This is a genomic window from Sphingomonas sp. Leaf28 (assembly GCF_001421685.1).
GTDB lineage: Bacteria > Pseudomonadota > Alphaproteobacteria > Sphingomonadales > Sphingomonadaceae > Sphingomonas > Sphingomonas aurantiaca.
Window position 1 is genome coordinate 1078501 of record NZ_LMKX01000001.1, and the last position, 57671, is coordinate 1136171.

The window sequence follows — 57671 nt, forward strand, 5'->3', positions numbered from 1 at the left end:
ACCCTGATGCCCGGTGACCACGCCGGGCGACGGGTTCAGCGAGACGCCGACGGCATAAAAAAGGGCGCCCGAATGGGGGCGCCCTCTACTAAATGGGGGAGATGGTTCGCGATTATGCGACCGCCACCTTCGTCTGCGTTGCGCTGTGTCCGCCAGCGCGCGCGAGCATGTCCGCGGCGGCTTCGGGCGTGACGTTCGCTGCGCTGGTATCGACCGAGACGAAGACACCGCCCTCGTTGATGCGGCCCTCGTAATAGCTGGCATCGACCCGGCTGACGCCGTGATCGGTCATGACCTTTTCGAGCCCGCCTACCGCGCCGCCCAGCGCCGCGCCGGTGATCGCCGCGCCTGGAATCGCCGCCGATGCGATCGCGCCTGCCGCGACCAGCGGTCCGACGCCCGGGATGGCGAGCGCAGCGATGCCGAGCAACGTCCCGATACCCGCGCCGGCCGCGACCTTGCCGACGAATTCCTGCGTGTCGTTGCCGCTGCCGTCGGTCGTCGCGGTCTTGCCGTCATGCTGCGCGACGACGGAAATCGCGCTGTCGCTCACGCCTGCGCTGCGCAGTTCGGAAAGCGCGCGTTCTGCGTCGGCATGGGTGTCGAAAACAGCGGATACGAGGTTCGTGCTCATGGTAATTCCTGTCGACGACCGGGTTGCAGATACCTCTTAAAGCCGTGTCGCAGGACGAACGTTCCCCAGAATGAGGGTTAGCGCCGCGGTAACCTCGAATGGGAGACTCAGGCGAACGGAGCGGCTTGGCGGGTCGGGAAGACGGGTCCACGCACGGTCATGGCCTCGGCACGATAGGGACGCTGGAGCGCCAGGACGTCGTCATAGCTGCCGGTGAGCCAGCGCTCGTGGTCGTCCGGGCGCAGGATCGTGATCATCGCCTTGGGATGGATCGGCGAGACCAGCGCGTTCGCGTCGCACGTCACCATCGCAAAATAGCGCTGGTCGTCGACCTGTCGCCAGAAGCCCGCGATCGCGAACACCGGCTGGTCGGTCACCGCAAACCACATCTCTCCCTTGATCGGCTTCTTGCCGTCGCCAAGGTCGGTGGGTTGGCGCGCCCATTCGCAAAACTCGGTCAGCGGGATCAGGCAACGGTTCGCCGGATCGCTCACCAGCGAGCGCCACTGCGGAAGATGGAGCGTACGAACGTTGGTCTGCGCGACCTTGCGACCGGCCTGTTTGGCCTGGCCTGCAAGAACGTCCCATTCCATCACGTCCAGCCCTCGGCGCCCCGCGTCGTTGCGCACGACATAGGCCCGGCCAAAGGGCCGCAGTTCCTGCGGATCGAACCGGTTGTCCATCGGCTTGTCCGCCAACCAGTCCGCGCCGAAATGCTCGATGATCGTCCCGGGTTCGCCGCTGAACCGGGCACGATTACACACCGATCAGCCCTTGAGGCCGCGGCGTTTGATCTCGCCGAGCAGCGCTTCGGCCACCGGATGGCCGACCTCGCCGCCGGACTGTCGATAGGCGTCGGTCAGATCGGTATCGGACGCGTTGGTCAAGAGGTCTCGCACTTCTGCGCTGAACTCGTCGACTTCTTCTGCCGCTGCCTCTGCGGCATCCTCGCTGGTGACCAGAGGCTCGTCGCCCGGCGCGGGGGCATGCGCCATGACCGCATCCTGCTTGAACAGGTCGAAGGCGTCGGCGGCTTCGTTGCGCTCCTCCAGCGCGATTTCGAGGAGGGTGAACAGGTCGAGCGGCGATGCGGTGTTTTCCATCCCCGCAGCCTAAGCCCGGTTCATCGGCCGATGCAATATCGCGTGGCGGCCGGACGGACGGGAGCCTGCGGTCGCCGGCGCTACCGACCCCGGGCTGCGGCATGACCCAAGGCGCCGCCCTCCGGATCCGCGGCGTCGGCGCGAACGGCGGACCGCAACCACCTAATTCGGCTCGCGATTGGCCTCCAGGACCGCGGTGACCATCGTCTTGAACTGCGCGACGATGCGGTCGGTCAGCGGCGCTTCCAGGGCGAGCGCCAGCCGTACCGCATGGCCCGCGAGTTCGGTGATGAGCAGCGCCACCGACAGGATCGCGTCGCGATCGGACGACGACAGCAGGATCATCATCGGCGCGACCATGAAATCGGCGGTCGCGCGCGTGTCGATCACGTCGAGCCGGCGCAGTTCGAGATCGGCCTGCGCGCCTGCCCAGACCGCGATCGCCTCGGGATGGCTGCGATAATGGCTGACATAGGCGTCGATGATCCGGTCGACCGCCTGCGCGATCGTCGGGCGGCCGGCATGATCCTCGAGCAGCGCGTTGACTTCGCCCCGCAGCAACGCGCCGACCTTGTCGAGATTGCGCATCACCAGAGCGCGCAGGATCGCGGGCTTCGACGGGAAATACTGATAGAGCGAACCGATCGAGATGTCCGCGCGGCGCGCCACCTCGCGCATCGCGAGGTCTTCGGGGTTCTCGGTGACGAGCAGGTCCTGCGCCGCGACGAGGATGGCCTCGCGACGGCGCATGCTGCGCTCCTGCATGGGTAGGCGACGGGGTTCGACCATGGTGGCTGCGCTCTGGCTTACCCTATCGGCAAAGGCAAACCTGCGCTTGCCAATCGGCGCGCTCACGCACCGATGGCAAACAGCTGTTCGAAGAACCAATTCACGAACTTGCCTTCCGGGTCGACGCCGCGCCGGACCCGGAGGAAGTCGGACAGGCGGGGATAGAGCCGGGTCGCCCCCTCGAAATCCAGGCTGTGCCGCTTGGCCCAGTGCGGACGGCCGCCGGCACCGCGCAGGATCGCCTCGACCGCCGCGAATTCCTCCTGCCACGGCATGCCGGCATATTGGTGGACCGAGATCGACAAGCACGGCCCCGCATGGAACGGGCTCAGCCAGATATCGTCGGCGGCGACGGTGCGGACTTCGAACGGAAAGGCGAGCGGCAGCCGCGCCTGCCGGACGTAGCGGAGCGCCTCGCGCAAAGTCGCCAGCCCGTCGGCGCGCGGCACCTCATATTCCATCTCCTCGAAGCGCACGGTCCGATCCTGCGCGAAGATGCGATAGGCCGGGCCGACGCGCCGCTTGGGACCGCCGATCGCGCGCATCATGCCGCGCTGGAGCGTCGGGATCAGCGCGGGCGCGCGGCGGGAGATGTTGCAGGCGACGCGAAACGCGCCCTCATTGACGTCGTTGGCGTGGCGATACGGGCCTTCGGGTTCGACCGGGTGGAGGCGCTTGAGAATGACGTGATCGGCATAGGGGAAGACCCAGAATTCCATATGCCGCGACTCCGCGGTCAGGTCGTCGAACCGGTCGAGCACCATGTCGAGCGGCCAGCGTTCGACGCGTTCCTCAAGATGATAGGCGGGCAACACCGCAATCCGCATCGCCACCACGATGCCGAGCAGCCCCAAACCGAGGCGCTGCGCCTGGAAGAGTTCCGGCTCGGTCTGCGCGTCGCACGTGACGAGCGTGCCGTCGGCGCGCATCAGGCGGACGCCGGTCACCTGCGTCGAGATGCTGCCGAGCGTCTCGCCGGTGCCGTGCGTACCGGTGCCGGCGGCCCCCGCGAGCGACTGTGGATTGACGTCACCCTGGTTGTAGAGCGACAACCCTTCGGCCCAGAGCGCGTCGGTCAGCCGCGCGAGGCTCCAGCCGGCGGGGGCCCAGACCGAGCGGCGGTCCGCGGCGACCTCGATTTCGCCTTCGAGATCGGCGAGCGAGACCAGCGTCCCCTCGGTCTGGCACAGCGGCATGAAGGAATGCCCTGCCCCGACCATCCGCAGCTGTCGCGCGGCCGTGACGACCTTGGCCAGTTCGTCGAGGCCGCGGGGTTTGGCGAGCGTGGCGGGATGCGCGATGACGCTGCCCGACCAGTTGGTCCATTGGGTCATGATCGGTCTTTCGAGTGCGCGGCGAACGCGGGGCGGGCCGCGCGCCGGAGAACGGGAAGCAGCAGCACGATGCCGCCGGTGACGAGGAGCAGCCCGGTGCCGAGCGTGAGGCAGCCGCGGACATCGGCATCGCTGACGGTCAGCGCCGCCACCGTCGGGCCGGTCGCGCAGCCGAGCAGCAAGGCGGCCGAACCGAGCATCGCGGCACGGTGCGTCGGGTCGACATCGATCAGCAGCCGGGTGAAATACGGGCTCGCAAACGCCCACAGCACGCCGAAGCCGATCGCGGTCGCCAGAAAGACGCTCGTGCCCGGCAGTGTCGCGAAGATCGCCGATGCGACGATCAGCACCGCGATCGATCCGAGCAGGACGAGGCGGCATGGCCAGCGCTGCACCGTGGCCGCGCCGAGAACGCCGCCCGCGACCTGTCCCGCCAGCGCGAGGACGATCGCCAGACCGCCGGTGTCGGAGGACAGTCCGGCCTGGCGGGCGAGCGGTTCGAGATAGATCCAGATGCCGAGGATGCCTGCGAAGAAACAGAACGCGGCCGCGAGCGCCAGCCAGCCAGAGACATCGGGAAGCCCCATGCCCTGTTCCCCGACGAAGCGCGGCAGTCGCGTCGGCGTCCACAGCGCGACGATCGCGACCGGCACACCCAGCGCCGCAATCGCGAAAAATCCCGCCGCTGCGCCGTGCTTCTGCGCGACCAACCCGCCGATCAGTGCCGCGCAGACGAGCTGCGCCACGGTCTGGATGGTGAGATAGAAGCCGGCCTGCCGCGCGGGCTGTGCCGACCGGACGATCATCGCGGTCACCAAGCCGATCAGCACGCCGCTCGGCGCGCCGGCGAGCGCACGCAGCAGGATGACGGTCCCCCCGGTCGCACGGGTGGTCGCGACGTCGAGCATCATGATCGCCACGACGCTGCCCAAGGCGAGCAGACGCGGCGACACGCGCTCGACCAGGAACCCGGCCGCGCCCGCCGCGAGCCCCATCGTCACCAGCTCGGCGGTGGCGGCGAGCCCGAGCTGCGCCGCGGTCAGATGCCCCTCCGCGACGAGCGTACCGAGCAGCAGCGGCGCAAGGCCCGCCATCAGGATGCCGTACACCCCGACGACGAACGCGGCGACATAGGCCGAGCGGGTCGTACCGCTCGCGGTCATCGATAGTTCGCCCGCAGCGACAGGCCCCAGGTCCGCGGCCGGCCGACGACGACGGCGTCGAAGCCCAGCGCGGGCAACGGCGTGATGTCGGAGATGACCGGCACGTCGAAGATGTTGCGGACCCACAAAGCGATCTCATAGCGGTCCTTGGCGAACTGCCACCCGACCCGCCCGTCGACAAAGGCGCGCGCGCGGTCGCCCAGCCGGGCGTCGTTGCTCGTGTCGAAGAAGACCTTGCTGCGATAGGAGACGTCGGCGCGGGCGATCACCGCGCCGGTGCCGATCGGCTTGCGATACTCCGCGCTGCCCTGGACGCTGACCTTTGGCGCCGAGGGCAGGCGATTGCCCGAATAATCGGCGCCCTGCGAGATGAAGTCGCGATAGGTCGCGCTGAGCAGCGAGGTCGAGGCGCTGAGATTGAGCCCGTCGACCGGTCGCGCGGTCAGTTCGAGTTCGGCCCCGTAGATCCGCGCCGCCGACGCGTTGGTGAACAGCTGCGTGGTGATCAGCCCCTGCACCACCGACGTGTAGACCTGCAGATCGCTGTAATCGTAATAGAAGGCGGACAGGTTGAGCCCGAGCCGGCGATCGAGCCACTGCGTCTTGGCACCAACTTCGTACGCGTCGACCGTCTCGTCCTTGTAGGGGCCGATCAACGACGGATCCTGCGCGAAGCCGCTGAAGAAGCCGCCGCTCTTGGTCCCGCGGTTATAGCTCGCATAGACGTTGGCGGAGTCCGTGAAACGATATTGCAGCCCGGCGCGACCCGACCACGAGCCGAACGTCTTGGTGTCGGCGAAGGTGAACAGCGCGATCGTCCCCGCCGCCGCCTCGGCGCGATAGTCGAAGCGTTTGCGGTCGGCGGAATAGCGCAGCCCGCCGGTCAGCGTCAGCCGCGGCGTCAGGTCGAAATCCACCTGGCCGAAACCGGCATAGCTGTTCGTCACCTGCCGCGACGGCCAGGCAAAGTCCCCGATCCCCGCGGCAAGATCGACCCCGCTCGGATTGTCGGGCGTGGGATTGCGCAGGACCGGCAGCACGTCGAGCGACGAGTCGTTGCGGATCAGGTCGTGCGCATAATAGACGCCCGCGACATAGCGCAGACGGTCGTGGCCGTTCGACTGGAGCCGAAGCTCCTGGCTGAACGTGTCCTGCCGGGTGATATAGGAGGCGGCGATGACCGGCACCGGGCTGGCGTCGGTATCCTCCTGGTCGTTGCGGCTGGCATGCTGGAACCCGGTCACCGCGATCAGGCTGACCGCGCCGAGATCGACCGACAGCGTGTTGCCCGTGCCGACCAGGCTGACCCGGTCCCGCCCCTCGAAACTATACGCGCCTTCGTACAAATTGCGGCTGGTGTTGGCGTAGCCGAGGATGTTGGTGCACTGGCCCGAGGTGTAGAAGGCGGGCGTACACAGGCCGTCGGCGCCGGTCGCCGCCGCGGTCTGCGGGATCAACGTGCGCGCATAGGCCTGGAGCGAACCGCCGGTCGAACGGCTCGCATTGACGGTAAGGTCGTCGGTGATCGTGCTCGACGGCGTGAAGTGCGCGCTGCCCCGCAGCGCCCAGCGGTCGACATTGTTGCCGCGGTTGCCGGTCAGCGTGTCGCGCATATAGCCGTCGTCGCGCTGGTAGAGGCCGGCGATGCGCACCGCCAGAAGGTCGGTCGCGACCGGCGCGCTGATCCCGCCCTGCAGCGTCACCGCATTGAACCGGCCATAATCGAGCGACAGATCGGCTTCGGGCGTGTTGCCCGGTTGGCGCGTCGTGACGTTGATCGCGCCGCCGGTCGTGTTGCGGCCGTACAGCGTGCCCTGCGGTCCGCGCAGCACCTCGACCTGTCCCAGATCGAAGAACGCGTCGCGCTGTGCCAGCGTCGACGCGACATAGACGCCGTTGACGTAGATCCCGACCGCGCTCGCCGTCGCCGGGTTGAAGTCGTTGAGGCCGACGCCGCGGATGAAGATGCGCGGGTTCGCGCCATTGTCCGCCGAGCGGATCTGGAGCCCCGGAACGCGGCCCGACAGATCGAGCACGTCGGCGATGCGGCGTTCGCGCAGATCGTCGCCGGTGATCGCGGTGACGGCGATCGGCACGTCCTGAAGGCGTTCGGAGCGGCGCTGCGCGGTGACGACGATGTCGCCGTCCGCGACCGCGGGGGGCTGGTCGGCGGCGGTCTGTTGCGCGTGCGCCTCGGCCGACATGGCGAGCGCGATGAGGACTACACTATGGTGCAAGACAGACCGTTTCATCATCGTCATCCCCTTGTGCGTTGGCGTCAGTCCTCGCGGGTCCGATCGACGGCCCGCCTGTGTTTGAAGGTCAGAAGAAGCAGCGTCCGTCGCCGCGATAGGTCGCGACTCGGTCGACGACGGCGTCGCCGCGAACGAGCAGCAGCGTGTCGAACCGTTCGCAGAGCTCGCCGGCCTTGGCATGACGAAAGAAGACGGGTGCTCCGAGCGGTAGCGCATCGGCGGTGTCGAGCCGGACCGGCGTCTGCACCTCGCCGCCGCCCTCGTTGTCGATCAGCGTGGTGCCCGCCGGCAACCACGGCTTGGGGAGGCGATCCGGACCGATCGGGCCGGACGCGGGATACCCGCCGCCTGCACAGGTGACGATCCCCGGCGCCGGGCGACGCGTCACCGGCAGCGCAAAGCCCGCCGCGGGCTCGCCGAGATCGACGGCATAATGGTCGAACAACCCCGGCAGATAGAAGCCCGATCCCGCCGCCAGTTCGGTGACGCTCGGATCGTGCGCGGTGCTCTCGAAACTGCCGGTGCCGCCGCCATTGACGAAGCGCAGCCGATGCCCCGCGGCGGTGAGCGCCGCGACGATCGCGCCGCGCCGCCGATGGACGTCGCGGATCGATCGCGCCTTCAGCGTCCGGATGATGCGGTTGCGCACCGCCTGGCCGGGAACCGCGTCGTTGAGCCCGGCGATCTGCCCCTCATAGCCCATCACGCCGTCGAGCCGGAGATGGGGCCGGCGTGCGATCGCCGCGGCCAGCGCGAGCGCCGCCTCGGCCGTCGCGACCGGCGACCGATAGACCCCGAAGTGCAGGCCCGGAAAGCTGGTCGAGGCATCCATGTCGATCGCGACGGGCAGCGTCGTCCCCGCCGCCGCCGCACAGCGATCGATGACGTCGAGCTGGTCGACATGATCGATCATCAGCGTGATCGACGCACCGCCGCGCACCGCCGCCGCCACAAGCGCGATCTCGCTGGGCTCGACCGTCGGATAGGCGATAACGAGATCGTCGAACCCCTGCGACGCCAGCCACGCCGCCTCGGCGGGCGAGAAGCACAGCAGGCCCTGCAGATAGGGGAAACGGTCGAGTAAATACCGGAGCATCGCGACCGAGCGGATCGACTTGGTGACGAGGCGGACGGGCACACCCTGCGCCCGCGCGCCCAGCCGTTCGCCGTTGCGGTCGATCGCGTCGAGATCGACGAACGCGGCAGGAAGCCGCAGTCCCGACAGCGCGGTCGCGAAGCGCCGATAAGGATCGAGAGTCGACGCTACAGCGCTTGCTGTCGGCACCGTGTCGCGGTTGACCATCGTGCTGCTCCCCATCGTTCCACCGACCTCTTTGGCGAGTCGATGCGATCATCCTATCAGCGTTTTCGAACCTTGCTACATCTAAATATGAGCGTTGCTCTTGTTATGCCATTTGACGCGCAATAGGATCTCGGGACGTCGCCCAAGCGGCCACGATCGAGAGGATTGCCATGACCCCCGACCTGCAGGCGTTGCACACCGCTTTCGATCGTCAACATCGCGCCTCGCGGGACCAGGCGGCGGCGAGTGCGCCGGTCCGCCAGGCGCTGCTCGATTCGCTGCGCGAGCTACTGATCGACGGGCGCGCCGCGTTGGTGCGCGCGATCTCAGACGATTTCGGCGGGCGGTCGCAGGCCGAAACGGATATCCTCGAGATCGTGCCGCTGGTGACGGCGATCGGCCACGCGCGATCGCGTCTGACGCGGTGGATGCGCGACGCCCCGCGCCGCGTCGACCTCAGCCTGCAACCGGGTCGCGCATGGGTGCGGTACGAACCGCTCGGCGTCGTCGGCGTGATCGCGCCGTGGAACTACCCGCTGTTCCTGACGCTCGGGCCCGCGATCGACGCGCTGGCCGCGGGCAACCGCGTGCTGATCAAGCCGTCCGAAGCATCCCCCGCCTTTGCCGCGTTACTCGCGCATCTGGTGGCCGAGCGGTTCGACGCGGACCGCCTGACCGTCGTGCCGGGCGACGTCGCGGTGTCGCAGGCGCTGTCGGGACTGCCGCTCGATCATCTCGTCTTCACCGGATCGACCAATGTCGGTCGCAATATCCTGCGCGCGGCGGCTGACCATCTGACGCCCGTGACGCTCGAACTCGGCGGCAAGTCGCCCGCGATCGTCGCCCCCGATTTTGCGATCGACCGCGCCGCCAGGTCGATCGCCTTTGGCCGCTATCTCAACGCCGGCCAGACCTGCGTCGCGCCCGATTACGCGCTGGTCCCGGCAGCCTCGGCACGACACTTTGCCGACTCCGTACTGTCGGCAGCGTTCCAGCGCTATCGGACGATCGAGGGCAATGGCGACTACAGCAACATCATCGACGCGCGGCACCATCGGCGGCTGGTCGACGCGATCGAGGAGGCGCGGCGCGGCGGCGCCGAGATCCTCACGCATCCGTCGCCGCCACCCACCGGGCGCCGTATCGCCCCGACGGTCGTGCTCGGCGCGCCCGACGACTGCACCCTGATGCGCGAGGAGATCTTCGGCCCGGTCCTGCCGGTAAAACCCTATGCTACGCTCGACTCGGCACTGGCCTTCGTCCGTGCGCGCCCGCGCCCGCTCGCGCTGTATTGCTTCGCCGATGGCGCCGCGATGCAGCGCAGGATCCTCGACGGCGCGACGTCGGGCGGCGTCACGATCAACAGCACGTTGCTCCACGTCGCCCAGCACAGCCTGCCCTTTGGCGGGATCGGCGCCAGCGGCATGGGCGCGTATCACGGCCATGACGGCTTCCTCCGGTTCAGTCACGCGCGCGCCGTGCACAAGGCCGGACCGATTACCATGTTCGAACGCCTCGGGCCGCCATGGGGGGCGACCGCGCGACTGACGATGCGTGTGCTCGCCGGGCTGAAGCCGATCGGCGCCACCCGGTAAAAGTCGCGGGCCAGGCTGTGCGGTTCGTTGGCACGCTGTTGCGCCACCGACATGGAGTGATCCCTAGCTCCCGACGCAGCGCCATAGAGCGGCGGGGACGACGTACGCGATCGCGGCGCTCCCATGACGGACCCGCCCTGTACCGCTACCACCTTTCCGACGAAGAAGCGCAGTATCGAACGACAAGATGAATAACTAGCGTCTGCGGCCTACCGACTCAGACTAGATGACGCTCTTTACGTGGATCAATCACGGTCGGGCCGTAATAGTGCCCACGATGTCACACGTTGCAAATGTTCGTAGGAAATCGCGAAGTGTCTCACTGCTCCTGCGTAAAAGCCGAGCAGCACGACCACGCCTAAAATTATGGAATCAAACACGCTTTTCTCGTTCCTACGATTAACCCAAATAACTTTCGGTTAAAGCGCAGGTCGCCCCCCATGTTTCCGATGTTGACACTGCCCCACCCAATGGTAGCCTTATCATACGCGGCAACGACCGTGTGCATTCCGGTCTGATTAGGGCGGCCGGGTATCGGGGGAGGATTTATGATCACAGTTCCGCGCGCGCTCGCGCATTCGGTATCGACCATCGCGGTCATGGCAGGCCTCGCGGCATCGAGCGCCGCCATCGCGCAGACGGGCACCGCGCCAACCGGCCAGGTCGATCAATCCATTGCCGTGCAGCCGACCGGCCAGTCGACGGCGGCCCCCTCCGGGACACCCGGTGACAGCACGGCCGGCACGACCGAGGATATCGTCGTCACCGGCATCCGGGCCAGTCTCAATCGCGCCATCGACATCAAGCGCAATTCCGCAGGCGTCGTCGACGCGATCTCGGCCGAGGATATCGGCAAGTTCCCCGACACCAACCTGGCGGAATCGCTGCAGCGGATCACCGGCGTGTCGATCACGCGCGCCAATGGCGAAGGTTCTCAGGTCGCGGTCCGCGGGTTCAGCGGCGGCTTCAACCTCGTGACGCTGAACGGTCGCCAGCTCGCCTCGACGAGCATCGATACCAGCACCGGCAACGCCTTCGCCGTTGGTACCGGCCGCTCGTTCGACTTCCAGAACCTCGCATCCGAAGGCGTCGCCACGCTGGAGGTCTACAAGACCGGCCGGGCGAACATCCCGTCGGGCGGCATCGGCGCGGCGATCAACGTCGTGACCCGCCGCCCGCTCGACGCGCGCGAGGACGGCCTGTCGGGCTCGATCGGCGCCAAGGCACTGTATGACCGCTCGGTGGAGAATGCCGAGGCCAACCTCAAAAAGGTCACGCCCGAACTGTCGGGTCTGATCAACTGGAAGAATCCGAGCGAGACCTTCGGCGTCAACGTCTTCGGCAGCTACCAGCTGCGCGAATCGACGTCGGTTCAGTCCAATCCGAACTATTGGAACATCGTGCCGGTGGCCGATGTCCTGGCACGCAACGGCGTGTACACGGATGCGGCGACCAAGATCACGAACTCGCCGACCACGCCCTATGTGCAGATCCCGAACGACAGCCGGTACCAGTTCTCCGAGAACCGTCGCGAGCGGCTCAATGGCCAGGCGAACATCCAGTTCAAGCCGACCGACCGTCTCGAGATCACGATCGACGGCCTGTACGCCCGGAACAAGCTGAGCGACGAGCGCAGCGAACAGACCAACTGGTTCCAGCGGCCCTTCACCGAAATCACGTTCGACGACAACAAGCAGATGCAGTCCGCCGTGATCCTGGCGGAGTCGAAGCAGGCGGACAAGGGATACGAGCAGCAGCGCTTCGCCACGAAGACCGAGTTGTACTCGTTCGGCGGCAATCTGAAGTGGAACTTCACCGACGTCCTGTCGCTGAAGCTCGACGCAAACCATTCGAAATCGACCACCGATCCGGACAATGCGAACGGCACGTCGGCAACGACGATCTCGATCGGCGCCCCGGTCCGCGCGACCCACAAGGTCGACTTCACCAGCGGCTTCCCGCAACAGTCGGAAACGCTGAACGACTGCAACGCCACCAACGGCGGCCGTGGTGGCAATTGCAACAACATCCTCGACATCGGCGATATGGGTACGCAGATCGCTCGCGAAATCTTCTCGGAGCAGGAATCGCGGGTCAACCAGTTCAACGCGGAACTGGGCTGGGATCTGGGCAATGAGAGCCGCTTCGTGTTCGGCGGCAACTATGTCGATGCTAAGACCCGCTCGGCCAGTTCCAACACGCAGCAGCTGCTGGGCGACTGGGGCATCACCGACACCGGGCTCGTCAGCCAGCTCGCGGGCGACCTCGTCAGCACCTATTGCCTGACCTGCAAATTCGACAAGTTCGATCCGGCGTCGACCGGTTCGGCACTGGTCGCGTTCCGTGGGGACGCGGTCGACCTGCTCAACGTTTTCGGGCCCTATTACGCGAACGTCCCCGGGCGTGGCCGGGTCTTGCAGGGTTCATCGGACGATACGGTCGGCGAGAAGACCTGGGCGGTCTATGGCCAGCTGAACTGGACCGGCGACATTGGCGGGCGCCGTGCGAACGCGCTGATCGGCGCGCGCTACGAGCAGACCAGGGTCAATTCGCTGGCGCTTCAGTCAATCCCGACCGCGCTGGAATGGCAGTCGGACAACGACTTCGCGGTCCTTGGCGGCGCCGCCGGCGGCGCGGTGAACGTCAAGGCGAGTTACGACAACCTGCTGCCCTCGCTCGACTTCAACATCGAGGTGCTCGACAATGTGGTCGCGCGCACCTCGTTCAGCCGAACGCTCGCGCGGGCCGACTACGGCAATCTGTTCGCTTCGGTCTCCGCAAACGCACCGAACCGCCCGACGGCGCTCGGTGCGGGCGCAGCGCCTGCATCGCGACAGAATCCGGGGCTGTTGCCGCTGGTCTCGGACAATTTCGACGTGTCGGTCGAATGGTACTATAAGCCAACCAGCTTCGTGTCGGTCGGCTTCTTCAACAAGAACGTGCGCAACTTCGTTGGCAACCAGGTGACGAGCGGCAATCTGTTCGGGCTGCGCGATCCGGGGTCGGGCGCGGCAGGGTCGCGGTCGGGTACGGCGCTGGACTATCTCCGCTCCAACGGCATCGCCCAGACCGACGAAAACCTGTTCGCCTACACCGCGCTGCTCCAGCAGAATGCGGGCAACAGGGCAGCGGCGACGGCAGCCTTCCAGGGCGCGCTCGACCCGGCCACGGGTAAGCTCAACGGTGCGTTCTACAACAAGCTCGCGCTCGACGTGAACCTGGTCGGCGACTCCAACGATCCGCTCGTCAACTTTGCGATCAGCGAGCCGATCAACAACCGCGAGGCCAATATTCACGGCTTCGAAATCGCCTGGACCAACTTCTTCGGCCAGACCGGCTTCGGGTTCGCCGCCTCGTACACCAAGGTCAGCGGCGACGTGAACGTGGACCCCTATGCGGATCCGAACGTCAACATCTTCGCGCTCACGGGCCTTGGCGACAGCGCGAACCTGACCGCCATCTACGACAAGAACGGTATCTCGGCGCGCGTGTCGTATAACTGGCGCGACAAATATCTCGCCGCGACCAACCAAGGCGCCAACCGCAACCCGCTCTTCACGGCTGCGTTCGGGACCCTGGATGCAAGCCTGAGCTACGACGTCACGAAGGACTTCTCGGTCTCGCTCGAAGCGGTCAATCTGACGAGCGAGCCGTTCCGCCAATATGCCCGCACCGAGACCAACCTGGTCTATGTGCAGGAGCTCAAGCCGCGCTTCTATCTCGGCGCGCGCTACCGCTTCTGACGACTGCGGGCGTGGATCTCGGTCCACGTCCGACACGCGAGAAAGGCCGCCGCGACGTGCTGCTGCGGCCTTTTTCTTTTGTCGGTCGCCACCGCGCTGATAGAGTTTGTAGAAAAGCGGGACCGGAGCGGATGAACCTCGTACAGATCAACAATATCGACCATGCCGATCTGCGCATAACCCCGCGCGCGGGCGCCGACTTCGGCGACGCCGCCAACCAGGCGCTGATCTTCCCCGCCGAGTTCGAGCAGGTGCAGCGCGAATTCGCCATCATCTTCCGCCGTCGCGACGAGGGCGTGCAGGCCTATGCGCTGCTGGGCCTCGACCGCGACGAGAATCTCTATCTCGCCGACGACTATTGGACGAGCCGCTATGTGCCCGCCAGTCACCAGCGCGGCCCCTTCTCGATCGGGATGGTGCGTGCGCCCGGCGAAGACACTGGCGAGCCGATGCTGCAGGTCGATCTCGACGACACGCGCGTCGGCGGTGATGCCGGGCTGCCGCTCTTCCTCGAACATGGCGGCAACACGCCGTATCTCGATCATGTCACCGGCGTGTTGCGCCTGCTGTACGAGGGCATGGACACCGCGCCGGCCGCCTATGCCGCGCTCGACGAGGCCGGGCTCCTGACGCCGGTAACGCTCACCGTCGATGTCAGCGAAGAGCGTCGCTATACGATTCCCGACGTGCTGGTCGTCGACATGGAGCAGATGGCCGCGCTGACGGGCGAACCGCTTCAGCGGCTGCATGCCTCGGGCGTGCTGCGTCTTGCCATCCTCGCCGCGGCATCGCTCGGCAATATCCAGCAGTTGATTGCCCGCAAGCAGCCGCTGCTGAGCGAGATCGGTTGAGCATGGTGGCCGGTATCACGCGCCGCACGCGTGTGATCGAAGGCACGGACGCGGCCAGCGTGCCCGTCGCCGATCTGGTCGCCGACGGCCGCCCGGTGATCCTGCGCGGGATCGCGCGCCACCTGCCGCTGGTGGCGGCCGGGCTGGAAGGCGCCGCGCCCGCGATGACGTGGCTCAAGCAGTTCGACGGGGGGCGTCCGGTCACTGCGTATCTGGGCGATCCAGCGATCGGCGGCCGCTTCGGCTATGCCGACGATTGCGCGGCGCTGAACTTCAGGCGGGAGAGCGGGTCGCTGTCCGGCTATCTCGATGAGATCCTCGCCACCCTCGACGATCCGGATGCGCCCACCATCTATATCGGCTCGACCGACATCGATCTGTATCTGCCCGGCCTGCGCGCGCAGGCGGCCTTGCCGTTCGGCGATCCGCAACTCGCCGAGCACCCACCGCTGGTCAGCATCTGGATCGGCAATCGTACGATCGCCTCGACGCATTACGACATGTCGAACAATCTGGCGTGCTGCCTCGTCGGCCGGCGGCGCTTCACGCTGTTCCCGCCGGAGCAAGTCGCCAACCTCTACCCCGGACCGCTCGAGCCGACGCCGGGCGGACAGGTCGTCAGCATGGTCGACCTCCGCGCGCCCGATCTCGACCGCTACCCGCGCTTCGTCGAGGCGCTGGCGCACGCGGAAGTCGCCGAACTCGAGCCCGGCGACGTGCTGCTCTACCCGGCCTTGTGGTGGCACAATGTCGAGGCGCTGGACGCGTTCAACGTGATGATCAACTATTGGTGGAACGCGGTGCCGCGGTTCATGGATACGCCGATGAACACGCTGCTCCACGGCCTGTTGTCGCTGCGCGACCGGCCCGATCACGAGAAGCAGGCGTGGCGCGCAATGTTCGACCATTATGTCTTCGGCCCCGCGGACCAGGCCAGGGCCCACCTGCCCGAGCAAGCACGAGGCGAGCTCGCGCCGCTCGATGCGATGTCGGCGCGGCGGTTGCGCGCGAAAATCCTCCAGCGCATCAATCGATAGGAAGCCGATCATGGCCGAGCAGCGCGTCAAGAAAGTGGTCATCGCCGGCGGTGGCACCGCTGGCTGGCTCGCCGCCGCGGCGCTGTCGCGGCAATTGGGGCAGTTGCTCGACATCACATTGGTCGAATCCGAGGAGATCGGCACGATCGGCGTCGGCGAAGCGACGATCCCGACGATGCGGTCGTTCCACGCGATCCTTGGCCTCGACGAGCGCGAGTTCATGCGCGCGACGCAAGCCACGTTCAAGCTCGGTATATCGTTCGAGAATTGGGCGCGCGACGGCGATCGCTACATCCATTCGTTCGGCGACCTCGGCAAATCGACCTGGATGGGCGAGTTCCACCATTTCTGGCTTGCCGCCAAAGCCGCGGGCGATCCGAGCGAGATCGGCGATTATTGCCTCGAGCTTCAGGCGGCCAAGGCGGAGCGGTTCGCCCTGCCGTCCGAAGGCGAGATCCACTACGCCTATCACCTCGATGCCGGCCTTTATGCCCGCTTCCTGCGCGCGCGCAGCGAGGCGAACGGGCTGAAACGGATCGAGGGACGCATCGCCAGCGTCGATCGCGACGGCGAGACCGGGTTCATCCGAGCCCTGGTGCTCGATTCAGGCGCGCGAGTCGAAGGCGACCTGTTCATCGACTGCACCGGCTTTCGCGGGCTGCTGATCGAGGGCACCTATGCGGCCGGGTACGAGGACTGGTCGCACTGGCTGCCCACCAACAGCGCGCTGGCCGTGCAAAGCGCGGCGACCGGCCCCGCGCATCCCTACACGCGCGCGATCGCGCACGACGCAGGGTGGCGCTGGCGGATCCCGTTGCAGCACCGCGTGGGCAATGGGCTGGTCTATGCCAGCGAGCATCTGTCCGACGACGAAGCGCATGCGCGGCTGCTCGGCGCGATCGACGGCGCGCCGCTGACCGAACCGCGACTGATCCGCTTCCGCACCGGTCGGCGGCGGCAGGTGTGGATGGGGAACTGCGTCGCGCTCAGCCTGGCGAGCGGGTTCGTCGAGCCGCTCGAATCGACCAGCATCCACCTCGTCATGACCGGCGTCACGCGGTTGATGCAGGCGTTTCCGTTCGGCGGCATCGCCGCCGCGGTGGTGACGCGGTTCAACGATCAGGCGCAAGCCGAGCTGGAGCGCGTACGCGACTTCATCATCCTGCATTATCACCTGAACCAACGGCCCGAGCCCTTCTGGGCGGCGCGGCGGGACATGCCGATCCCCGACACGCTGGTCGAACGCATCGCGCTGTTCGCCGAAGCCGCGCAGGCCTATCAGGGCGGCGAGGACCTGTTCCGCGTCGCCAGCTGGGTGCAGGTGATGCTCGGCCAGCGGCTGATGCCACGCGATCACCACCGCCTGGGCACCATCATGGGTGGGCCGCAACTCACCGGCGTGCTCGCCAAGATGCGCAGCGACATCACCGACGTCGTCGCAGCCATGCCGACGCACCAGCAGTTTCTCGATCGCCACCTTCTGAGACCGCCGCGCGCCGCGTAGGCGGGCCCATCGGTCGGCCCGAATGCCGTGAGCGGGCACGGATCAGTCGGGGCGTCCGACTTCGCTACGCGGCGGCCCCTGAGGTTCAGGAGCCGCGCATGGTCCACCCGCGCACCGGATTGCCGGCGCGACGCTCCGCTAAACCCAGATCAGCGCATCTGCATGAAGATTGCGAGCGCGTTGCGAACACCGTCCGCAAAGCGGTTGTAGATCACGCGCGCGACCTCGGCGATGACGGGCTGCCGATCGCGTCCACCGCGCGCGAACACCGCGATCGCCACGCGGCGCCCGTCGGGCATGGTGATGAACCCCACGTCATTCGTGATACCATCCAGCGTGCCCGTCTTGTCCTCGACCCGGGTGCCTGCGGGAAGCAGCGCGCGGATCCGGCGGGTTCCCGTCGCGCATCGGCCCATCAGTCCGAGCAGAAAGGCGCGGCTCTGCGGGGTGAGAACGGTACCGTTGTCGAGCTTGTTCAACAGCGTGACCATGGCAATCGGCGTGGCAACATCCTTGATGTCGGCAAGGTGGCCGCGCTCCCGAAGCAACTGGGCGATGCTCCGGTCCATCCGGATGCCCGGTATATTCTGCGACGACAGCCACCGCTGGATCGCGACAGGGCCACCAAGCGCGGCGAGCAGCTGGTCGGTTGCCTGATTGTCGCTGCGGATGATCATCAGCTCCATGACTTTCGCCGCGGGCCGGCCGGCAATCATGTCGCCGAGGCTGCGTCGGGCTTGATCGACCTCGGCGAGATAGGCCGCGGCAATGGCGATCTTGACCGTGCTCGCCATCGGGAACGGGGTGTCGCCGTTGATGGAGACCGTCGAGCCGTCGCGCAGGTCGAGCGCCGCGATGCCATAGTCACCAGAGCGCGCCGCGATCAGCTTGCTCAGCTCGCGCTCGAGCCCGATCAGCTCGGGCGAGCTGGCGGCCGCGGGTGCCGGGACGAGGAGGCTCGCGGCGATACTGGACAGAAGCAGACGGGTAAGCAGGGGCACGCGCATCGATCGTCCTCGGGTGTGTCCTTCAGGGACACGCTCATCATAGTGCGCAAGCCTGAACACTTCGTGTCACATGCCGATAAAGTCCAAACGGCCGCGGCTCGCCAGGACGGCTGTAGGTACCGCGCGTCAAGTTCGCGAGCAAGACGCCCGAGCCAGCCATGCGGCTCGTTCTGGTCCTTGACCGCCGGGCGGTTGGAAGACACCCGATCGCATTGTCTTGCTCGCCTTCAGCCCATCCGCATCTTGGGCAGCAGTGGATCGGATTGGAGGTTGCATAGCGACGTCGTGGAAAAGCGTTCGCTTGCGGTCTACCGTACGGACTGAAACACCCCGGGTACCCGGGTATTGGTAGAGGACAGTATTGCGGCAGACTTGCGCTGAATGTAGCGCTTATGGTCTTCGGACAGCGTCCCGCCGTCCTGCGCTTGCAGTTTCAACGCCTCTTCCCGCAACGCCAGTGCCTGGTCACGCTTCTGCCTGCGCATCGTCGGCGTCTCGAGCGAGCTTCGACCCGACAGGTGATCAACGGCGCGTGTTCCCGCTTCTGGCGAAGGGATCAACGACGGGCTTAGCGTGGGCGTGGGCGAGCCCTGGTAAGGTGAGGTCTGGGCATAGGACGACGATGTTGCACACATCGCAATCAGTGCGGTGAGAATGATCTTCACATCCGTTCTCCAATACAGGGCGGCGAGACAAACACCTTCGCATACAATAGCTACATAATATTACTGCCGGCGGCCAGCGCGGTTCCCAACCCAATTTGGCGAAGACCTGCTCACGAGCACCGGCCGCAGATGCAGCGACATGACACAGTGGGCCAGACTGCCGGCCTCGCCCCCGAGGGGGAGCAGAAAGCCGGCGCAACCAAGTCCAGCGTAAGCCTCAGAGCCCGATTTCCTTCGCGAAATCGGCGAGATTGCCGCCGGTGCCCGGCTCCTTCTCACTCCTAGCGACGATGGCGTCGTTCAAAGAGGCTGCAGCGATGGTCGTCGCTTGCGAGCGGGCGACCTGTTGGAAGACCAGCGCCTTGAGGAATGACAGGAACGGCGCCTGCCAGATGCCGCTGTGCCCGTCGATCACCGCCTTTGCCGCAGCGACGACCCAGAACGGATCGGCCTGCTCGATTTGCGGGGGCGTGAGCACGAACGGGGCGTTGCCATCAGGTCCGGCGATCTTGTGCGTGCGGAATTCGTCGATGAAACCGATCGCGTGAGTCACGCAGCGCTCCTCGAGCCCGCCGATCGTTGCTTCCTCAAGCCGGTTCGCGAAGTTGCCGATCGGAAAGAACGTCCCGACCGGCTGGTCGTTGGTCGCCTGAACACAGACGAAGACCGGCAATTGCACGTTCGTGCGCCCCTTGAACGCCGGGCTGGAGACGAGGTCGTAAATCGGCAGGTAGCGCGCGCCCTCGATGGCCGGATTTGCGAGCACGACCAGGTCGGCAAAAGCAGCGATGACCGTCTCGACCGGTGCCGACGCGGATTCGATCAGCGACTGGGCGAGCGCCGAATAGACGATCATGCCGCCGAAACTGTGCCCGGCGATGACCAGCAGCGGCGCACCGCCATTCTTGAGGCGCGAGTTGCGATAATGGCGCAGGCGACCGAATAATTCGCGCACCGAGCCAACCGCGACCCGGTGCCCGGCGGCCTGGCGTCCCCAGAAGGTCGTATCGGCGACGATGTCGCTGGGGCCATAGGCCGTCAGGCCGCGCCAGCCGACGAAGATCCCCATCACCGGGCGCGGCGCACCGCCGGCGGCGGCGGCCGATGATCGTTCATAGGCCGCGGTCTGCGCCAGTACCACGCGGAATGACGACAGGTTCGGGTCGTCGCTGCGCGCGTCATGCTTCCAGCCGTGAACGAACAGCAGCAGGATGACGTCCTCGCGCCCGGTCCGCATGGTTTCGACTCGGTCCGACACCTTGTCGAGCTGGGCGCGATCGTAGCAGCGGCCCTGGTCGTCAAACTCGACGACCGCGAGCGCGAACGTGTCCGCTTTCATGAAGCCGAGCGCATCCTGATGCGCCGCATTGGGCATGACGCCAAATGGGGGCGGCGTCACGACCGGCCGCAATCCCGTCAAGCCATCATTGGGCTGTGTGCTCCGACTCATCGCTGTCCTCCCGCTATGGGGGAAATGATAGCGCAGGCCACGCCGCGTGCGCGCTGGAGTCGCAACCGAAACGAACGAAGTACACCGGCCCAAGACTCGGCGCTCCGCTCACCGGCCATACCCCATCCGTCGGATAGGCGTTGAATTCGAACCGTGCTCGTGTATCCGTACGCCACCACGAAAAGGGTTGATCATGAAGAAAATTTTCGCCGTCGCCGTCGCTACCGGTCTGCTCTCGCTCGCAGCCTGCAACACCAGCCCGCGCGAGCAGGCTGCTGACAAGATCGAGTCGAACACCGAAGCCGTCGCCGACAACCTCGAAGACGCTGCCGACGCCACGGGCAACGAAGCAGCAGAAGCAACGCTCGAGAACAAGGCCGACGCCGTGCGCGCGACCGGTCAGAACCAGGCTGACGACATGCGCACCAACGACGCGGATACCAATCTGTCGAACGGCATCTAAGACCCTGCGGTCTTAGACGTTCAGTCAGGCGGCTTCCGAGCGGCCTGTGTAATTGGGGCATCCGGGGCGACTCGGATGCCCTTCTTGCGTCCGGCGCGCACGCGGAGCGCGGCCGGCTTCTCAGCTGGACGGCACGCGCGCTAGCACGGCCTGGGCCAGCCGTAGGCGGGACTTCCAGATTTTCACCGACGGATGCCCGGACGCCAGGCCGGCAAGACGCCCCTCGATCTGCGCCACCTCGCGCTTGGCCGCGTCCACTTCGACAGGTGTCGGCGGCGGCTGGATATTGGCACGTGCATGCGCGCCGGTACGTCCCTTGCTCTTGGTCATGACCCGCTGATGGCCTTCGATGCTCCTTCGGGTCAATGTGGCACGGCATCAAAAAGCGAATCCGTGCCGCGCGCGACCCACCGACACGAAAAAGGGCCCGCCGTCGCCGGCGAGCCCTCCAAGTCTTGCAGTGCGCGTCAGAAGCGGACGGTGGCACCGATTGCGATGTTGCGGCCCAGCGAGTCGTAGCGCGAGGGGATCGTGTTGGTGCGCGCGAGCGCCACATTGTACGAGTCCGGCACGATCGGCGGGCTCTTGTCGAGCAGGTTGTTCGCGATCAGCCGCAGCGAGAACGCCTTGTCGATCGCGAAGTTGAGCGCGAGGTCGAAATAGCTCTGCGGTGCGATGTGGTAATAGCTCGTGCGTTCGCGCTCGGGCGTACCGCCGATCGCCGGATCGCCCGAATTGTCCGCATTGGTGAGCGAACCGACATAGCGCCAGTTGAACGACGCGCTGAACACCTTGTCCATCGTCGTATAGGTCGTGCGCAGGCCGTGCGACCATTTCGGGATCAGCTGCCCGCAGCCATTGCCGTAATAGCCCACGCAATTGCGCTCGGGCTGGACCGGCGAATCCTGACCGCCGGCAAAGGTCGTCAGCGAGCCGTTGAAGCTCCAGTCGATCTTGCCCGCCGCCGCGAGGTCGAGCGCATATTGGGCCTGGAAATCCCAGCCCTGCGCGATCGAGGTGTAATAGTTGGTCGTACCCTGGCGGATATAGCCCGTGGTCGGGTTGCCCGATGCCGGCGAGTAGAGCGTCCCGGTGCCGGGGTTGCGGACGATGCCCTGGCAGAAGAACGCATCGCCGTTCGAACGCTGGCAGCCATCGGTATAATAGCTGTAATCGTTATAGCCGAGCGAATCGTTGATCTTGATCCGGTAGCGATCGACCGAGAAGACCAGCCCGCGAATGAAATGCGGCTTCACGATCAGGCCGTAGGTCTGGGTGTAGGCGGTCTCGGGCTCGGCGGTGAAGCCGCCCGACCGCACCGTGCACCCGGTCGCGCCGGTCGAGGCATCGCCCGGACAGATCAGCGTCGGGCTGCCGTACAGCGCGTCGGACAGGCCGGTCGCGCGGCACACGTCGCGCGAGGCGACCGGCGCGCCATAGGTGATGCCGCCGTTCGCGTCGGTGGTGACGGTCGGCGCGCAGAAATCGTTGATCGTGCCCGAACCGCCGCGCGCGAATTCGACGTTGGTCGCCTGCCGGATCTCGGTCACCGTCGGCGCGCGCTGCGCCTTGTTGAACGACGCGCGGAACGTCAGGTCGCTGACCGGTGCGTAGAGCCCTTCGATCTTCCAGGTGTTGAACGTGCTCGGATTGCTGCTGTACTTCGACACGCGGTAGCCGCCGTTCGCCTGCAGCAGGTCGACGAAGCGCTTATGCTCGACGAGCGGCGCCTGCACCTCGATATTGGCTTCCCAGACGTCCTGCTTGAGATAGGTGTCGGTGCCGCCCAGCCCGGCACGATAGGCCGCGTCGGCGGTCGATTTCAGCGTGTCCTTGCGATATTCGGTGCCGAGCGCGATCGCGACGCCCTGCTCGGCGAACGGCGACGTGATGCCGTATTTGCCGAGGTCGCCGGTGATGTTGGCCTGCACGTCGTACAGCGTGCCGACGGTCTTCGACGTACCGCGGTCGAAGAGATAGTCGATCAGCGCCGGATTGGTGTTGCCCGCGCTGAACGCATCGAACGGCACGCACGCGGCATCGGTGGTGGTGGCGCAGGTCGGCGCGGCGCGCGTGCCGCCGACGTTGATCGCATTCTGCAGGTTGGCCTGGTTGACGAAGGTCGGCGTGTAGTCCTGGCTGTTGCGCGCATAGACGCCGCCGACATCGTAGGTCCACGCATCGCCGGCCTTGCCGCGCAAGCCGCCGGTGAGGCGCAGGCCTTTGTTCAGATACTGATCGGCCTGATCGTTGTTCTCGCCGAGGCGGTAGCGAATGTCGATCGGCGCGGTCGCGGCGGTGCCGGCGGCCGCGCCGCAGATCGTGCCGGCCTGCGATGCCGAGAGGAACGGATTGTTGCAGTTGACGTCTACCTGACCGCCGGCGATCCCGGGATAGCGGTTGGACGACTTGTCGCGGAACCATATGCCCGACGCATAGAGCTCCGCGTCCGGCGCGATGTCGAGGCTGACGAAGCCGCCCGCGTTCACCCGCTCCGACGGCCGCTGATAGGCATAGTTGCTGAAATAGTTCGACGCATTGCCCGCGCCCGGACCGTACGGAACGAAAGTGCGCGTGCCGTTGGGGTTGTTCACATACTGCCCCTTGGCGACACCTTCGCCGTCGAGCGGCGAAATCAGGCCGCTGGTCGAGCTGCTCGGCGTCAGCCCGCACGAGATCGGCGCGTTGAGGCTCGTCTGCGTGAGGTAGCAGCCCGAGTTCGACCGGTCCGACAGCAGCACTTCATCGGTGTGCTTGTAGTTGACGAAGCCGTTGATGCGCAGCGCGCCGTCGAACAGCTTCTTGCCAGCGGTGAGCGTGATGTCGGCGCGACCGCCATCGTTCGACAGCCCCCGCGCGCTGTTGAACCCGTTCGCGCGCGCCAGCGACGACACGACCGTGTCCTTGTTGTTGTGGTTGTAGAAATTATAGTTGCCGTCGATCTGAAGGCCCTCGAAATCCTTCTTGAGGACGAAGTTGACGACGCCGGCGACCGCGTCCGATCCGTAGACCGACGAGGCGCCGCCGGTCAGCACGTCGACCCGCTCGAGCAGCGAGGGCGGGATGATGCCGACGTCCTGGCCGTTCTGCGTGCCGATGCGCTTGCCGTCGATCAGCACCAAAGTTCGCTCGAACCCGAGGCTGCGCAGCTTGATGCGCTGGCGGCCGTCGGAATCGGCATAGGTCTGCTGGCTGTCGGGCGCGACCTGCGGGAGGCGGTTGAGCACGTCCTCGACATTGACCGCCGCCTGCGCGCGAATGTCCTGCGAAGTCACCGACGTGATCGGCGCGGCCGACGTCATGTTCGGGCGCTGGATGCGCGATCCGGTCACGACGACCGTGTCGTCCGACGCGGGCGCACGATCGGGTCCGGCAAGCGCGGTCGCGGCGTCCGCCTCGACCTTGGCCTGCGCCGGTGTTTGTGCCGGAGCCTGGGCCGGTGCCTGCCCCGGAGCCTGCGCCGGATCAGCCGCGCCATCCTGCGCCATCGCAGGGACCGCACAAAACAGCAGCGATCCCGCAAGAGCGATACGCGACACAGTCTGGTCGAAGATCATATGATTATCCCTTACCCGGCTGCGCCCTGACGCCTTGACCGGTTCGGACGGCAGGTTTCGTGGATTTGTCATATTAGTCAATACCTGAACAATACCTATCTAAGACATTCGCGATGAGATGTTACGGGATCGCGTTATAACTGGTGCCTTGGCGATCGCTGCGATAGCGTCGGTGGACATTCGGACGGGGGATCAAACTGTGACGACGAGACGGTCCATGCTGGCGGCGCTGAGCGGCCTTGGCGCACTGCCCTTTACCGCGGGCCTCGCGCGCGCCGCGCAGCGTTCCACCCCGGCCGCCGCCGGCGCGATCATCCTGTCCACCTGGGATTTCGGTGCCGCCGCGAACGCCGCCGCCTTTGCCAGGATGCGCGCAGGCGGATCGCTGATCGACGCGGTAGAGGCAGGCGGCATGGTGCCGGAGGCGGATCCGAACAACCATAGCGTCGGCTATTCGGGCTATCCCGACCGCGACGGGCGCGTCACGCTCGATGCGGTCATCATGGACGATGCCGGCGGCGTCGGCGCGGTCGCGGCGCTGGAGAATACGACGCACGCGATTTCGGTCGCGCGGCGGGTGATGGAGCGGACGCCGCACACGATGCTGGTCGGCGAAGGCGCGACGACCTTCGCGCGCGAGCAGGGGTTTCCGCAGGAAAAGCTGCTCACCCCCGAAGCGGAAAAGGCGTGGCGCGACTGGCTCAAGACCTCAAAGTACCGACCCGAGGCCAATAGCGAGAACCGTATCACCCGTACGCCCGGCGGTGCGCTCGATCACGACACGATCGGCTTGCTCGCGCGCACGCTCGACGGCCGCATGGCGGGGGCGTGCACGACGTCCGGCATGGCGTTCAAGATGCGCGGCCGCGTCGGCGATTCGCCGCAGGTCGGCTCGGGTCTGTACGTCGAGGCCGGCGTCGGCGGCGCGACATCGACCGGGCTTGGCGAGGAAGTGACCCGCGTTGCCGGATCGGCGCGCGTCGTCGCGTCGATGCGGGCCGGCGCCACCCCGCAAAAGGCGTGCGAAGACGTCGTTCGCCACATCGCCAAATTGCGCGGCGACGCGATCCGGGGCGTCCAGGTCGGCTTCCTCGCGCTCGACCCGCACGGCAATGTCGGCGCCTACTGTCTGCTGCCCGGCTTTACCTATGCCGTGACCGATGCGAGCGGAACGACATCGATACGCAAGGCACGCTCGCTCTTTCAGGCGTAATATTGGCGCGCAAGGCCGGTCTCGGCCGCGTCTTCGGAATTTGCGGCTTGGCAGAATTGGTATTTTTTTGGTCCGATAATTCAAGCTGTAACATTTGGACACCAACGGGACCGTGATGGCCGCTTCGGCGGCGTAGCGCTTCTGGGGGGCCCATGCTCAAATCCGTTCTCGCGACCGGCACCGCGTTTCTCGCAATGTCCGCCGCCTTCGCCATCCCGGCTCGAGCGCAGGCCACCGATGCGGCTTCGGCGACGGCGGCCGATCCCGCTCCGGCAAGCGGCCAGTCCGCGGCTCCAGAGGAGAGCAAGGGGGACGTCATCGTCACCGGCTCGACCCGCGCGCAACGCCGCTTCGATGCATCCTATGCGATCAACGTCGTCTCGCAGGCGGACATTGAGAAGATCGCCCCGGTCAACTTCGCCGACCTGATCGGCCAGTTGCCCGGCTTCCAGACCGAGATCACCGGCGGCGAAGTGCAGAACATCTACCGAATCCGCGGCCTGCCGAACGATGGCGGCTTCGTCAGTTTCCAGCAGGACGGCCTGCCGCTGTTCCACGAGAATGACGGCGTGTTCTTCCGCGGCGATGCGATCCTGAAGCCCGATCTGATGACCGAGCGGGTCGAGGTCGTCCGCGGCGGCCCCGCCCCTGTCTATGCCAGCTATTCGGGCGCGATCGTCAACGCGATCGAGGTGACGGGGCGCGACGAGGTGCGCGGCAAGGCGCAGGTGACGATCGGCGACACCGGTCTCTACCGTGCGGATATCGTCCAGTCCGGGCCTCTGGGCGGCAAGACCTATTACGCGGTCGGTGGCTTTGTGCGCTATCACGACGGCTACCGCGACAACGGCTTTCCCAACGACAAGGGCGGCCAGTTCCGCGCCAATATCAAGCACGATCTCGACAACGGCTCGCTCCGGCTCAGCGTCAACTACGTCAACGATCACAACGTGTTCTACCTGCCGATCCCGACCGCCGACCCGCGCAATCCGGCGGTCTCGCTCGATCGCTACATCGACTATTTCTCCGGCACGATGAACTCGCCGGCGCTGCGCAACGTCAACCTGCGCTACCGCGATGGCGCGGGCGTGGTGCAGAACCAGGCGAGCGACCTTGCCGATGGCCGCCACATGCGGATGATCAACATCGGTACGCAATACGACGCGGAGTTCGATGGCTGGCTGGTGTCGGCAAAGGCCGGCTTCACGATGGGCAAGCTGGATTTCAACGCCTTCTACTCGACCACCAACCCGGTCGATGCGAACAGCTTCGCCAGTGGCTATCGGGCGCGCGCGACGACCGCGTTCGGACCCGTCGCGTCGCTCGGCTATGTGCTCGCGGGCACCGACACGGTCTACGACCCCTATGCCGCCTCCGGCCTCGTCCTGCAGGGCCAGTACCGCGACATCCACTCGAAATTCTATTCGAACCAGATCAACCTGTCGGTCGCCAAGAAATTCGAAACCGGCTTCGGCAGCCACGATCTCAAGCTCGGCGTATATGGCAGCCTTTACGGCGAGGATAGCCGGACGATCTACCAGAATTACCTGATCGAGGTGGCGGGCAAGCCGCGGACGCTCGACCTGGTCGCCTATAACGCCGCCGGGACGCGCATCGGGTCCGTCACCGATAAGGGCGTGCTCAACTATGCCGCGACGCTGACACGCGGCAATTCCGATGCGAAGATGATCGCGCTGTTCGCCAACGACACCTGGGAACTCCTCCCCGGGCTGCGGTTCGACGCGGGCATTCGCCACGAGCGCTACAGCTACACGGGCTATGCCGCGCTGACCGGGCAGGCCAATCTCGGCAACGGCGCGACGCTGGCCGACGACACGACGCGCGCGTTTACGGGCAACATCATCAACCAGACGGGCAAGCCGCACGTCACGAACTGGACCGCGGGCGCCAATTACGACTTCAACCGGCACATCGGCGTCTACGGTCGCGCCTCGCATCTCGAGACCCCGCCGAGCGTGCAGACCGTGATGAGCATCAACCCGACGATCCTGACCACGATCGCCGATCAATATGAGGCCGGGCTGAAGCTGGCGGCGGGCCGGTCCTATCTGTACGTCACCGGTTTCTACACCAATTTCGATCCGCTCAACGCCTCGTTCCTCGCGTTCGACCCGTCGACCGGGCGCAACGACGTCAACATCCCCTTCATCGGCGAAGCGCAGGTCAAGGGGGTCGAATTCGACGGATCGCTCGCGCTGACCTCATGGTTCTCGCTCAACGGCGCGCTGACGATCAGCGATCCCAAGTACAAGAACTTCCAGAGCTCGACCGGCGCCGATCCCGTCCAGGCGGAGGGCAAGCAGATCGTTCGGCAGTCCAAGATCTACGGCAACATCCGCCCGAGCTTCGACTTCGATCTCGGCGACAACGCGGTGTCGGTCTATGGCCGCTATACCTATATGGGGAAGCGCTTCGTCGACCTGTACAACAATACCGCGCTGCCGGCGTACGGCACGACCGGCGCCGGCGTGACGGTGCGCCATGGCACGTGGCAGGTGCAGGTGGTCGGCGACAATCTGTTCAACGCGCATGGCCTGACCGAGGGCAACACGCGTACCGATCAGTTGAGTGGTCAGGGCAGTTCCGAAGCGATCTACGGCCGTCCGATCTTCGGACGGAATGTCCGTCTCGTCGTGGGTAAATCCTGGTGAGGTCCGGGTTTGCACTTGCCGCCGCGATCCTCGGCTTTGCGGGCGCGCCGGCCAGTGCCGCGCCGGTCGTCGCTCGGGCACAGGCGGGCCCGGTCAGCGACCGGGTCATCGGCGCCTTGTCGCGCCGGCTGTTCCCGCTGCTCGACGCGATCGGCACGGATCCGGGCGGGGTGGCACAGCTAAAGGCGAAACCGGGTGTCGCGGCGATGTTGGCGACGCGGGCCGAGCGGCGGGCCGCGTGCGCCGACGATTTGGGCTGCATCGTGCAGGCGCTGGTTTGGACCCCGCCCGAGACCGCGGTCCTCGCCACGGCAGTACCGGAAGGCACGTCTTCCGCCGACGACGGCAGCGCGGCGCAGGCCAGGCGCGAGATCGAGGGGATCAACACCGTGCTGCGCACCTATGGCCTTGGCCAGCTGCCGCGATACCCCCAGATCGATGGGGCAGGCCCGATCGACCCGATGGAGGTCCGTACGCGACTGCAGGCCGCCGACTGGCTGTCGCGCACGCCGCGCGCGCGATCGGTACAGGCGCTCGATACCAGCATGGACTTCGCGCTGGCCCTGCTCGACGTCAGCGACCGCACCGACGCGATCGGCTTCGATCCGCTGATGGCTGGCCTGAACGCCGCGCCCGCCAAGCGCGCGCGCTCGCTCGACTGGACGCGGTGGCGCTACAGCGCGATGATCGTCACCGGCGTCGGGCCGGAGACACCCGACGCAGCGCTCAGCCCGCTCGGGAAATACCATATCCGCCTTGCCGCGGAGCGCTATGCGCGCGGCGACATCGCGGTCATCATCGTCACCGGCGGACGCGCGCATCCCCGCGCGACCCGCTTTACCGAAGCCGAGCAGATGCGGTCCGCGTTGATCGACCGCTATGGCGTGCCGGCGGACGCGATCGTCGTCGAACCCTATGCCCGCCACACCACGACCAATTTGCGCAACGCCACGCGCCTGCTCGTCGCGCTGGGCGCACCGCTCGACAAGGACGCGGTGATCGTCTGCAATCCGGGCCAGAGCGAGACGATCGCCAGCGGCGCGTTCGCGCAACGCAATGTGGCCGAACTGGGCTATGCTCCCGGGCAAGTCGGCCGGCGGGGGTCGCCGACCGAACTCGAGTTTCGCCCGTCGCCACTATCGCTGCGCGTCGACCCGCGCGATCCCCTCGATCCCTGATCCGTCTGGAACCTGTGATGCGCCCTGCCCTGCTCGCCACGATCGCCGGTCTTGCCATGACCCTGATCCCCACCTCGGCGCAGGCCTGGGGTGGCACCGCGCATGCCGTGATCGACCGCGCCGCGATCGAGTCCATCCCTGACGACGGCCCGGTCTTCCTGCGGCGCCAGGTCGACTATATCGCCGGGTCGGCGTCGCTGCCCGACGCGTGGCGTAACGCGTCCGAGAATTTCTCGAAGATCGCGGAGGATCCGAACCATGGCTGGTTCCGCGAGCAGTTCACCTTCCTGAAACCGATCCCCCGCTCACGCTATGAATTCGTCATCGCGGTGTTCAAACAGCATGAGAAGATCAAGCGCACCGATCCCGCCACCGCGGCGCGCACCAACGTGCGCTGGACCGGGACGCTGCCTTATGCCGCAATCGAGGCCTATGAGCGGATTGTGGTCTGCATGCGCGACGTTCGCGCTGCAAAGCAGGCTGGCCGCGACAGCGCGTTCGCCGAACAGCACTGCGGCTTCGACGTCATCCGCCTTGGCCATTATATCGGCGACGGCGCGCAGCCTCTGCACGACTCGGTCAACAGCGATGGCTGGCGTGGGCCCAATCCGAAGGGCTACACCACCGACAAGTCGATCCACGGCCGGTTCGAGAGCCGCTTCGTCGACGGGATGAAACTGACCGCCGCCGACATCACGCCGCGGATCGGCGCGCCAGGGCACCGCGACGGCGACATGTTCGACGCGATCCTCGCCTTTCTCGACGACGCCGGCGACAAGATGGAACGCGTCTACGCCCTCGAGAAGCGGAACGGGTTCGCCGATTTCACCGACAAGGACGTGCGCGCGCTGGTCTACACGCAGACGACCGCCGGTGCGGCGATGCTCCGCGACATGCTCTGCCGCGCCTGGACCGAGAGCGCGACCACGCCCGCCGAGATACGCCCCTCCCCGATCGATTTCGCGAACCCGCGGTTCAACGCCGAAACGGGGTCGGCGGCGGACTGATCACCCTGAGCCCGCAAATCCGTCAGCCAATCGCTTGACCGATTGGCGTGCGGGGCCGACGCAGCCTGAATGATCGATGCCAAGGCCGTGACGCTGTCGCTACTGGAACGCCGCGCACCGGGCGCGACGATATGCCCGAGCGAGGTGGCTCGCGCGATCGCGGAGGATTGGCGCGGCGCGATGCCCGCGGTCCACGCCGCGATAGACGAACTGGTCGGCGACGGACTCGTACGGCTCAGCTGGAAGGGGCAGCAGCTTGGAGCGCGATCAGGACCGTACAGGATCCGCCGTAACGACTGAGGCCAGGCCCTGCTCCTGACGCATCGACGCCGCGACGCTTGAGGCGGGCGCTGACCGCAGACACGTGCCGTCTTGATGCCGACGCGAATCAAGCTGCCGAAACAGAGCTAACGCCGTCGAGACAGGGAGGCGTGCCTGTCGCCGATCTCGACGATAAAGGCCCTGATTTCGATAGCATCGTAGATAGAGCAGCAATGATATTCAGCGCAGTTGATATCAACAAGTCACTACGATGTATGATTTTTATTCATTCGGTTTGGATTTTTGCTCACATCGATCAGCACTGATCCGAATCAATCCGAAATATAAAGCGATGGATATCGTCGTTCGGCAGGAACGATTTTGACATTAGAATCGCTATACTCTCCAGGAAACGCCCACGCTGACCGTCCCGGTAAAAAGACGTGGCGGCCGAAAGATCACGGCGACGTTACACAAGATTATAGAGGACTGTCCGACGTTTTCGGCGCTGTCTAATCTTGCCTGTGACCAAAGATTTGCCGCGCGTGCGCCAATTACTGTAATTTCTAAGACGGAGACTTCTGATGCGTGCACTGGTTTGGCATGGAAAAGGCGATGTTCGGGTCGACACTGTCGCGGATCCCGAGATCCAGCATCCGCGCGACGCGATCATCAAGGTCTCGGCTTGCGCGATCTGCGGGTCCGACCTTCATTTGCTTGACGGCTACCAGCCGACGATGAAGCCGGGCGACATTCTCGGGCACGAGAATATGGGCGTCGTCGTCGCACTCGGGTCGGAAGTCACCAATCTGAAGATCGGCGACCGAGTCGTCGTGCCGTTCACGATCAGCTGCGGCGATTGCTTCTTCTGTCGCAAGGGACTGTTCTCTGCGTGCGAGCGGACCAATCCGAATGCCGAACTCGCGATCAAGGCGATGGGCCATTCGCCCGCCGGGCTGTTCGGGTTCAGCCACATGCTGGGCGGCTATTGCGGTGGCCAGGCCGAGTATCTGCGCGTGCCGATGGCCGATATCGGCCCGATCAAGGTGCCCGACAACGTCACCGACGATCAGGCGCTGTTCCTCTCCGACATCTTCCCGACCGGCTATATGGCTGCCGAGAATGCGAACATCGAGGAGGGCGACACCGTGGCGATCTGGGGCTGCGGCCCGGTCGGCCAGTTCGCGATCCGCTCGGCGCTGATGCTTGGCGCGGGCCGCGTGATCGCGATCGACGAAGTGCCCGAGCGTCTGGCGATGGCCGAGGCCGGCGGTGCGGAGACGATCAACTTCGCCGAGGTCGACAGCGTCTATGACGAGCTCCAGTTCCGCACCAAGGGTCGCGGCCCCGACAGCTGCATCGACGCGGTGGGTGCCGAGGCGTCCGGGCACGGCGCCGTCGATGCGGTGATCGACAAGGTGAAGGCGGCGACGTTCCTCGCGACCGACCGCGTTCACGTTCTGCGCGAGGCGATCATGAGCTGCCGGATGGGCGGCACGGTGTCGATCCCCGGCGTCTATGTCGGGATGGGCGACAAGATCCCCATCGGCGCGATGATGAACAAGGGCCTGACGATCAAGACCGGCCAGACGCACGTCCAGGCCTATACCAAGCCGCTGCTCGCGCGGATCGAGGCCGGCGACATCGATCCGAGCTTCGTGGTGACTCACCCGGCCAGCCTCGAGGACGCGCCCGAGATGTACCAGAAGTTCCGCGACAAGCAGGACGGCGTCATCAAGGTCGTGCTGCGGCCGTAACCCCTGCCCGCCCCGGTCCGCTCCTGCCGAGCGGACCGGGGCGGCATCCTCTTGATCCACTACAGTCAAAAGGACGTACCGATGCGTGATACGGTTCATACCCCGGTTCCCGGTAACCCAGCGAGCAAGGGGGCACCGGATGGAGTTTCGGGTGCGCCACGCGGCAATGACGGCGCCGACGTTCATGGCCGCAGCGACCGGGGCGAGAGCGGCGGCGGCGCCTATCCCAACCCCCATGCGGGCAAGACCGAGACCAACACCGGCTTCATGGCGCATGGCGGTCAGACCGACATCGCCTATCACGGTGGCGGCCAGGCCGGCGAAGACGGTGGCAGCACCGGCAACGGCGTCGCCGGTTCGGGCGGCGGTGACCGCACGACGATCGCCGACGACCCGGATGCCGACCGCGAACCCCATGCGATCACCGGCGAAGGCCGCACGATCGAGGTCGTCGAGACGTCGGGGATCGCCGAGGCCGAGTCCAACGGCAAGATCGGCACCGACGCGCGATACGAGGACGAGCAGAAGCAGCCCGGTGCCGGCTGACGGCGACGGACCGCGCTACTGCACCGCCATACCCCACCTCCAGTCACTGCGCATTCTGCCTGGTGACCGCATAAGGACGATCCCATGTCTGCACCCGAAGATCTCCAGGACATCTACACCGACGAGCTGAAGGATCTGTGGTCGGCCAACGACCAGATGAAGAAGGTTCTGAAGAAGATCACGTCGAAGGCGAGCGACGCGTCGCTGAAGGATATGCTGACGAAGTCGCAGGCGGATATCGAAAAGCACACCGATCTGCTCAAGGACCTGATCGCATCGAACGACGAGAAAGTTTCGAAGGAGCATTGCAAGGGCATGGAAGGCCTCGTCGCTGAAGCCACCAAGCATGTCCTCGAGGAGGGACCGGAAAAGGGTCCGCTGCTCGATGTCATGATCATCGCGCAGTATCAGCGGATGACTCATTATGGGATCGCCGGCTTCGGCACGGCGGCTGCCTATGCCAAGGCGCTGGGTCTCAAGGATGACCACAAGACGTTGAGTGCGGCGACCAAGGACATCTATGGCGGCGACGAATATATGACGAAGCTTGCCGAGACGAGCGTCAATATCGACGTCGAGGACGCATAAACCTGCATCGCTCGCCGGCGTCACGTCGGCGAGCGATATCGATCCAGCTAGACGACGGAAGCGCACCATAATGACGACTTATCCGCTGAGCGAGCCAGCTACGATCCATGACGCGGAACCGTCCGATGACACGGCAACGGGCGTGGTAGGACAGGGCACGCTGGAAGAGTGCATCGATATCGTCGCCGAGTTTTCGGCAGACCGGCAACAATCCGTGTCCATTCAGATGGATGATATCGACCTGAGGTTCGGCCCAAAGGAGATCAGCGACCTTCTACGCTTCTTGCGCGAGGAAACGCCGGGTCTTTCCAACACCGAAATCGCCGAGGTCAAAACCGCGGAACTGTAGATACCGGTGCGGAGCGATGCGGTGCCGCTGTCGGTGACGGCCCAGGACAAGGGGTGCATCGCAGAGCCGGCTAGCCGCCCGGCGATTGCCCGGCTCAGTCTTTTCAGTTGAGAAATGACCGTTGGTGCCTCCGCCTTGTGATCGAGTGACATGATCGATCTACCCCGGATAATCGATTGGACAAATGTCACGCACATCCGGCATCGTAGGACATAACGGTAAGACTCACTGAGAGAGGACGCCAAGATGGCCGATTACGAACAGCCCAAGAGCAGCGGTTGCCCCATGGGTCCGCAGGGTGGCGGCGAGGTGAAGGCCCGCTCGTTGCTGGGTCGTACGAACAAGGATTGGTGGCCCGATGCGCTGCCGATCGACATGCTGCACCAGCACGGCGTCTCCCCCGACCCGATGGGCGACGAATATGACTATGCCGAGGCGTTCCAGCAGCTCGACTATGCCGCGCTCAAGGCAGACCTGACGGCGCTGATGACCGACAGCAAGGCCTGGTGGCCTGCCGATTACGGTCACTATGGCCCCTTCATGATCCGCATGGCGTGGCACGCCGCCGGCACCTACCGGGTCACCGATGGCCGTGGCGGGTCGTCGTCGGGTCAGCAGCGGTTCGAGCCGCTCAACTCGTGGCCGGACAACGGCAACCTCGACAAGGCGCGTCGCCTGTTGTGGCCGCTCAAGCAGAAGTACGGCAAGAACATCAGCTGGGCCGATCTGTTCATCCTCGCCGGCAACGTCGCGATCGAGAGCATGGGCGGACCGGTGTTCGGCTTCGCCGGCGGCCGCAAGGACGTGTTCGCGTCCGAGGGCGACACGTTCTGGGGCGCAGAGGAACTCTGGGTCAACGAGGGCGCGCAGACTCGCATCAGCGAGGACATGCCCGAGCTCGAAGGCCCGCTCGCTGCGATCCAGATGGGTCTCATCTACGTCAACCCCGAGGGCCCGGGCGGTGAGCCCGACGCGCTCAAGTCCGCACGCGACATGAAGGCGACCTTCCAGCGGATGGCGATGAACTCCGAGGAGACCGTCGCGCTGACCGCGGGCGGCCATGCCTTCGGCAAGGCGCATGGCGCCAAGGCCGCGCCGCACTTCAAGAGCCCGTCCTCGGAATCGGTCCACATGCAGGGCCTCGGCTGGCTGACCGACAGCGAAGAGATTGGCCAGGGCCATATCACGACCTCGGGTATCGAGGGCGCATGGTCGAACAACCCGACCAAGTGGACCGGCGACTATCTTCGGCTGCTGTTCAAATATGAGTATGAGCTGACCGAAAGCCCGGCCGGCGCGAAGCAGTGGCAGCCGGTCAACCCGGAGCCGGAGGACATGGCACCCGACGCGCGTGACCCCGGCAAGCGCGTGCCGACGATGATGACGACGGCCGACATGGCGTTGAAGGTGGACCCCGAGTTCCGCGAGATCGCACTTCGCTTCCGCGACGATCAGTCGGCACTCGACGACGCGTTCGCGCGCGCCTGGTTCAAGCTGACGCACCGCGACATGGGGCCACGCGTCCGCTACCTCGGACCCGAAGTCCCCGAGGAGACGCTGATCTGGCAGGATCCGGTTCCCGAAGGCACCGCGCCGTCGGACGCCGCCGTCGCTGCGTTCAAGGACGCCGTTCTGTCGAGCGGGCTGACGATCGGTCAGCTGGTCAAGACCGCCTGGGCGTCGGCGTCGAGCTATCGCCGATCGGACCACCGCGGTGGTGCGAACGGTGCGCGTATCGCGCTCGCCCCGCAGAAGGACTGGCCGGTCAACGAGCCCGAGCAGCTCAGCCTCGTACTGGCGAAGCTGAACGAACTGCGCGGCGATATGTCGCTGGCCGACGCGATCGTGCTGGCGGGTTCGGCGGCGGTCGAGAAGGCGGCACGCGACGCTGGCCACGACGTATCGGTGCCGTTCCTCGGCGGACGCGGTGACGCAACGCAGGACTGGACCGATGTCGAAAGCTTCGTGTGGATGGAGCCGCAGGCCGACGGGTTCCGCAACTACCTGAAGACGCGTCACCCGGTGAAGACCGAGGAGCTGCTGCTCGACAAGGCTTCGCTGCTCGGGCTGTCCGCGCCGGAGATGACCGTGCTGGTCGGTGGCCTGCGCGTACTCGGCGCAAACTTCGGCGACGCGCCCGACGGCGTACTCACCGAGCGTCCGGGGCAGCTGACCAACGACTTCTTCGTCAACCTGCTCGACAACGACACGTTCTGGGATCTGGTCGACACGTCGAGCGACGAGAAGTTCATCGGCTACGATCGTGGCGGTCGCGAGAAGAAGTGGCAGGCGACTCGTACCGACCTGATCTTCGGCTCCAACTCGCAGCTCCGCGCGACGGCCGAAGTCTATGCCGAGAACGGTCACGAGCAGAAGTTCGTTCGCGACTTCATCCGGGCGTGGGTCAAGGTCATGAATGCCGACCGTTTCGACGTTACGGCCAAGCCTGTGTCGTCCAACCAGGCGACCTGAGGCTAAAATAGACGCGGATACGCCGTGTTGGTCCGGGCATGGGTCCGGACGGGCACGGCGTAGCCGCAACCCAGGCGCATCGGCGCCTGCGCGACTGAGATACTCGGCCTCGAAAAGAGGGCTGCACTAAGAATGGTTTGCAGCGTGCGGATATCTTGCGAGGGTCATGGCCGGGGAACCCGCTTATACTCGGCGGCCGGCGTAAGACTGCTCGCTTCAGCCAGCGACGAAACAGCTGAACTGACGGATCGTGATGGTGGGGAAAGGCACGTCTTACGCTATTCCTGAAGAGCGTTGGCGTGCACCAGTTGACGGCTGAACCGAGCGAAAGCGCTCGCCCTTCGAGCAAGCACAGACCTGTCAAAGTCATTTACAGGTAGAGGTTCCCGTTGATCCTCCCGCTCCCACCCCGATCGCAGCTACCGCATTGCGCGCGCCACCATCTGCTTACGGCCTGTGTGCTGACTTGAGGAAACGTCATGCCGGCGTAGCGAAGCATCGCCTCGGGCGGGATCAGGTAGCGCCCATCGGCAAGCGCATGACAAACGTCATTTGCAAGGTCCATGGGGCCGGCATCGGCATGACCACTGTCGCCAATGCCGTCCGACGCCCTTGGCAAGCGCCGAGAAGCTGACCGGACGAATGTGATCACGCCGAAACAATGGAGGCGATCGCGCTCGGCAAAATGTAAGCTGCGTACGCCTCCAGCCCCCGAACCACTTATCGATCAGGGCCCGTGTTGAATCGGCCTTTTCGTTGCCCACGACTATGACCAGCATGGTTACGGGACGGTACAAGCCGCGAATGGCATCGTTGCTCGCGATCGGCACATCGTTGGCGTTCTGCGCATCGATCCTGTCGTTCAGCGACACAGGCGCGATTGCAGCGATGTCGTTGGCGTAGATCGCGTTGCCGCGTTTCGTGTCCGCCATTCCCCGCATGACCTCCCCCGCGAGGTATCGACTGCAGCGGCGCGAAAGGTCATTCGTGTAGCGGCGTCGCTGAACAGGGCCAGCAGCACATCGAGGTCGGTCGGAGCGGTCGTCCTAGTTGAGAGATAATCGTTCGACTCCCGCCACGACCTGGAACCCGCACTCGGTGCGGGCAGCGTCAGTTTCGCGAGATGATGTATTTCAAACCTTCAGCACACCAAGACCTCCTTCGGAAGAAGGGGGCAGTGCAGGTTGAGCCTAATCGCCCAACCATTCGGTGGTGATCTCGCCGCTATGCTCCTCCGGCGCCAGCACGGCGCGCAGGGCTTCCAGCAGGGGCGGCAGCGCCTGCGTGAAGGCGTAGGGCGGGTTGACGATGAAAAGGCCTGCGCCATTATAGATGCCGGGCTGGTCATCGTCGTACAGCCAGTGCTCCACCCCCATCACTTTCGGGATGCGCAGCTTGCGTAACTGCTCCTTCCACCGCGTATGCGTGGCGCGGTCTTTCAACGGATACCAGATCACCGTCACGCCATGCGTCCATTTGCGGTGCGCGGCAGCGAGGGTTGCGGTGATACGCGCGCGCTCATCAGGCTGCTCGTACGGCGGGTCGACCACCACCACGCCGCGCGCGGTTCGGGTCGGCAGCATCGCCAGCCAAAGCTCGTAGGCGTCGCGCTCATGCACGGCAGCGGCTGTGTCGCGCATCACGCCGCGCAGGGTATAGGCGTCCCGGGGGTGTTTTTCGTTGAGGATCAGGAGATCCTGCGGGCGCAAAAGCTGCGCCAGAAACCGCGGCGAGCCAGGGTATAAGCGCGGCTCGGCCCCGATATTCACGGCCTCCACAGCGGCGCGATAGTCGTTCAGCAACGGGTTCGGGTCCGCAAAGGCCCGCAGCACGCCCTGTGTGGACTCGCCGGTGCGTTGGGAGTCGTCGCCATCAAGATCGTACAGCCCGCAGCCAGCATGCGTGTCGATCAGCGTCAACGCGCCCGGTTTTTGCTGCAAGGCCCGCACGAGGGCGATCAATAGGCTGTGCTTGACGACATCGGCACTATTGCCGGCATGAAAGGAATGGCGATAATTCATTGCGACCAGAAATCCTGACGATCTACCTTCATGCGTGCGGCTGGGCGCGGTTGCCGAGCGCGAGGCGACCGAAGCAACCGATCAGGTGCCAGTATAAAGTCGGACAGAAATCTTCAACGCACTTCTGTGCGAGGCGTCGAGCCTGCGCCAGCGATCGTCACCAGCGGCAAAGACGCGAGGACTGCGCCTTTGGCGAGCGGTGGTTCGCCACCGCTCGCCAACCAGCTTCACCAGCCGAACGTCACCCCCATACGACCGCCGGTCGAGCCCTTGACCGTCGATCCCGCGTGCGCATACCCCGCTCCAGCACGCATTACCCAGATCACCAGTGCGGGAAAAACTGTTCGGTGGCGCGGCGAGCATCGTCGCCATCAGGATCGTGAAAAACCAAATGGGTTTAAGCACCGGGCGAAACTGCCCGGGGGCGTCAGGATCCCAACACCCAAACCCAGACATTGGGAAGCTCTGACGTTCCCTTAGCTCCGCGTTCACCGCTTTCGACGTCTGATATTCAGCCATAAACGTCGTGATTGGAGAGCAATCCGACCCGGCTGTTTCGGGCGGATGGTAATGGCCGACGTTGCGCAGCACTGCCGCTTTCCCAATAAGGATCTAAATCCGGGGACGGCCAAATTACAAGACTGTAAATAGTAGCGGCCAAGCGTGTTGATCGGAAATTCTATACGGCAAATCTGGTATTCCCGGTCAAGGGAGCCAGGGAGCTGATCGTCCTCGAATCCTATGCTTCGCCCAGCGCCGTGGACGAGGAAATCAGCGTAGGCGAGATTTTCCTGTTCAATGCGGACGGAGTGGTGATCTGGCCTCACGCCATGGGCACCACCCTCCTCTCCCCTGAGGGGTTCTGCGACTTTGATCGATATAATCCCGGTACGTCTCGATGATAGTTTGAGAGGACCGACAGCCGAGATGACCCGAGCACAGACGTCGATCCCTGTTCAGCCGCTTTCAGAGCGAGACCGCTTGTTGAACTTAGACTTGAGTAAAGCGCTGTTTCAGCCGATGCCAGACCAATGACTTTTGTCAGCATCACCCGGCTGCGCATCCGCTCGCTTCGGTTTATGCCGCAGTTCCTGGTCCATACGATATGGACCGGAAGGCAGATCAAACGGGCGGACGGTTTTATCGACGGCTCCCTGCTTGCCGACCGGAAACGCGTATTTTGGACCGCCACCGTCTGGCGGGATCAAGCCGCCATGCGCGGCTACATGACCAGCGGGGCGCATTTAAAGGCCATGCCAAAGCTGCTGGACTGGTGCGATGAAGCCAGCGTCGTCCACTGGACGCAGGATAGCGCGGTCACGCCTGATTGGCTGGAAGCGGACCGTAGAATGAGAATGGAAGGGCGGCCTTCCAAGGTTCTCAATCCGAGCCCAAACCATCGCGATCTTCTCTACGATGCTCCTCGGACAACTGGGGCCGTTCCAATCAAGCCGACTGAACAGGCCTGACTCACCCACGAACGTTCGCAGCCGCTATAGAGCTTCCCAGCATCGCGCGGTCCAAACTACCGTTGGTTTACGGCGCTGAGCTTGTCGAGGCGGCGTCGACCTACGAGTAGCCCGCCCTCCAACCTGGCGCAGAGCGCGGCGTAATAATCCGCGAGGAAGCCGTCATCGTCGCCATCGTCAGGGAGCCCCGCCTTGCGCCGGATCGCGGCGGCAACGGTGATCCGGGCGAGATCGTCGCCGCCACGAATGACGTCTTCCAAGGCCTGCAATTCGTAGTTGCCGTAAAGTGCGAGCGCCGTTTCCGGGAATATGCGTCGTGGCAAATCGTTGGCCGGCGCGAGATCGGCGGCGAGGGTGCTTATTGCAGTCTGGACGACCCAGGTTCCGGCAACCAGATCGCCGATGCGCAGGCGGTCGCGGTTGAATAGCGGGAAGAACAGGAAGATGCCGGTCCACAGCATGGCAAAGATGGTCAGGAACGCATCCGCGGTTCCCGCCGCCGCCTGCGCACCCAGGAACGAAAGCGGCAGGAACACCTCGATCTCGCGCATCGCGTTGCGCGCGAGTACAGCGCCCGCGGTCAGCCGCGCGCCATCGCGCGCAACCACGCGCAGTCGCATCAGCCGCTTGCCCGGCGTCGCACCGCGGCCGCCCATCTCGAACAGGACGAACCAGCCGTTGCGCAACACGAATGCGCCGATCAGCCAAAGGATCTTGGCGATATCGGCCTGCGTCGCCTTGTCGAGCGCGAACAGGGCGAGCGTTGCGGCGATCATCACGATCAGCATCAGCGTGACGTCGATCAGGAACGCCGCGGCGCGGGTCCCCGCGCCACCCAGCTCGAGCTGCAAATCGACTCCCTCGGGCGTGACGAAGCTGCGGCGCCGCGCGACAGGCGCTTTAGTCCGGCGAGCGTTGCGCATGACGCCTCCCGATGCCGTAATAATAGACCAGCCACGCTGCGAGCATCGCCGCACCGATCACCGCGCGGGTGCCGTCGCTGGTGACCACCTGACGACCGACTCCCTCCAGAATGGCTGCGACCGCGAGCATCAGCACGACGCCCGCCGTGGCGACCGCGGCCGTGCGGCCCGCGGCGACCACCGCCTCCATCCGCGCCTGCCGGCCGGGAAAGGCGATGGCGGTGCCGATCCGCATCCCGGCCGCCCCGGCGATGATGACCGCGAACAATTCGGTCGTGCCGTGGATCGCCAGCCAGGCCAGGAAGTTCAGCCCTAGTCCCTTGCCGGCGAATACCGCGATCATCGCGCCCAGCATCAGCCCGTTATAGAAGATCAGCAGCGCGGTCGGCACGACGAAGGCGAAGCCGAGCGCGAAAGCGAAGATCGCGATCTGCGCGTTATGGCCGAACAGGAAGCTTGCGAAGACGCCCAGCCCGTCTTCCCGGCTATGATACAGCGTCGCCCGCAACGCCTCCGCCGAAGCACCCGGATCGCGTCCGCTCGCCAGTCCCTGGGGTACGATTCCGCCATACCAGGACGGATCAGCCCGCACGAGCATATAGGCCGCGACCGTGCCCGCGATCGTCAGGAACGCCATGACCAGCGTCTCGCGCCACAGTGAGGCGACCGCGCCCGGCCACCCTCTGGTGAAGAAGTGCCCGAGATCCCTCCACGCTGAATCCGAGACACCATAGAGCTGAAAATACGCGCGCGCGCACAATTGCTCGAGATACGCGATCAGCGCGCGGTCGAGCGACGTCTCGCGCGCGACCGACAACGACGACAGCGTGGAACGGTACAGCAACGGCAGCGCCAGCAGATCGTCGTCGGACAATACGCGGACGGACCGCTTCTCGATCCGGGTGAGCAGTCGTTCCAGCCGCGTCCAGTCCACCTCATGTGCGGCGCGGAAGCGGCTGGCGTTGAGCAGGGGCGGTGCGGAATCGACGAACGCGCTCACAACAGACTCCTACGCTTGAGGTCGACATAGCCTTCGACCAGCCGCTCGGCGACCTGGTCGTACGGGCTCTCGATGACATGAACGCCGAGATGGCGCAGACGCAGCAGCACCAGCCGCCGATCGCGGAGCAGGGCCGCGGCGGTCACTGCCCGGGTCACGTCGGCGGCCTGTTCGGGGGCGCGATCGACGATCGTCTCGAGTTCGTCATCACGCAGGACGACGATCAGCACGAGATGCGTCTTGAGCAATCGCGCGACCGCCCGCACCATGAAGTCGGCGGAGATCGGATCGGTGAATTCTGTGAACAGCACGATCATCGACCGCCGCCTGAGCCGCGCCGCCAGGGTGGTCAGGGCGAAAGTGTAGTTGCTCTCGTCGCCGCTATAGTCGATCCCGGCGGCAAGGTGCTGAAGTTCGGCGAACGCCCCGGCCCCGCTGATGAAGCCGCTGGCCATCCGCGGTCGTGAATCGAACGCGTGGAGCGCCACGCGATCGCCCAGCTTCAGGGCAAGCCACCCGGCCAGCAGTGCCGCAGATACCGCGCGATCGACGCGGGGGATGCCATCGACCGGCTCCGACATCTGTCGACCGGAATCGATCGCGAAGACAATCTGGCTGTTGCGTTCGGTCCGGTATTCCTTGGCATAGAGTTTCCGGTGCCGCGCGGACTGTTTCCAGTCGATCGCGCGTCGGTCGACACCCGACCGGAACTCGACGAGTGCGTCGAAATCGGTGCCATCCCCGCGATCGCTTTGCGCCAGCAGGCCCTGCACCGCGTGACGCTGAAACACCTGTGCGCCCTGTCGATGCACCGCCTCGATATCTGGAAGGATCGGTAACATCCGGTCCCCGTCGATCCTCGCCTGACGCCACGCCAGCCCCAGTGGCCCCGCCCAGCGCACCCAGATCGTGCTCAACCGAGCAGTGCCGCGCCGCAGTGGCGTCAGCGCGACGGTGGCGGTTCCGCGGCCCGCGATTAGTGCAACGTCCAGCGGCGCGGCGTCGACGAACGACAACAACGGATCGGGCGCCAGTGCGACCTGCGCCGCGCTGGCAGGCCGACGCGCGTCGATCCAGATCTCGATCGGTACGCTCAGGGAAACCCCGACCGCCGCCGATCGCGGCAGCGCCAGCACGACACGCGCCCTCGCATGACCAAGCACCGCATCAGCGAACACGAGCGTCAGGACGGCGAGCGGCCAGCCCAGTCCCGCATACCAGGTCGCCGGAAACAGCATCGCGACCAGCAGCGTGACCGGCACTCCGATCGCCGCCGCCAGTACCGCCATGCGGGTCGGATAGATCAACGCGGCGCCTCGATCGTCTCGATGATCTGTGCCACGACATCCTCGATCGCGCGCCCGCTTATCTCCGCCGCGGGCGACAGGATCAGCCGGTGGCGAAGCAACGCGGGCGCCAGTGTCTTCACGTCGTCCGGAATGACGAAGTCGCGGCCGTCCAGCGCGGCGCGCGCGCGCGCGGCCCCCGCCAGCATCGCGCCCGCCCGCGGCGAGGCGCCGCTTTCCAGGTCGGCGACATCGCGCGTCCCGCGGACCAGCGCGACGATATAGTCGATGACCTCGTCCACCAGCCGCACCTTCGCGACCGTCTTGACCGCCGCATCGATCGTCGCCGCGTCGGCGCGCGCCTCGACCCCCCAGTCCGCGGGCGACATCGCCGTCGACCGCGCGCCGTGATCCGCGACGATCCGCCGCTCCTCCTCCGCGGTCGGATAGGAGACCGTCTGCTTGAACAGGAACCGGTCGAGTTGCGCCTCGGGCAACGGGTAGACGCCTTGCTGCTCGATCGGGTTCTGCGTCGCGACGACGGTGAAGCGATTGCTCAGCGCGAGGCTCTCGCCATCGATCGTGACCGTGCGCTCCTGCATCGCCTCGAGCAGCGCCGCCTGCGTCTTCGGCGAGGTACGGTTGATCTCGTCCGCGAGCAGCAATTCTGTGAAGATAGGCCCTTGCGTCAGCGTGAAGGTCGACGTCTGGAAGTTGAAGAGGTTCGCACCGATGATATCGCCCGGCATCAGATCGGGGGTGAACTGGATACGACCGAACTCAAGCCCGACCGTCTTGGCGAACGCATGCGCGAGCAACGTCTTGGCGGTACCCGGCGGCCCTTCAAGCAGGATGTGCCCCCCGGCGAACAGCGCAACGAGCAGCAGGTCGACGGTGGCGTCGTGCCCGATCACGGCCTTGCCGATCTCGGCACGGATCGCCTGCCCGAGGGCCTGAACCTCTTCTACCGTCACTGTGTCTTCTCCTGTTGCCATTGGTACAGCGCCTGCGCCGCTGCGAGCATGTCGATGCGATGCTCGGCCCGAGCCGCATCGGCGACCAGCGCGCTGAACCGCGTCGTTCCCCTCAGCCTGTCGAGATAGCTGTCGGCTTCGTCGTCCGTCAGTCGCGCGGGAACGCCCAAGATCGTCCGCGCCCGCTCACGGATCAGCGCGGCATAACGCCCGCCCAGCATCCCTTCGCGCCCTGCCTTGCGGACGATAATCGCGCTGTTGTCGATCAGCGCAGTCTTGCCGAACGCGATCGCCCGCGTCGGCGGCCGGGGTGCGCCGAAGCGGACCAGCGCCTGCCATCCTACCAGCGCCAACGCCGCGACGATCGCCACAGTCATTGCGAGGAAGGGCGGTTCGAAGGCGAGCTTCAGCGGGCTGCGTCCCAGACCCAGGCCGTTCAGCGTCACGTCGAACGCGATGCCGCGTGCGCCCGTGGCATTGACGAAATCCAGAAGGTCGAGCGCCGCTCGGGCATGGTCCAGCCGACGGATGCCGTGATTGTTCAGCAGATCTGGGTCCGCCAGAATGTACGTGTTGGTGCGATAGAACTGCCCCAGCACGATCCGCCCCGCGTCGTCGGTGATCAGCGGTCGTAGCGCCGCAGAGCCAACCGTCTGCAAGGGCTGCGGTGCCGCCACCGCAACCGAGCGTGGCGCCCCGCGGACGCCCTGCAACACGCGCGCGCCGCTCGGGCGCCGCGTTACCGTCATCACCGCCGCCGGCGCGAGAATTCTGGCGGGGTCGAAGGCCGGCAGCAGCCCGCCGACATCCACCCAGCCGTTCGTCTTGTCATCGGCGATGGTCGCCCATTTCGGTAGCACGATCAGCGTCGCCCGGCCGCGCCGCACCGCCATGAACTTGGTCATGTCGGTCGCGCCGTGATCCGGCGTCGCAATGACCAGATCCTCGGTTTTCCAGCCGGCGGCCTCGCGCACCACGCGAGGATGGCGGCCTGTCGCACGCGCCAGCTCGACGATGCCGGCATATCCGGTCGCAGCGTTTGACAGGGCATGCGCACCCGCATTGCGCCCCGAGTTAAGATCTGGCGCATACGCCCCCAAGAGCAACGATCCCGCGAACCCGATCAAGCCGATGATCAGCAGCAGCGCCACCGTCAGCGGTGAGAATACCCTGTCCGCGCCGCTCGCGCGGTAGTGTCCCACGTCGCTCACGCGTGCCACCGTCCCGGTATTGCCAGTTCGGCATAGGCCGTTCGAGCCGTCTGCCAATCCGAGTCCGTGACGAGGCGCCCACCGAACAGGCTGCGCTCGACCAGCCCGGCGATGCTCGCGAACAGCGGCCGGACCGCAGCCGGCAACAGCGGCGCGGACGCGAGTTCGCGGCTGGTCAGCGACGGTCGCCGCAGCGCCGGGCGGCGCCGGGCGATGTCGTCGATCGAATGAAACAACAGATAGTGGATCGCCTCGGCATGGCGGCCGTCCGCGGCAAGCCGGTCCGCCTCGCGTAGCCACGCCCGCGCCGGCGCCGCGTCGGGCACCCAATCGTCGTGATCGGCATCCGGCGTCGGATGCACGCGCCGCCGCGCGGGCAGACGCCATTCGCCGGACCGGATCCGTTCGACGACCATCCACATCACCGCCACCGCAACTCCGGCGAGCAGCGTCCATAGCAGGATGCGGGCATAGGGTGCGTCGGGCATGAGGTCCGTCAGCCAGCGCAACAGCCGCCCGATCGGCCTGAACAGGTCGACGAGCCAGCGTCCCAGCGTCTTCAGCCATGCCGGCGGCTCGGGCGACGTCGGCGGGCGGGTCAGACTGAACTGGATCGAAGGGTCGGCGCGTAACGCGGCATGGGCCGCCGCCAGTCGATCGCCCCCCGCCGCCGGGTCAAGTCCTGAAGCCGCGATGATACCCTCCCAGCGACGCAACGCTGCCCCCAGACCTGACTTACCCGGATCGGCCACCGGTGCAATCCGCCATTCGCCATTCGCTTTCATCCCCATGATCGAACTGGACAGCGCGAGGTTCGCTCGCCACCATCGTCGACGGGGATTTGGGGGAACTACAATGGCCAGCCACATTATCGGCGAGCGGAGCCGCGGAATCTCGGTAGGCAGCGTGTTCGGGCGCAGCGCGAACGTCATCAAGGACAATCCGCTCGCGACGCTCGGTACCAGCTTTGCCTTGATCGCGCTGCCGTCGCTCCTGCTCGGCCAGATCGGCCTCGGCGCGGCGGTGTTCCAGAATGTCCAGCTGGGGCAATATGCGCTGGCCGGAGTTTACGGAATCATCGTCGGCTTGCTGTGGCTGATCGCCAGCGGGGCGCTGGTCCAGGCAACCGTTGCGCATGACGAGGGACGAGCGGCGAACCCGCGCGAGATGCTGCGGGTCGGCGTGTTGCGGTGCCTGCCGCTGTTCGCGGTCTATGTGCTGTTGCTGCTCGGCATATGGGTCGGCACGATATTTCTCGTCGTGCCGGGTATCATGCTCGCCGTCATGTGGTCGGTAGCCCTGCCCGCGATCGTTGCGGAGCGTTCGGGCGTGTTCGGCGCCTTTGGCCGCAGCCGTGCCCTGACCAAGGGCGCGCGGTGGCACGTGTTCGGTATCTTGCTGCTGGCCTTCGTCATCTACCTGCTCGCCTCGATCGCGATCGGGGTCGGCAGCGTGGCAGGCTATGGCTCGCTGGGCGTTCTCACCGGCGAGGGCCAGGTCCGGATGCCCCTGCCGACGCAGCCATCGTTCGTCGTCCAGTTGCTGCAATCGATCGTCACGACCGTCATGCTGACCTGGTTCATCACGGTCGGCGCCTCGCTTTTCATTGAATTGCGCGACTGGAAGGACGGCCCCGACTCCGACCGGCTCGCCGACATCTTCGCCTGATGCTAGCGTTGGGGTAACCGTTAGCGAACGATCGACCCAGTTGCGGACGGTCGCCGCTCGTTTGCGGCGTCCCAACGTCGGACGTTTGTTCATCAGGGTTTGAACTGGCTTCCATGCGACCTGTTCAAGCGGAAATCTATGTCGCCTTGGCTTACAGGACGCGATCGGCGTCCTCCGGGCGCGGCAGCCAGCAGCTCGCCCGCCTCCCGAACAGGCGGTAACGGTTGCGTGCGACCCAGCGGTACAGCGGATCGCGCAAACCGCGAGGCACCACCCGGGCCGCACCGGCGATTCGCCACGGCCAGCCGAGCCCGGCATAGATTGCCAGCACCGCGTCGCTGTCGCGCAGCGCGCGGTCGCCGTGGACGACGATGATGGTATCGGGATCCGCCGGGTCGATTCCGAACCGGCGACACAGTCCAGCACCGACATCTCCCTGCATCGCCGCGAGCCGGAAGCTGCGCCCGCGGTCGTGCGTCAGGACGAACTGCGCGTTCGCTGAGCACAGCACACATTCGGCGTCGAAGAGGATGATCGGATGCTCAGTCATCGATTCTCTCCAATCGGCCTCGATAATGAATGACCCGGCCGAACAGCGGAAGGTCGATGGGAATGTCGAACATGAATGCGGCGCCTTGCTCCTGCTCGACCGCATGGCATGCGGGTCGCGCCCATCGCGGAAGAGGTATGCCGAGGAACCGGAAGCCCACCAAGTCCATATGCAGCGCCCCGTCGACGGCCGAAACGTCGAAGGAGCTGGCTGCGGGCCCCATCCGTTCGACCAAACGGCCATGCCGAATTCGCAGAGTGCTGCGATACTGCCGGTCCCCGAACCTGCGATGCCAGTGCTCTGTGGCGCCGCGCCGTTCGAACCGCACGGTCACTGGAACGCCCGATCCTCGCGCCGGCAGCCGCATCATCCGGCACAGCAGCCGCGCAAACGGATTGTCGCTCGTCCGTATCTCGGCAAGGCCCGTCCAGACCTGATCACCATCTTCGTCATGCAACGTGCGCAAGCTGGGCGCGAGACCAACGATCGCCGGACCGAGCAACCGCCGGAACAGCGCGCTCACCAAGCGAAATCCGGCTTGGCCACCATCAGCCAGAAGATTGCGAGCACGCCGGCAAAGGCGGGCCAGCCGAGCAAAAACCAGGTTCGCGATAGCGTGAAATAGCGCGCTGGCAGTCCCTCGCCGTCGGCGAGACGGTCGACGATCCGTCGCATCTCGATCTGGATGCCGACGACCGGTAGCCAGCAGGCGCCGACGAACAGGTACAGCACGATCGCGGCCGCCAACCAGTCGGTCGTCAGCGGATAGCCGGCGATCCTGGCCAGCCACACGCCGGTCACCGGCTGCAGGATCACCGCGGGCGTGGTGAACAGCCAGTCGGCGATCACGACGTTGCGGTTGACGATCCGTCGTGCCGCCAGGTCGCCGGAGCGGTTGGCCATGAAGCCGTGGAACGCGGTGCCGAGACCGGTCCCGAACAGCAGGGTAGAAGACAGGATGTGAACGGTCTTGAGCAGCAGATACTCATCCACGGTCGGTCTCCAAGACGTGCACGGCGAGCGCGAGTCCGAGGATAGCGGCGTTCTTGACGAGCGCGCCGAACGGATCGGCCCAGAGCGCGGGCATCGTTGCGGCGATGACCGCAGTATAACCCAGCATCACACCGATTCCCGCCAGCGCGGCTCGGCGCAGGCGCGCCAGCAGCGCAAGCCCGATTGCGAGATCGAGTACGGCACCTGCTACGAGCGCGGTGATTGCGGCCGTACCGTTCAGCCCGGCACGCGCCAACAGCGCGAAGTTTGTGCCCGCAGGCGTCAATGCGAGCGGCACGATGCCACCGGCCAGCCAGACCAGCGCTAGCAACCAGCGCAGCACCGGCGCCAGCGGCATCAACCGTACAGCCAGCCGGTCGGCGTCCGTCGCCGGCGTCCGCGCCAGCGCGACGTCCAGCGTCGCCGGAACCAGCCCGGTCGCGGCGATGAGCGCCTCGGCCTCGCCGGTGTTGTCGGCCTCAAGCATGGTCAGGCTTTCGTGGGTCACCGGCCCGATCCCGAGCCGTATCACTGTCGCGAGCATCCATCGCGGCAACCGCACAACGGGCGCGGGTGCCAGCCCCAGCCAGCGCCGCATGCTGGCGGTCAGCGCGTCCGTGGTCATCGGTTCGGGACCGACGACGTCGATCCGTGCGGCGATCGGCGTCTCCCGGTGCAGCAGCCGCAAGATCCCCGCGACCAGGTCGTCGACATGAATCGGCTGCACGCGCCACCTCCCCTGCCCCAGCCGCGGGGTAAGCGGAAGGGCCGCGAGCGCGCCGAACAAGGCGCTGCTCTGCCCGCCGCGACCGATGATGAGCGACGGCCGCAACACGACCCAATCCATCCGCGTACCGGCGGGATCAAGACCGGCGAGATGATCGTCCGCGGTGCGCTTGCTGAGATGGTAGCGCGTCGCTGCACCGGCATCCGCGCCGAGCGCGGAGACCTGAACCACGCGGCCGACGCCGCCAGCAAGGCATGCATCGAACAGCGCCCGCGCGCCCTTGTCGTGGACCGTCGCATAGCGTCCACCATCGCGAATAAGTCCGGCGCAGTTGACGACCGCATCCACGCCGCACAGCCGCGGCAGCCAGTCGTCGGCTACATCCTGCGTCAGGTCGCAGCGAATGGTCGAGACGCCGCATACCGCTTGCGCAAGCCGTGCCGGATCGCGCCCGGCGGCCGTGACGCGCACGCCCTCCGCCACCAACCGCCCTACCAGATGGCGCCCGACGAACCCGCCGGCACCAATGACGAGAACATGCATCGTCGCGCCCTTACGCTTCGCCACGGGGGCTGCGGCTCCACACCGCGAACCCCATGCCGACCAGCGCCAGCAACACGCCGAACAGCGCGCTCGTGACGGTGCCTTGCACCAGTGCGGTCGGATCGGTCGCGACGTAGCGCATCGACACGAGCAGCATTGGCGTGGCGATCATCATCACCATCGACCACACCGTCCAGAAGCGCGACCGCTCTTCGGTCCCACAGAGTTCGGCGAGCAGGATCGACAGCGGTCGCCACAGCGCAACGGCGGCCAAGATCGCGATCACCGCGGTCAGCGCATAAGTCAGCAGCAAGGCGGCTATGGGCAGCAGCATGACGAAAATCTCCTTCGACGCCGTCCGGATATCGGCCGGCTGTCCGACGCCTTGCGAATGGCATGCCAATTGCGGAAACTGACGAGAATGCGTGGTTTACGCTGGCTCGTAGGCTCGCAGATGTTAACGGCGTGAACGGAACTGCCCGCTATGGTGTCAACGATGGATACGGCAATCGGCATCGTCGCCTATGTCGGCGCGCTAGGTCTGACCGCGGTAGCGAGCCTCATGCTCGCGCTGTTCGTCGTGACGCGTGCCCGCGCGCTGCCGGGTTCGGCGTTGCTCGCGCTGTTCCTGGTCGGCGTCGCAAGCTGGAGCATCGCGCAGGCGATCCCCGCGATAGTCGGGCCGGCCGCGACGCCATTCACCGCGACGCTGATCGCGCTGTCTCCCCTGCCGGCCGCTGCGTTTGTCCATCTGGTTTTCGCATTTGCGCTGTGCGGCACGCTGCGGCCCGTCGCGATCGCGAGCTACGCGATCGCCGGGTTCGCCACGCTCGTAGGCCTGATATTCGGGGTGGGTACGGTCGTGCCGTGGCACGGCTTCCCTGGCATGTTCGTGCCGTCGATCGTCGGCTGGGGTGTGCTGGGGCTCGCCGGCCTGTTGTCGGTGATCGGCCATCTCCGTCTCGCGCAGACCTGGGCGCAGCAGCAAGGGCAGCATCGCCGCCAGGCCGGCGCGGTGTTCGCGTCCAGCCTGATCGGTCTCGTCGCACTCACCGGCTTCACCTTCCCCGCGCTCGGGATCGACGCCTATCCCTGGCCGGTCCTGCTGCTGCCGCTTTACTCGGTCGCCTTGGTCTACGGCATCTTGCGGTATCGCTTCATGGCGACGGATCTTTGGGCGCGGCGCGGCCTCGTCTGGATTCTGCTGGTGGCGCTGGCGGGGGCGGTCAGCGCAGGCATAGCCACGGTGCCGCTTGTGCTGGTCGGTCGGCCGGCCGGCCTGTTAGCGACTTGGGCAGCGCTCGCCGCGACGCTCGCGCTCGGCATCCTCGTGCTCGCCCCGCTCAAGCGGCTGGTCGATGCGGTGGTGTTTCCCGGCGGCCGGGTCAGCGACGCCGACGTCGCGGACTGGCGCGACCAGCTGGCCGGGGCGACCGACGCGGTCGAACTCGCGACAATCGCCAACGCGTTGCTCGCGCTGCGCCTGAACTTACCCGTCGTCGACGACGGCCCGTCATTGGTAGTCGGCGGCGAAACCGTGACCCTGTGCGGTTGGAGCGACGCGCCGCGGGCGACGCGCCACGTTGTCGACCGGTTCGCGGGGCTCGTCGGCGAAACTGCGCGCCGCCTTGCCGCCTCGCACCGGCTGATCGATGCCGAGCGCCAGGCCCGAATGAGCGAGCTCGGAGAACTGGCCGCAACCGTCGCGCACGATCTGCGCAACCCGCTGGGCATCGTGACGATGGCCGCAACCGGTGCGCCCGCCGACGTACGGGCCGAGATCGGCGAACAGGTAGCGCGGATGAATCACCTCGTCAGCGACATCCTGGATTATTCGCGTGCCTGGACGGTCGTGCCTCAGCCCATCCGCCTGATCGAGCTCGTCGCCCAGATGGGCGTCAAACTCGACGTGCCCGAAGACCTTATCGTCATGGCCGACCGCCGCGCGCTCGTTCGCGTGCTCGCCAACCTCGTCGACAACGCGCGCGCGCTTGGCACGAACGTCACCATCATCGCCGCAGCGGGCCCGCCTGCGGCCATCGACGTGTGCGACGACGGCCCCGGCATCGCTCCCGAGATCGTCGACAACCTCTTCCGCCCATTCGTCTCGCGCCGCCCCGGCGGAACCGGCCTGGGCCTCGCCATCGTCCGCCGCATCATGGAGGCGCATGGCGGAACCGTCACACTCGCCCAGCGGCCGGGCTGGTCGACCTGCTTCCGTCTTACCTTCGGAGATCTGTGATGAGCGGCATCCTGCTGGCCGACGACGAACCCGCCTTTCAGCGCCTCACCGGCGCGTGGCTGCTCGGTCTGGGCCATGACGTCCGCGTGGTCGGTGACGGCGACGCTGCGCGTGCGGCCTTCGCCGAGGCACCCGCCGACCTCGTCCTGCTCGATCTCGCGATGCCGCCACACCATGACCCAGAAGCCGGCCTTGCGCTGATCGCCAGCTTCGCGCCTGCGCCCGTCATCGTCATGACCGGGCACGCCGACCACACGCTTGCGCTGAAGGCAATCGATGCCGGCGCATGGGATTTCCTTGCCAAGCCCGTCGACCCCGACATCCTGCGCATCGTCGTCGCGCGCGCTATGGAACGCGCGGGCCTCGCGCGCGAACTCGCCGCGCTGAAGGCGCGCGACACCGGTGCCGAGGATATGGGACTCATCGGCACTACACCGGTGATGGCCGCATTGCGCGACCTGATCCGTCGGGTCGCACCGACCCGTCTGCCCGTTCTGGTGCTCGGTCCAAGCGGTACCGGCAAGGAACTGGTCGCGCGTGCGCTCCACTATGCCTCCCCGCGCGCCGACCGGAAGCTCGTGCCGGTCCATTGCGGTGCGATTCCGCCCGAGCTGCTCGAAAGCGAGCTGTTCGGCCATCTCAAGGGCAGTTTCACCGGAGCCACCAGCGACCGTCCCGGGCTCGTCGAGACCGCCGCCGGCGGTACGCTTTTTCTCGACGAAATCGGCGAGATGCCCGCGGCTATGCAGGTCAAGCTGCTCCGCTTCTTGGCCGACGGCAGCTTTCAGCCAGTCGGCGCGCGCACGCCGCGCACCGCCGACGTCCGCATCGTCGCCGCGACCCATCGCGACCTCGCCGCCTGCGTTGCCGACGGCAGCTTTCGCGAAGACCTGTATTACCGACTGAAAGGCGTCGTCCTGCGCACGCCGTCGCTCGACGAACGCCCGGGCGACGTGCCCCTGCTCGCCTCGGTCTTCCTGCGCCGTGCCAGCAATGGTACCGGCCAGTTCACCCCCGACGCACTGTGCTGGCTGACAACGCGGCGCTGGCCCGGCAATGTCCGCGAACTCCGCGCGGCCGTCGAATGCGCCGCCGCCCTGGCCCCGCAATCGGCAACCGGTGTCGACGTTGGCGCAACCGATCTCGCCTTCGCCGTAGGCGACCCGGTCGCCGACCTGCCGACCATCGGCACGCCACAAACGCTCGAGGAAGAGATAGCAGCGCTTGAGTATCGCCGTATCACCGAGACGTTGGCGCGAACCGGCCATAACCACACGCACACCGCGCGCAACCTCGGCCTGTCGCGGGTCGGCCTGCTCAAAAAGCTGGACCGAATGGGACTGCGCTAGAGTCGTTATCGGCAGGATGAATGTCCTGTCGGGCCCATCGATCCCTGTCCGGATGAATGAAATCCGGCATGTCCCAGGTACGCACGGCTGAGAAAAATCGTCACTACGAAACCCGATAAAGTGCAGCGCAGGCTTCACCTTCATGTCCCAGTCCGCAGTGGCATCTACAGGGTTCTGCCGGGCACAAGATGCGGCAGGCACCGCGTGCGTCACGCTATCATAAATCGGACCAGGAGAGATCAAACCGTGCCAGATATTTCCGCAGCCGATCCGCATCATTGGAGGATGTCCGCCGCATGCGGGACGAGGCGAACAATATGCGTCCCGCTTCGGAAAGCGAGCGACTCTTCCGACAGGTGTCGAGAACATGGGCGAGCTGCACGCGGTCGAACGGATCAACTGCGTCTAGCTGTTCCGGGGAAAGCACGGCCGAAAGCTGATCGCCTGTATCGTCGCCGCTAGACCATGCGCGCTTCAGCCGCGTAATCTCCGCTTCGACGCCGTCGAGATCGATCCTTCCTTTGGGGCTGAACGTCGCCATCCGCGTCACGCTCGACGCAAGGTCACGGAAGTTGCCGTGCCATTCGGCGTCCGGCGCGCAGGCGAAGGCAAGGAAGCGGTCACGCGCCTCCTTGTTGAAGGTCACGCGCGTGCCTTCGCGTTCGGCGAAGCGGTCGAGTTCATAGTCGAGATTGGGCGCGATATCCTCGCGACGGTCGCGCAGGCCCGGCAGGGTGAAGGTCCACAGATTGAGCCGCGCGTAGAGATCGTCGCGAAACGTGCCTTGCCGAACGCACTGTCCAAGATCGCGGTTGGTGCCGGCAATCAGCTGAAAATCGCTCGCCGCCTCCTTGTCGGCGCCGACGGGGAGGAAGCGCTTGTCCTCGATCGCGCGCAGGATCATCGCCTGCTCGTCGAGCCCGAGTTCGCCGATCTCGTCAAGGAAGAGCGTGCCGGTATCGGCGGTGCGCAACAGGCCCGGCCGGTCGGCCGCCGCGCCGGTGAATGCCCCCTTTTTATGCCCGAACAAGGCGGACATCGCGCCATCGCCCTTGAGCGTCGCGCAATTCACTTCGACGAACGGTCCGCGCACCTGATGCTTGAGCCGCTTGAGTTCATAGATCCGTCGCGCCAGCTGACTCTTACCCGCGCCGGTAGGCCCCATCAGCAACACCGGTGCCTTGGAGCGCACCGCAACCTGCTCGATATCGTCGATCATCCGGTTGAAGGCCAGGTTGCGCGTATCGATCCCGGATTTGAGGAACGAGGTGCTCTCGGCAGCGACCGCGGCGAAGCGCGTCGCTATGCTGTCGTAGCGCGACAGATCAAGGTCGATGATGTCCCAGCTGCCGGGCGCACTCGACGGAGTGCCGCGCTGCGGCTGGGTCTGGATCAATCGGCCCGGGAGGTAGTGCGCCTCGGTCAGCAGGAAGAGGCAGATCTGCGCGACGTGCGTGCCGGTTGTGATGTGCACGAGGTAATCCTCAGCATCGGGATCGAACGGATAGGCGCGTGCGAAGTCGAGCAGCTTTCCGTAAACCTCCTCAAAATCCCAGGCGTTGGCAAAGTCGATCACGCGCCGGTCGACCTGCGTCTCCGGCGAGATCGATGCGATGTCGTCGGCGATATATTCGGCGAGCCGGCCGTGCGACGTACCATGCAGCAGCACGAACCGGTCGATCCGCAGGTCTTCATGCATGCACAGACCGACTGACGGCCGCCATTTATTCCAACGCGAGGGACCGAATTTCCCAGAGTCCAGCGTAGATCCAAGAAATCCAATAGTGACCAGTGGCTTCATGGTGATCCCATGGGATAAATTCCTATCCTGCATGATATGGTTCTTCCGCATGGCGCGCAAGCAGGCTCGATGTCGCCACAGGCCGACAATCAATTAAAATCCAGCATTTACAGATAGATATAATTATTATGAGGCGGCTGTTGTCGAACTGGCACGCGGATTGCTGGGCATGAGGTGTCTCGCTGGTGCTCGAACATGGCCAGCGGGACGGCGCGGCAAGGGTGATCGGAATGGGCCGGTCACCCCGGAACCGCAAAGGATTTGAGATGGCAAACAAGAGCCTCTTCGCATCGGCGATCGCCAAGCTGCTGCCGGCAACCGACAGCGTGAACCGCGAATTCGCGCCGGCCTATGCATATGGCCCGCAGGCCAGGCTTGCGCAGCTGGCGGCGACGGGAACGCTGTCGGACAGCGTCTACGCATCGGCCGAAACGCATCTGGCCGAGACGATCGAAGCGGCTAAGGCGGTCGATCCGCTCTTCGTCGCCAAGGCGGCGATCTATGCCCGCAAGGCCGGAACGATGAAGGATATGCCCGCCTTGCTCTGTGCCTATCTGACACTGGCCGATCCCGATCTCGCGGTCGTGGTCTTCGGACGCGTGATCGATACCGGACGCATGCTGCGCACGTTCGTGCAGATCATGCGATCGGGTCAGGTCGGGCGCACGTCGCTCGGCACGCGGCCGAAGCGGCTGGTGCAGACCTGGCTGGAGACCGCGTCGATGCGCGACCTCATGGCGGCCGCAACGGGGAACGACCCGTCGCTCGCCGACATCGTGCGAATGGTGCGCCCGAAGCCTGCGACGGACGAGCGGCGCGCTTTCTACGGATGGCTGATCGGCAAACCGTACGATGTCGCGGCGCTTCCGATTGAGATCGCGGCCTTCGAGGCGTGGAAGCGCGACCCATCGGGAGCGTTACCGCCGGTGCCGTTCGAATGGCTCACCGCCTTTCCGCTGAGCGCAGAACAATGGGGCGAGCTGGCGCGCAACATGGGCTGGCAGGCGCTGCGGATGAACCTCAACACGCTGGCGCGCAACGGCGCGTTCGGGGTTGCGGGGATCACCGATGCGGTCGCTGGACGGCTGTCGGATTCGGCGGCGCTCGGCAAGGCGCGCGTGCTACCCTACCAGGTTATGGCGGCGCTGGGTTCGGCCGAAGACGGCGTGCCGCTCAAGGTACAGGCGGCGCTCGAGACTGCGCTCGATGCATCGGTCGCGACCGTTCCGAGCGCGGCGGGCCGGGTGGTCGTCTGCCCCGACGTGTCGGGATCGATGCGCTCGCCGGCGACGGGGTTCCGCAAGGGCGCCACGTCGAAGGTCAGTTGCAACGACGTGGCGGCGCTGGTCGCGGCGGCGATGCTGCGGACCAACCGCCAGGCACGCGTCCTGCCGTTCGCGGAGAAGGTCGTTGGCATCAGGCTCGATCCGTATGCCCGGCTCGCGGTGAACACCGCAAAGCTGGCGGCGGTCGGCGGTGGCGGGACGAATGTCTCGGCGCCGCTGGCCAGGCTGAATGCGCAACGGGCCGCGGTCGATCTGGTCGTGATCGTCTCGGACAACCAGTCCTGGATGGATGCGGTGAAGGGCGGCGCGACGCAGACGATGCGCGAGTGGGAGAAGATCGTCCGGCGCAATCCGGCGGCGAAGCTGGTCTGCATCGACATCCAACCGCACGGCACGACGCAAGCGTCGGGCCGGCCCGAGATCCTCAATGTCGGAGGTTTTTCCGACGCGGTGTTCGACACGATCGCAAAGTTCGCCCGCGGCGAAACGCGCGACTGGGTCGGCATCATCGACCAAACGGAGCTATAAAGAATTGGCCGTGGCGAATGCCGGTGGGACTACATCCTCCTGCCTGAGGTCCGACGAGTAAAGCGCCGAAGCACCAGCGATGGTGCGAAAGGAGATGTGGGTTCGAATCCCGCCGCTGGAACGTAGCTTAAGGACCGCGTCTCGCCACCACTCGTCGCCACGGCCAGATATCATCACGGCGAATGCCGGCATGGACTACATGGTGTCGCGGGTTCGAATCCCGCCCCGCGCAAGCGGGTAGCTCAGCCTGGTAGAGCACAACCGTCCGCCATCTTTCGTCGCCGTGACCACAAACGAAGCTGGCAAATGCCGACGGGACTACACGGTACAGGAGGTTCGAATCCTCCCCGGAGCGATCCGGAAACGTCTCGTCACCCCTCGTTGCCAGCACCAATACCCCGTCGCCGCCACCGGCGTGCGACAGTTTACCAGGAGGTCAGGATGACCGAAGCCAATTTTGAATTTCAGGCCGTCGACGGCGGCGTACCGATCAAGATGTGGACCCGCGGCGTCGCCGTGGACGACAAAGCGCGTGCTCAGCTAGTGCGCGCGGCGCAGATGCCGTTCGTGTTCAAGCACGTCGCGGTTATGCCTGATGTCCATG

Annotated in this window: 51 protein-coding genes (2 of these 51 only partly in view); 24 read left to right on the forward strand and 27 right to left on the reverse strand. The window is 65.8% G+C overall.

Features of this window, described 5'->3' with window-relative positions; genetic code table 11:
* On the forward strand, positions 1–7 hold the end of the coding sequence (locus ASE79_RS04985; RefSeq protein WP_162236991.1) for an energy transducer TonB. It extends 542 nt beyond the left edge of the window; 7 of the gene's 549 nt are visible here — the last part of the coding sequence; its start codon lies beyond the left edge, outside the window; it ends in the stop codon at positions 5–7.
* Between the two features lie 105 nt (positions 8–112).
* Here the strand turns inward: ASE79_RS04985 and ASE79_RS04990 are convergent, their stop codons facing one another.
* The 8 genes from ASE79_RS04990 to ASE79_RS05025 form a co-directional block, all read right to left on the reverse strand.
* On the reverse strand, positions 113–634 hold the full coding sequence (locus ASE79_RS04990; RefSeq protein WP_056412468.1) for a hypothetical protein: 522 nt from the start codon (positions 632–634) through the stop codon (positions 113–115).
* A gap of 107 nt (positions 635–741) precedes the next feature.
* Positions 742–1398: an SOS response-associated peptidase family protein gene (locus tag ASE79_RS04995; RefSeq protein ID WP_056412471.1), complete on the reverse strand. Its 657-nt coding sequence runs from the start codon at positions 1396–1398 to the stop codon at positions 742–744.
* Between the two features lie 3 nt (positions 1399–1401).
* A complete protein-coding gene (locus ASE79_RS05000; protein ID WP_056412474.1) occupies positions 1402–1737 on the reverse strand; it encodes a hypothetical protein in 336 nt (111 codons plus the stop codon).
* Positions 1738–1899: 162 nt separating this feature from the next.
* On the reverse strand, positions 1900–2487 hold the full coding sequence (locus ASE79_RS05005) for a TetR/AcrR family transcriptional regulator (protein WP_162236992.1): 588 nt from the start codon (positions 2485–2487) through the stop codon (positions 1900–1902).
* A 101-nt stretch (positions 2488–2588) separates the two neighbouring features.
* Entirely contained in the window at positions 2589–3860 is a 1272-nt protein-coding gene (locus ASE79_RS05010) for a D-arabinono-1,4-lactone oxidase (protein ID WP_056412480.1), read from the reverse strand.
* Positions 3857–5023: an MFS transporter gene (locus tag ASE79_RS05015; protein WP_056412482.1), complete on the reverse strand. Its 1167-nt coding sequence runs from the start codon at positions 5021–5023 to the stop codon at positions 3857–3859. The genes ASE79_RS05010 and ASE79_RS05015 overlap by 4 nt, the downstream gene beginning before the upstream one ends.
* On the reverse strand, positions 5020–7275 hold the full coding sequence (locus ASE79_RS05020; RefSeq protein ID WP_162236993.1) for a TonB-dependent receptor: 2256 nt from the start codon (positions 7273–7275) through the stop codon (positions 5020–5022). Before ASE79_RS05020 ends, ASE79_RS05015 begins: the two co-directional genes overlap by 4 nt.
* Positions 7276–7345: 70 nt before the next feature.
* Positions 7346–8581, reverse strand: a complete 1236-nt coding sequence (locus ASE79_RS05025) for an amino acid deaminase/aldolase (RefSeq protein ID WP_056413432.1) — start codon at positions 8579–8581, stop codon at positions 7346–7348.
* Positions 8582–8751: 170 nt separating this feature from the next.
* On the opposite strand from ASE79_RS05025, the gene ASE79_RS05030 reads away from it, so the two are divergent.
* The 5 genes from ASE79_RS05030 to ASE79_RS05050 all read left to right on the forward strand — a co-directional run bounded on the left by ASE79_RS05030 (position 8752) and on the right by ASE79_RS05050 (position 17311).
* Entirely contained in the window at positions 8752–10176 is a 1425-nt protein-coding gene (locus ASE79_RS05030; RefSeq protein ID WP_056412486.1) for a coniferyl aldehyde dehydrogenase, read from the forward strand.
* Positions 10177–10724: 548 nt separating this feature from the next.
* Positions 10725–13919: a TonB-dependent receptor gene (locus tag ASE79_RS05035; protein ID WP_082445062.1), complete on the forward strand. Its 3195-nt coding sequence runs from the start codon at positions 10725–10727 to the stop codon at positions 13917–13919.
* A 131-nt stretch (positions 13920–14050) separates the two neighbouring features.
* On the forward strand, positions 14051–14770 hold the full coding sequence (locus tag ASE79_RS05040; protein WP_056412489.1) for a SapC family protein: 720 nt from the start codon (positions 14051–14053) through the stop codon (positions 14768–14770).
* A 2-nt stretch (positions 14771–14772) separates the two neighbouring features.
* Positions 14773–15807, forward strand: coding sequence for a cupin-like domain-containing protein (locus ASE79_RS05045; RefSeq protein WP_056412491.1), 1035 nt, complete (start codon positions 14773–14775; stop codon positions 15805–15807).
* A 10-nt stretch (positions 15808–15817) separates the two neighbouring features.
* The gene (locus tag ASE79_RS05050) at positions 15818–17311 is read left to right on the forward strand and encodes a tryptophan halogenase family protein (RefSeq protein ID WP_056412495.1); all 1494 of its coding nucleotides are present in this window, start codon (positions 15818–15820) and stop codon (positions 17309–17311) included.
* A 149-nt stretch (positions 17312–17460) separates the two neighbouring features.
* Here ASE79_RS05050 and ASE79_RS05055 read toward each other — a convergent pair whose 3' ends face one another.
* From ASE79_RS05055 to ASE79_RS05060, 3 genes are all read right to left on the reverse strand, one after another.
* Positions 17461–18318, reverse strand: coding sequence for a serine hydrolase (locus tag ASE79_RS05055; protein ID WP_082445063.1), 858 nt, complete (start codon positions 18316–18318; stop codon positions 17461–17463).
* Positions 18319–18626: 308 nt separating this feature from the next.
* On the reverse strand, positions 18627–18983 hold the full coding sequence (locus tag ASE79_RS20720) for a hypothetical protein (RefSeq protein ID WP_156359515.1): 357 nt from the start codon (positions 18981–18983) through the stop codon (positions 18627–18629).
* Between the two features lie 217 nt (positions 18984–19200).
* Positions 19201–20382 (reverse strand): hypothetical protein, encoded by a 1182-nt coding sequence (locus tag ASE79_RS05060; RefSeq protein WP_162236994.1) that lies wholly within the window; start codon positions 20380–20382, stop codon positions 19201–19203.
* Between the two features lie 244 nt (positions 20383–20626).
* Here ASE79_RS05060 and ASE79_RS05065 point away from each other — a divergent pair, with 244 nt between their 5' ends.
* A complete protein-coding gene (locus tag ASE79_RS05065) occupies positions 20627–20896 on the forward strand; it encodes a hypothetical protein (protein WP_056412501.1) in 270 nt (89 codons plus the stop codon).
* A 120-nt stretch (positions 20897–21016) separates the two neighbouring features.
* Here ASE79_RS05065 and ASE79_RS05070 read toward each other — a convergent pair whose 3' ends face one another.
* Positions 21017–21226, reverse strand: a complete 210-nt coding sequence (locus tag ASE79_RS05070) for a hypothetical protein (protein WP_056412503.1) — start codon at positions 21224–21226, stop codon at positions 21017–21019.
* A 137-nt stretch (positions 21227–21363) separates the two neighbouring features.
* Complete coding sequence (locus ASE79_RS05075) at positions 21364–24453, reverse strand: TonB-dependent receptor plug domain-containing protein (RefSeq protein ID WP_056412507.1); 3090 nt, start codon at positions 24451–24453, stop codon at positions 21364–21366.
* A gap of 217 nt (positions 24454–24670) precedes the next feature.
* On the opposite strand from ASE79_RS05075, the gene ASE79_RS05080 reads away from it, so the two are divergent.
* The 11 genes from ASE79_RS05080 to ASE79_RS21860 all read left to right on the forward strand — a co-directional run bounded on the left by ASE79_RS05080 (position 24671) and on the right by ASE79_RS21860 (position 37399).
* Complete coding sequence (locus tag ASE79_RS05080; protein ID WP_200910307.1) at positions 24671–25666, forward strand: N(4)-(beta-N-acetylglucosaminyl)-L-asparaginase; 996 nt, start codon at positions 24671–24673, stop codon at positions 25664–25666.
* 152 nt (positions 25667–25818) lie between these two features.
* Entirely contained in the window at positions 25819–28338 is a 2520-nt protein-coding gene (locus ASE79_RS05085; RefSeq protein WP_056412510.1) for a TonB-dependent receptor, read from the forward strand.
* Positions 28335–29516: a YdcF family protein gene (locus tag ASE79_RS05090; protein ID WP_056412514.1), complete on the forward strand. Its 1182-nt coding sequence runs from the start codon at positions 28335–28337 to the stop codon at positions 29514–29516. Before ASE79_RS05085 ends, ASE79_RS05090 begins: the two co-directional genes overlap by 4 nt.
* Before the next feature lie 17 nt (positions 29517–29533).
* The gene (locus ASE79_RS05095; RefSeq protein WP_056412517.1) at positions 29534–30523 is read left to right on the forward strand and encodes a hypothetical protein; all 990 of its coding nucleotides are present in this window, start codon (positions 29534–29536) and stop codon (positions 30521–30523) included.
* 69 nt (positions 30524–30592) lie between these two features.
* Positions 30593–30823, forward strand: a complete 231-nt coding sequence (locus tag ASE79_RS05100; protein ID WP_056412520.1) for a DUF3253 domain-containing protein — start codon at positions 30593–30595, stop codon at positions 30821–30823.
* Positions 30824–31368: 545 nt separating this feature from the next.
* Complete coding sequence (locus ASE79_RS05105; RefSeq protein ID WP_056412523.1) at positions 31369–32541, forward strand: zinc-dependent alcohol dehydrogenase; 1173 nt, start codon at positions 31369–31371, stop codon at positions 32539–32541.
* A gap of 81 nt (positions 32542–32622) precedes the next feature.
* Positions 32623–33087 (forward strand): hypothetical protein, encoded by a 465-nt coding sequence (locus ASE79_RS20725; RefSeq protein WP_156359517.1) that lies wholly within the window; start codon positions 32623–32625, stop codon positions 33085–33087.
* Between the two features lie 84 nt (positions 33088–33171).
* Positions 33172–33675, forward strand: a complete 504-nt coding sequence (locus ASE79_RS05115; RefSeq protein WP_056412526.1) for a ferritin-like domain-containing protein — start codon at positions 33172–33174, stop codon at positions 33673–33675.
* Between the two features lie 70 nt (positions 33676–33745).
* On the forward strand, positions 33746–34024 hold the full coding sequence (locus ASE79_RS05120) for a hypothetical protein (RefSeq protein ID WP_056412528.1): 279 nt from the start codon (positions 33746–33748) through the stop codon (positions 34022–34024).
* A 246-nt stretch (positions 34025–34270) separates the two neighbouring features.
* Positions 34271–36496 carry a catalase/peroxidase HPI gene (gene katG, locus ASE79_RS05125; protein WP_056412531.1) on the forward strand — a complete coding sequence of 742 codons (2226 nt, stop codon included), beginning with the start codon at positions 34271–34273 and terminating at the stop codon, positions 36494–36496.
* Between the two features lie 768 nt (positions 36497–37264).
* Positions 37265–37399 carry a hypothetical protein gene (locus tag ASE79_RS21860; protein WP_268796150.1) on the forward strand — a complete coding sequence of 45 codons (135 nt, stop codon included), beginning with the start codon at positions 37265–37267 and terminating at the stop codon, positions 37397–37399.
* A 287-nt stretch (positions 37400–37686) separates the two neighbouring features.
* Here ASE79_RS21860 and ASE79_RS05130 read toward each other — a convergent pair whose 3' ends face one another.
* Together ASE79_RS05130 and ASE79_RS20730 are read right to left on the reverse strand one after the other, a co-directional pair.
* Entirely contained in the window at positions 37687–38517 is an 831-nt protein-coding gene (locus ASE79_RS05130; RefSeq protein WP_056412534.1) for a 23S rRNA (adenine(2030)-N(6))-methyltransferase RlmJ, read from the reverse strand.
* Between the two features lie 81 nt (positions 38518–38598).
* Positions 38599–39108, reverse strand: coding sequence for a hypothetical protein (locus tag ASE79_RS20730; RefSeq protein ID WP_156359518.1), 510 nt, complete (start codon positions 39106–39108; stop codon positions 38599–38601).
* A 440-nt stretch (positions 39109–39548) separates the two neighbouring features.
* Between ASE79_RS20730 and ASE79_RS05135 the strand changes: the two genes are divergently transcribed.
* The gene (locus ASE79_RS05135) at positions 39549–39986 is read left to right on the forward strand and encodes a DUF3291 domain-containing protein (RefSeq protein ID WP_056412537.1); all 438 of its coding nucleotides are present in this window, start codon (positions 39549–39551) and stop codon (positions 39984–39986) included.
* A gap of 56 nt (positions 39987–40042) precedes the next feature.
* On the opposite strand, the gene ASE79_RS05140 is transcribed toward ASE79_RS05135, so the two are convergent.
* The 6 genes from ASE79_RS05140 to ASE79_RS05165 are packed head-to-tail and all read right to left on the reverse strand — an operon-like array spanning position 40043 to position 46171.
* Positions 40043–40909, reverse strand: a complete 867-nt coding sequence (locus ASE79_RS05140; RefSeq protein WP_056412540.1) for an RDD family protein — start codon at positions 40907–40909, stop codon at positions 40043–40045.
* Positions 40887–41909, reverse strand: a complete 1023-nt coding sequence (locus ASE79_RS05145; RefSeq protein ID WP_056412543.1) for a stage II sporulation protein M — start codon at positions 41907–41909, stop codon at positions 40887–40889. Before ASE79_RS05145 ends, ASE79_RS05140 begins: the two co-directional genes overlap by 23 nt.
* Positions 41906–43216, reverse strand: a complete 1311-nt coding sequence (locus ASE79_RS05150) for a DUF58 domain-containing protein (protein ID WP_056412546.1) — start codon at positions 43214–43216, stop codon at positions 41906–41908. Before ASE79_RS05150 ends, ASE79_RS05145 begins: the two co-directional genes overlap by 4 nt.
* Positions 43213–44169 carry an AAA family ATPase gene (locus tag ASE79_RS05155; protein WP_056412548.1) on the reverse strand — a complete coding sequence of 319 codons (957 nt, stop codon included), beginning with the start codon at positions 44167–44169 and terminating at the stop codon, positions 43213–43215. Before ASE79_RS05155 ends, ASE79_RS05150 begins: the two co-directional genes overlap by 4 nt.
* A complete protein-coding gene (locus ASE79_RS05160) occupies positions 44166–45380 on the reverse strand; it encodes a hypothetical protein (RefSeq protein WP_200910308.1) in 1215 nt (404 codons plus the stop codon). Before ASE79_RS05160 ends, ASE79_RS05155 begins: the two co-directional genes overlap by 4 nt.
* Positions 45377–46171 (reverse strand): DUF4129 domain-containing protein, encoded by a 795-nt coding sequence (locus ASE79_RS05165; protein ID WP_235516747.1) that lies wholly within the window; start codon positions 46169–46171, stop codon positions 45377–45379. Before ASE79_RS05165 ends, ASE79_RS05160 begins: the two co-directional genes overlap by 4 nt.
* A gap of 64 nt (positions 46172–46235) precedes the next feature.
* Between ASE79_RS05165 and ASE79_RS05170 the strand changes: the two genes are divergently transcribed.
* Positions 46236–47048 carry a hypothetical protein gene (locus ASE79_RS05170; RefSeq protein WP_056412551.1) on the forward strand — a complete coding sequence of 271 codons (813 nt, stop codon included), beginning with the start codon at positions 46236–46238 and terminating at the stop codon, positions 47046–47048.
* 151 nt (positions 47049–47199) lie between these two features.
* Here ASE79_RS05170 and ASE79_RS05175 read toward each other — a convergent pair whose 3' ends face one another.
* From ASE79_RS05175 to ASE79_RS05195, 5 genes are read right to left on the reverse strand one after another with little or no spacing between them, the layout of a single operon-like run.
* Positions 47200–47598, reverse strand: coding sequence for a thiol-disulfide oxidoreductase DCC family protein (locus tag ASE79_RS05175; protein WP_056412553.1), 399 nt, complete (start codon positions 47596–47598; stop codon positions 47200–47202).
* Positions 47591–48121: a DUF4166 domain-containing protein gene (locus ASE79_RS05180; protein ID WP_235516748.1), complete on the reverse strand. Its 531-nt coding sequence runs from the start codon at positions 48119–48121 to the stop codon at positions 47591–47593. Before ASE79_RS05180 ends, ASE79_RS05175 begins: the two co-directional genes overlap by 8 nt.
* Positions 48118–48591: a DUF2269 family protein gene (locus ASE79_RS05185; RefSeq protein ID WP_056412559.1), complete on the reverse strand. Its 474-nt coding sequence runs from the start codon at positions 48589–48591 to the stop codon at positions 48118–48120. The genes ASE79_RS05180 and ASE79_RS05185 overlap by 4 nt, the downstream gene beginning before the upstream one ends.
* On the reverse strand, positions 48584–49885 hold the full coding sequence (locus ASE79_RS05190; RefSeq protein WP_235516749.1) for an SDR family oxidoreductase: 1302 nt from the start codon (positions 49883–49885) through the stop codon (positions 48584–48586). The genes ASE79_RS05185 and ASE79_RS05190 overlap by 8 nt, the downstream gene beginning before the upstream one ends.
* Positions 49872–50195, reverse strand: a complete 324-nt coding sequence (locus ASE79_RS05195) for a hypothetical protein (protein ID WP_056413453.1) — start codon at positions 50193–50195, stop codon at positions 49872–49874. The genes ASE79_RS05190 and ASE79_RS05195 overlap by 14 nt, the downstream gene beginning before the upstream one ends.
* A 162-nt stretch (positions 50196–50357) precedes the next feature.
* On the opposite strand from ASE79_RS05195, the gene ASE79_RS05200 reads away from it, so the two are divergent.
* Both ASE79_RS05200 and ASE79_RS05205 read left to right on the forward strand, forming a co-directional pair.
* Complete coding sequence (locus ASE79_RS05200; RefSeq protein ID WP_056412562.1) at positions 50358–52103, forward strand: sensor histidine kinase; 1746 nt, start codon at positions 50358–50360, stop codon at positions 52101–52103.
* A complete protein-coding gene (locus tag ASE79_RS05205; protein ID WP_056412566.1) occupies positions 52103–53452 on the forward strand; it encodes a sigma-54-dependent transcriptional regulator in 1350 nt (449 codons plus the stop codon). The genes ASE79_RS05200 and ASE79_RS05205 overlap by 1 nt, the downstream gene beginning before the upstream one ends.
* Positions 53453–53669: 217 nt before the next feature.
* Here the strand turns inward: ASE79_RS05205 and rtcR are convergent, their stop codons facing one another.
* Entirely contained in the window at positions 53670–55346 is a 1677-nt protein-coding gene (rtcR, locus tag ASE79_RS05210; protein ID WP_321163318.1) for an RNA repair transcriptional activator RtcR, read from the reverse strand.
* 173 nt (positions 55347–55519) lie between these two features.
* Here rtcR and ASE79_RS05215 point away from each other — a divergent pair, with 173 nt between their 5' ends.
* Together ASE79_RS05215 and ASE79_RS05220 are read left to right on the forward strand one after the other, a co-directional pair.
* Positions 55520–57067 (forward strand): vWA domain-containing protein, encoded by a 1548-nt coding sequence (locus tag ASE79_RS05215; protein WP_056412571.1) that lies wholly within the window; start codon positions 55520–55522, stop codon positions 57065–57067.
* Positions 57068–57508: 441 nt separating this feature from the next.
* A protein-coding gene (locus tag ASE79_RS05220; protein ID WP_056412573.1) for an RtcB family protein crosses the window boundary here: on the forward strand, positions 57509–57671 show its start. 1064 nt of this gene lie beyond the right edge of the window; the window shows 163 of its 1227 coding nt (coding positions 1–163); it begins with the start codon at positions 57509–57511; its stop codon lies off the right edge, out of view.

What these genes read in the sequence shown, in the direction of transcription:
- ASE79_RS04990 (WP_056412468.1), bottom strand. Translation starts at nt 634, where the DNA reads ATGAGCACGAACCTCGTATCCGCTGTTTTCGACACCCATGCCGACGCA.
- ASE79_RS05000 (WP_056412474.1), bottom strand. Translation starts at nt 1,737, where the DNA reads ATGGAAAACACCGCATCGCCGCTCGACCTGTTCACCCTCCTCGAAATC.
- ASE79_RS05005 (WP_162236992.1), bottom strand. Translation starts at nt 2,487, where the DNA reads ATGCGCCGTCGCGAGGCCATCCTCGTCGCGGCGCAGGACCTGCTCGTC.
- ASE79_RS05010 (WP_056412480.1), bottom strand. Translation starts at nt 3,860, where the DNA reads ATGACCCAATGGACCAACTGGTCGGGCAGCGTCATCGCGCATCCCGCC.
- ASE79_RS05015 (WP_056412482.1), bottom strand. Translation starts at nt 5,023, where the DNA reads ATGACCGCGAGCGGTACGACCCGCTCGGCCTATGTCGCCGCGTTCGTC.
- ASE79_RS05020 (WP_162236993.1), bottom strand. Translation starts at nt 7,275, where the DNA reads ATGAAACGGTCTGTCTTGCACCATAGTGTAGTCCTCATCGCGCTCGCC.
- ASE79_RS05025 (WP_056413432.1), bottom strand. Translation starts at nt 8,581, where the DNA reads ATGGTCAACCGCGACACGGTGCCGACAGCAAGCGCTGTAGCGTCGACT.
- ASE79_RS05030 (WP_056412486.1), top strand. Translation starts at nt 8,752, where the DNA reads ATGACCCCCGACCTGCAGGCGTTGCACACCGCTTTCGATCGTCAACAT.
- ASE79_RS05035 (WP_082445062.1), top strand. Translation starts at nt 10,725, where the DNA reads ATGATCACAGTTCCGCGCGCGCTCGCGCATTCGGTATCGACCATCGCG.
- ASE79_RS05040 (WP_056412489.1), top strand. Translation starts at nt 14,051, where the DNA reads ATGAACCTCGTACAGATCAACAATATCGACCATGCCGATCTGCGCATA.
- ASE79_RS05045 (WP_056412491.1), top strand. Translation starts at nt 14,773, where the DNA reads ATGGTGGCCGGTATCACGCGCCGCACGCGTGTGATCGAAGGCACGGAC.
- ASE79_RS05050 (WP_056412495.1), top strand. Translation starts at nt 15,818, where the DNA reads ATGGCCGAGCAGCGCGTCAAGAAAGTGGTCATCGCCGGCGGTGGCACC.
- ASE79_RS05055 (WP_082445063.1), bottom strand. Translation starts at nt 18,318, where the DNA reads ATGCGCGTGCCCCTGCTTACCCGTCTGCTTCTGTCCAGTATCGCCGCG.
- ASE79_RS05065 (WP_056412501.1), top strand. Translation starts at nt 20,627, where the DNA reads ATGAAGAAAATTTTCGCCGTCGCCGTCGCTACCGGTCTGCTCTCGCTC.
- ASE79_RS05070 (WP_056412503.1), bottom strand. Translation starts at nt 21,226, where the DNA reads ATGACCAAGAGCAAGGGACGTACCGGCGCGCATGCACGTGCCAATATC.
- ASE79_RS05075 (WP_056412507.1), bottom strand. Translation starts at nt 24,453, where the DNA reads ATGATCTTCGACCAGACTGTGTCGCGTATCGCTCTTGCGGGATCGCTG.
- ASE79_RS05080 (WP_200910307.1), top strand. Translation starts at nt 24,671, where the DNA reads ATGCTGGCGGCGCTGAGCGGCCTTGGCGCACTGCCCTTTACCGCGGGC.
- ASE79_RS05085 (WP_056412510.1), top strand. Translation starts at nt 25,819, where the DNA reads ATGCTCAAATCCGTTCTCGCGACCGGCACCGCGTTTCTCGCAATGTCC.
- ASE79_RS05095 (WP_056412517.1), top strand. Translation starts at nt 29,534, where the DNA reads ATGCGCCCTGCCCTGCTCGCCACGATCGCCGGTCTTGCCATGACCCTG.
- ASE79_RS05100 (WP_056412520.1), top strand. Translation starts at nt 30,593, where the DNA reads ATGATCGATGCCAAGGCCGTGACGCTGTCGCTACTGGAACGCCGCGCA.
- ASE79_RS05105 (WP_056412523.1), top strand. Translation starts at nt 31,369, where the DNA reads ATGCGTGCACTGGTTTGGCATGGAAAAGGCGATGTTCGGGTCGACACT.
- ASE79_RS20725 (WP_156359517.1), top strand. Translation starts at nt 32,623, where the DNA reads ATGCGTGATACGGTTCATACCCCGGTTCCCGGTAACCCAGCGAGCAAG.
- ASE79_RS05115 (WP_056412526.1), top strand. Translation starts at nt 33,172, where the DNA reads ATGTCTGCACCCGAAGATCTCCAGGACATCTACACCGACGAGCTGAAG.
- ASE79_RS05120 (WP_056412528.1), top strand. Translation starts at nt 33,746, where the DNA reads ATGACGACTTATCCGCTGAGCGAGCCAGCTACGATCCATGACGCGGAA.
- katG (WP_056412531.1), top strand. Translation starts at nt 34,271, where the DNA reads ATGGCCGATTACGAACAGCCCAAGAGCAGCGGTTGCCCCATGGGTCCG.
- ASE79_RS21860 (WP_268796150.1), top strand. Translation starts at nt 37,265, where the DNA reads ATGACCAGCATGGTTACGGGACGGTACAAGCCGCGAATGGCATCGTTG.
- ASE79_RS05130 (WP_056412534.1), bottom strand. Translation starts at nt 38,517, where the DNA reads ATGAATTATCGCCATTCCTTTCATGCCGGCAATAGTGCCGATGTCGTC.
- ASE79_RS05135 (WP_056412537.1), top strand. Translation starts at nt 39,549, where the DNA reads ATGACTTTTGTCAGCATCACCCGGCTGCGCATCCGCTCGCTTCGGTTT.
- ASE79_RS05140 (WP_056412540.1), bottom strand. Translation starts at nt 40,909, where the DNA reads ATGCGCAACGCTCGCCGGACTAAAGCGCCTGTCGCGCGGCGCCGCAGC.
- ASE79_RS05165 (WP_235516747.1), bottom strand. Translation starts at nt 46,171, where the DNA reads ATGGGGATGAAAGCGAATGGCGAATGGCGGATTGCACCGGTGGCCGAT.
- ASE79_RS05170 (WP_056412551.1), top strand. Translation starts at nt 46,236, where the DNA reads ATGGCCAGCCACATTATCGGCGAGCGGAGCCGCGGAATCTCGGTAGGC.
- ASE79_RS05175 (WP_056412553.1), bottom strand. Translation starts at nt 47,598, where the DNA reads ATGACTGAGCATCCGATCATCCTCTTCGACGCCGAATGTGTGCTGTGC.
- ASE79_RS05195 (WP_056413453.1), bottom strand. Translation starts at nt 50,195, where the DNA reads ATGCTGCTGCCCATAGCCGCCTTGCTGCTGACTTATGCGCTGACCGCG.
- ASE79_RS05200 (WP_056412562.1), top strand. Translation starts at nt 50,358, where the DNA reads ATGGATACGGCAATCGGCATCGTCGCCTATGTCGGCGCGCTAGGTCTG.
- ASE79_RS05205 (WP_056412566.1), top strand. Translation starts at nt 52,103, where the DNA reads ATGAGCGGCATCCTGCTGGCCGACGACGAACCCGCCTTTCAGCGCCTC.
- ASE79_RS05215 (WP_056412571.1), top strand. Translation starts at nt 55,520, where the DNA reads ATGGCAAACAAGAGCCTCTTCGCATCGGCGATCGCCAAGCTGCTGCCG.